Below are 57,671 nucleotides of genomic sequence, written 5' to 3' on the forward strand. Positions count from 1 at the left end.
ATTCGTTCCATTAGGATAGTAAGGAAATCGCGGTGCATCGCTAATTCCATAATGGTCATGCTGGATAGGATAAATGCTGGAGCTATATTTATAGCCAGCTTTCTGGAGTGTATCCAATGCCCACATTGATTGACGACCGATCGAAAAACTAGGTGCCCTATATCCGAGAACTGGTGTCGCAGTGAGTTCTTCAAGGATATGTTTACTACGGGAGATATCTTCAGCGAATTCTGCTTCATTTTGATCGGTAACACGCAAGTGCTCGTAGCCGTGGCTGGCAATTTCGTGCCCGCAAGCGTGGATTTTTTTGATCATTGCTGGATAACGTTCAGCAATCCAACCGAGCGTAAAAAACGTCGCTTTGACTTGTTCTGCATCGAGTAATGCGAGGATGCGATCAATATTTCGTTCAACGCGACAGTCCTGTTCAGGCCAGCTATCACGTGATATGTAGGGTGCTAAAGCAGACACCTGAAAATAATCTTCGACGTCTATCGTCATAGCATTACAGAGTCGATTTTCACTAGTTCCGCGCATTGAAGTTACCTGCAAAAAGGGTGATCAATAGTTCTAAATTACATTCTCGGAGTTTAATCCTGAGCATTATTCATTTTTGTTACCGGAACTATTTTTTTTACCGCGCCAATGACAGAAATCAAGGCTTTTTCCATGCGGGTTAGCCGTTCATCAACTAACGAAGAATAGGAATAGTTATCGCCAAGATTGTCGATTGCAATGGCTGTATTGATGATTGGTGTTGTCAACGGGACTTCACTTTCCTGTTGAATATCTTGAATCACCTTTTTTATTTCTGCTTCGCCAAAAATCAAAATTTCATCTAAAAAACCCATGAGTAACATGCGATCACAGAAAGAATTAATTTTTCTGGGGATGCCGCCGGTATACTCGTGAATTGCCTCGTAGGCATCTTGATTGATCTCTGGACTATTCTTCCAACCTACGGTATTGAGGCGATGCTCAATATAAGATTTTGTTTCGACAACATCGAGCGGACCCAAATGGTAGCTGGCGATAATACGCTGATACAATTGCTGCATATCCGGGCTGAGCATCACTTGTCTGAATTCAGGTTGGCCTAAGAGGAATGTTTGCAATAAACATTTATCGGCTGTCTGAAAGTTGGACAACATTCGTAATTCTTCAAGTGCGCGTGGCGTCAGATTTTGTGCTTCATCGACGACCAGCAGGGCACGTTTTCCTTGCCTGTCTATTTGAATTAAAAATTCTTCGATACGACGCAAGAGGGTAGCCTTACTGAGATTTTCATATTCAATACCAAAAGCTCCAGCGACCAAGCGCAAGATATCCTCTGAACCTACATGGGTGTTGACGATCTGTGCCGCTACGATGTTCTCGGTGACTAACTCAAGAAACAGGTTGCGCATGAGCGTTGTTTTACCTGCGCCAATTTCACCCGTAATGACAATGAATCCCTCGCCTTGTGAAATACCATATTCAAGATATGACATGGCACGCTTATGCCCCTTACTTCCGTAGAAAAAACGTGCATCTGGCTTCAATTGAAAAGGTTTGGATGACAACCCATAAAATTTTTCGTACATCTGAATCCCGTTATATGCTGAGTAAGAACGTCAAAGAGACTAAATTGTCTTTGAAATTGCTCGAACCAAAATTGGCACTATTGTTGATATGCTCAAATTGCATTGAAACTTTCAGCTTTGGTTGGAGTTGATAGTTAATGGCGGTCGTAAAGTTGTTGTTTTTAGAAATAGAACCATTACTTTCAGATCGAGTTTTGATATAGCTGTCCGTAAAAACCGCACTTGTGCGTGGAGAGATATTGTATGTCCATAAAATATTGCAACCGGTTTGCTTAGTATTACTCAATAAATTCGAATTGGTTGAAATGGCGGTGGCAGTATTTAACGACTGCTCTTCCCGAGAAATATCGAATAAGCTGAAAATCACCGTGTTTCGTGCGCCAGTTACTGCCATTGAAGCTTGGAGATTTTTCTGTAAATAAACCAGGTTTGTAATTGTATTTACCGGCATAGTTAACGTGCTAGGCAAACCAGTGTTGGCAATAAATGCATTAATCGCTTGCTGCCGTTGCGCCTGATTTGGAATGCTAGACTTCCAAAGGGTATCGAGAAAATCTGCAGTATTTGTGGTAGCTGGAATGAGAAACTGATCCCTACTTGTGATCAGCCCTTCGTTGTAACCTAATGACCAGACCGTCGCAAACGTACGTTCAGAGGCAGTTACTGAATAGGTGTCACCAAAGTAATGTTTGGTACCACTTACAGCAACGGATGTTCTTTCACTCGGCGTCCATGTAAAACCAGCAGTCCAAGTTTTTCCTTCAGGAGAATCACCACTCAAAGCGACATAGTTATTCTTCTCGTACCCCACACCTGCGTTGACAGAAAATTCGCGGCCGAAATGATAGGTAAGGTTGGCGCTCTCACTTTGCAGAGTGATCGTCGGTTGGTTGTTATAAAAAATATGTTCGTTGGAGTACTGCAAGTTCCATTCAAGAATGCTCGCACTCGAACCATTAGTTAAACTACCCTTAATGGTATTTCCTTTACTTCCGAAAGCACTTCCTTGACTTGACTCTACTGAGTCACGGCTAAAACGAATTTCACCGATAGTATTTGGATTGAAATTGCTTTTCAAATAGGGTGAAAGGCTATAGGTGCGAAGCTCCTGACGATTCGTGGAGAGGCTGAGGTTATTTGACGTGAGTGCGCCAAACGGGTTCAAGTTCTGTTGGCTAATAGCACCGTTGGCATCGAAAAAAAGAAGATTTTTAACAAACGTTGCCGTCGAATTTGCATTAAATATGTTATTGGTTCGTTCTGTATTCGCATCGCCACGGTAGATTAATTTCTGAATTTCTAAATTGGAGTTTAACTTAAGTGTTGAATTGTCTACTCTGAAATTTAATTGTGGACTTATCTCAGTGATATAAGCCTTACTCTGCGCGCCAGCAACAGTAAGGAAAATATTATCGTTATACGTTTCTTTAAGAGCAACAGATGGTTGAATAGTGAATTCTTCTGAGACAGCGTTCGATGACAAGGTCATCATTAAAGGTAAACCAATGACTCCAAACCAATCGGACTGTCGCCAATTCCGGTTATGTTTGGTTTTTTTAGCCATAGTAGTCACCATAAAAACCCGTGCCCTCATAGGTTGGTGCTTTGTTGTAAATCAGAGAGACATTGCTTGTTGATTTTAGCTGACTCAGTAAATCTTTAAGTGCATTTTGCGTTGTCGTTCCAGCTTCTACCACGAGCGCAATCTGTCCCATTTTTGACGCAAGTACACGTGCTTCTGTACTTAATAAGAGCGGAGGCGCATCAAATATGATGACGCGATCAGGATATCTGGTTGCGATTTCATCCAGGAAGAGACTCATCGACTGACTTGCGAGTAATTCAGTCGCATGTTTGTGATGTCTGCCTGAGCGTAATAAAGTCAATTTATCGATATTGGTACGTAGCAGAACATCGGACAAATCCAGATCTTTATCAAGCAGGATATCCATGAGTCCAGCTTTATTTTCTGCTTCTTCAGTGGTGCTTTTTAAGTATCTGCCTATCGATGATCGTGCCATATCGGCGTCCACGAGGAGGACGGTATGATCGAGTTCCAAAGCAATGCTGATGGCCAAATTGACTGAGCAAAACGTTTTACCTTCACCAGGCAAGGAACTAGTCACCATAATTAAATTTCTATGGTCAACGCCGTTGCTATCTTTAAAAATTTTATCCAGAAGTGGACGTTTTATGCGTCGGAATTCTTCAGAAATACTACTTCTGTCTGTATCCGGTGAAACCATCCCAAGTTGAACTAATTTCTTCAAATCGAATTCAACTCTTTTTGAATTCGTTGGCTCTGACTGTTCAGCAATCGATGCTATCGTATCTACGTTAGTAATCGGAGATGCTGCCTCAGATACGAACGACTGCGCAGTTTGCTGTGCACCACTCTCTTGCACGCCATTATCTTCTGTTGCTGAATTCTTGTTCAGGTCAAGTTTAATGATTGCTTTTTCAATAATACTCACGCTTGCTCCAAACTATGGTTTGAATGTCGAAAACTTCCGGCAAAATGCACGGTTAATAAAATGCAGGTCAATTTGTTGCGTAAATCACTGCCATCATGGCGACATAAAATACAAGCAGCAGGGATGCAGTGACGGAAAATATTTGCAAACTTCGTTTGCGGCGTTTTTGTTCCGCAGCGGTCCAATTCATCCCTACAGTGCCAATAATTGGCAGACCAGTTGCTTCTGCCAGTTCATACTGCGAATGGAACGTAGGCCTAATTTTGCTTAGAGCAATCGCTGACGATACGCCGATAACCAGTGCTGCCAAAAACGTCAAAGAAAAGAGCTTAAATCGATTCGGTCCCATCGGTGTAAGTGGGGTTGTCGGTGGATCAATCACACGGAATGTCATCATCTGAGTACTCGCATTCAGATCGCTAGAAATTTTTGCTGATTCCCTGCTTGCTACGAGTTTTTCATAGTTTTCTTTGATAATTGAATAGTCACGATTCAGCTGTGTTAGCTGTGATTCAATCTCAGGTGCCACTGTAGTCTGTTGTTTTGCCTTGACGTAACGCTGGCTGAATTCGTCAACCCTTGCGCGCATCGATGCAACTTTGGATTCGGCATCGGTGAGAGACACTTTCATTTGCTGGTACATTGGATTGTTCGACAGATTCGCGATCGAAGGCTTTCTGGTTTTTTCTTCAGAGAGCTTTTTAGCTTGCAGCTGTGCTAATAAACGCTTCGTTGCTACAATGTCCGGATGATCCTCTGTAAATTGCAACCGCAGATTATCCAAACCCTTTGAAATGGCTTGAATTCGGTCATCTAATTCAGGTGTTGCTACAGGGCTTGATTGCTCGCCGTTATTCTGAGGAGTTTCGATACTAGCGATTTGCCTTTTAATCGCATCTCTACCTTGAACCGCTTCTGCATATTCTAGTTTGGCTTGGCTGAGATTATCTGAAATTTCATTCAATTTAGATCCAAAGTCGCCACCTTCACGCGGCAACATGCCAGCGTTCTTCATTTTAAATTCTTTTAATGCATTTTCTGCTGTTGCAAGCTTTTCCTCGTAGGTTTTTATTTGGCTATTGATAAAAACGATTGCCTTAGCAGAGTCCTGACGTTCGTCGCCGATACTGCCTTCGACGAAAATAGTCAGCAACGATTGCACTACACTCTTTGCAATTTTGGGTGAGCGATCAGTATACGTAATGCTGTAAATATCGTTTTGCGTTGTGCTCGTGATTTTGATAGAAGAAATTAAGGTGTCGATTAATTTTTCTTTGTTCTTATCACTGCTTGCCAGCAAATCCATGTCAACCATGCGCATCACACGTTCAACATTAGGGCGGCTGACGAGGGTCCGACTCATTATCGAAACCTGTTGATCGACATTAGGCACACTCGTCATATTGGACAGCAGAGGCTTTAATATACTTTGCGAGTCGACGAATACACGTGCCGATGATTGATATTCGTCGGGCAGCTTAAAAATAACGATGAATCCTATAAGCGAGATGATCCAGGCAATATTAATTGCGTGCCAGCGATATATCCAGCCACCTCGAAAAATGGACTGTATCTGCTTGAGCATTTCTTCCATCAGTTTTCCCTTAGTGCAATTTGTATTTAATATTTTTTAAAACTTTAGCGATTCTACAAGTAAATTTGTAAGTAAATTTACAAATATGTGAAAAAACTCGAAATTTACGAATATTCAAGTATAAATATTTCATATTTGTCACTATTTGCTTTAAATGTAACAAAATATTGTCAAAATAGTGACTTTTTTAGTTGCATTCGATTTTACATTTTAAAAGGAAAAGCAGTGCAAATAGGCAATATTTGATGCTTTTAAACTATTTTGCAGAATAAAATTGTTAAATAATAATAGAAAATGTTGTGGTATGATAAACAACGTTAACCAACGTTAACTGTTAGTTTTAACAGGTTTTGCTTACATTCCGTAATGTGACGGAAACGTTTTTCGATGCATGCACATTGTTTTTTGGAGGTCTCCGATTTCCTTAAAACTCAGCTAACTTCAATAGGAAATCTCAGTGAATAAATTAACTTCAAATAAAACCCGTTCTTATTTTCTCGCACTAGTCATTGGTTGTTTCTCTATTTTGAGTGGCTGCGCGACCAATAACGAAGCGCTCCAATCGAGCAAAGTTTCAGCCACTACAAGCCCTGACTACTTGATTGGTGCTGGTGATGGACTAAATGTCATCGTATGGCGTAATCCGGAAGTGTCGATGCAAGTGACCGTACGCCCAGATGGCAAGATTTCGACGCCATTGGTTGAAGATTTGGTTGCAGATGGCAAAACACCTTCTGGTCTTGCACGTGAAATTGAGGCAAAGCTCTCCAAATTCATTCAGTCGCCGGTGGTTACCGTTGTAGTTACGACGTTCTCTGGTCCGTATCAAGAACAAGTGCGTGTGATCGGTCAAGCAGCAAAACCTGCGGCGCTGGCTTATCGCCAAGGAATGACCTTAATGGATGTGATTATTGCTGTAGGTGGTATGACTGAGTTTGCGGCTGGAAATAAATCCAATATTATCCGTGAAGAAGACGGCAAGCAGGTAAAGATCAATGTTCGCTTGAATTCGCTGCTGAAAGATGGCGATATTTCTGCGAATATTCCGGTCAAACCAGGCGATATTCTTGTTATTCCGCAAAGTCTGTTTTAATTTGATATCGATTTAACTTTGTTGATTTACAGGCTGCCAGACTGCCTGATTCAGGTAGTCATACAAATCAAGAAGGGTAGGAAACGAAATCTTAAAAGGCCATTAATTTGCGCCTTTTAAGATTTTTTTAACTTGACAATATTCGGTCAAGCTTTAATTTTTAGACTTCAGCAATATGCCTGCAAACTTCATTTTACCGATGACGGTGTGTCACCAGTTTTACTCTTCACGCTGGCCAGATGTGCTTGAATTTCATTATCCGATGGCTTGAGTTTGTCAGCTTTTTGTAGGATTGGAAGCGCTTTCTGGTATTCACCTTTTTCTGCCAAAATCCATCCATAGGTATCCAGAATTTGTGGCGTATCTCCTGCTAATTGATACGCTTTTTCAGCATAGCTCAAAGCCACTGGATTTTTATCCTGATCATATGCCCAGGCCAGATTATTGAGGACAATAGGGTTATTTGGCTCGGCTTTTAAAACAATCAAGAACTGGGAAATTGCTTGCGATCTTGACTGTGGTTGACCCAAAAGATATTCGGCGTAGTAGTTACGCGTATTATTATCTGCTGGATGTTTTGCTAGCCAATTGTTGACTCTATCATTGGCTTCTTTTTCTTTCTTATCCTTCACTAACGCTAGGTGAATTTTCTTTAGGATGAGATTGTTCTCTTGAAGTTGCAATGCCGCTTCGTAAGATTTAAGTGCAGGCGCATATTTGCTTTGACGAGATAATATATCGCCTTCAAGTATAAATCCTTGAGGGTTTTTGGCATCTTGTTTTTGTAACTGCTTCGCGATTTGCAATGAAGAATTAAAGTCCGCTTTTCTCGACTCTAAGTCAGCTAATGCAATTGCTGCTTTTGTATAAGTGGGCTGAAGCACCAAGATTTTCTTTAATGTCTCGATGGCATTTTCTTGATCTTTTGCATTGACGTATGCACCTGCCAGTTGGAATTTTTCATCAGGAGATTCAGGGTGGAGGGATGCCAATCTCGATAGGCTATCGATCGCACCAGTCCAATCTTTCGCTAGCTGCTGCGTGTTTGCGAGAAGCTGCAGGAACTCTGCACTCTCTGGTGCAGTATTGTGAGCATTTCTAGCTAACGTCAATGCTTTTTGTATCTCATTCGATTTGATATAAAAATTAATCAAGTTGCCAGCGGCTGAAGCCTGATCAGGGTGATCGTTGTACGCTTGCTGTAACCATTTTTCTACATCTTTTTTATTACCTTGAATATTGGCCAGATCCGCTAAAGCTAATTCAGCATCCAGATTTTTCTTATCAGTATTGAGTAGTGTTTGATAGCGTTCTTTGGCCTGATCATATTTTTTATCTCCAATATCTAGTTTTGCCAGATTGGCGATGGCAGGGAAATAGTTGGCTTGGGCTTTCAACGCGTCATTGAAACTGATTCTGGCATTTGTAACGTCATTTTTTTTCAAATAAATAATACCCTTCAAATTAAGTAGAAGAGGATTTGATGCTTGTTGCTTCTCAAGCGCTTGTACCGTTGTCATAGCCTGATCAAATTGATTGCTACCGACATATGTCATTGCCAAGAGCACGCCAGACTTGAGTGAGGAGGTTTTATCTCCAAGAGTAATGGCTTTTTCAAGTTCAGAAATGGCATCGGTTTGCTTACCAAGATTTAATTTACTGATCGCCATTTGTGTAAGGTAGCTGGCATTTTCTGGTTTGATCGCTACTGCTTTTTCATAGTAGCTATTTGCTTTGTTAAATTCTTTTGCTGCGAGCGATGCATCACCTGCCAAAGCAAGTAGTTCACTGTCTTTTTCATTGCCAGCAGCGATTATTTTTTCTACGTTTTCCAGAGCAAGCTGCGCTTTTCCGTTGTTAAGTTGGGATTGGGCGAGCAGTTTTTGGACATAAAGATTGGATGGCACCTCGGCCAGATATTTGTTAAAAATAACTTCTGACTGCTTTGTAGAGCCGAGTGAGAAATTGGCGATGCCCGAGATTAAGATTGCTGGTAAATATTGTGGTGCATTTTTTAAAATCGGTGCCAGCGCATTTAAGGACTCCTGATTTTTTCCTTGGGATAGGTAGAGTACCGCTTGAGAAAACATTGCATTCGGATTTTGGGGGCGCAGATCTGTTGCGGCTTTAATGTCTGCTTGTGCTTGATCGAATTGTTTTAATTTGATCTCGATATTCGCTTTTTCAATGTGTGCGGCTACATCTTTAGGATGTAATTTTAATGCGGTGTCAAAGCAACTAATAGCACCACTAGTATCTGACTGCGCTGCGAGCAGTTGTCCCTTAAAGAGCCATGCTTTGCTGTCTTTGGCATTATTAGTCGTCGCAAGATTAGCGTATTCATTGGCTGCGTTAAGATTATTATCAGTGGCAGCCATCTTTGCTAGCCCGATTAAGGCCGCTGCGTTATTGGGAGATACTTTTAGTGCTTGGTCGAAGGCTTTTTTTGCGGAGTCCTTATCTTTCAAGTTCAAATAAGCTTCGCCGCGCATAGCTAATACTTCCGCAGAAATTGGAGAGTTAACTGGTACTTCAGTTTCTTCTAATAACTTTTTGAACTTCCCTTCCAATAACAAAGATTTTGCTAACCTTGTTTGAATTTGATCTTTAGGTGCACCAACACCAATGGCTTTTCTGAATTCATTTTCAGCCGATAATCCATCTTCTGTTTCGAGATAGATATCACCCATTAAAATACGCGCTTCTTTATGGTTTGGATCTTTTTGTAGCGCATTTTTTAGTTGAATGAGAGCCGATTTCTCATCTCCCTTCGCGATGTAGCTTTTAGCCTCTTCGACGAACTTATCTGCGGAATAAAATCGTGTACAAGCAACTAATTCGGTGCATAAAAATAGTACACTCAAAGTTAATCTGATGCGACTTGGGTTAATCTTCAACGGAGACATATATTTTCCTGGTAAGTGAGCGTAAACAGGTCTGGTAAAAAACACGTAAAGTAAAACGTTGGTAAGCGAGTTATCTGCGAAAGATTTTCGCTGATTTTAATTGTTTAAAATGGCGTATTAAATTTTGAATATAGTAGGCAATTTTGCCTTTCCAAGTCTGTGAATTGTAAGCAATAATCCCCCAGTATTCTCTGCGATCTGACATCCAATCTTTCTTGTAATTTTCGTCTCCATTAAGAAAATCTACTTCGTCTACTTTGTCAATATCGATTACATGTGAAAAAAGATGCGCAGTGAGGATGGAGCCAATCGAAAAATTTGAAAACTGTTCGTCGTATGCCAGTTTATAAATGGATGCTTTCTTTTGATGTACCAACCAAATTTGTGCTGCAGCGGGTTGGTCGTCGATCATCGCAATGCCGAGTCGCAACCACCCTTGCCTGGCACTTTCTTCAATCCATCCAGGAACGAATTCCGCGAATGGCTCAGGTGTCTTCCAACTCTTCTGATAAATTGCTTGATAACTTGAAATGAGTTGAGATACTTCCTCGGACGAACTGGCAATCATCAGTTCCAGCTTTTTTGTTTTGCGTAAAGTTTCACTTTTGCGCTTCAAAGTATTTTTAAGTTTTGAAGGCAGACCGTCAAAAAACTCTTGATATGATCGACCATTGACTTTCAAAAACCAGTTCCCTGAGCAGAAGTAGCTTTTAGCTGGCATGCCTGCATGAGAAAAAGCACTGATCAGCATTGGAAAACAGGCTGATTCTTTTTCGAGGGGATGTAAATCTATTGCATCCCATCGAGGCTTCTCGTCGCCAATACCTTTAATGAGCAAATTGAGTTGTTGCTGTGCTGTGTGGTTGCTTTGTTCGCTTAGGATCGGCCCGAAGATTGCTGAATAATAATTGGCGAATGCGACGAGTGTTTTTAGTCGAAAAAATGGCAATGTCGGCGGATAAAAACACATTGGCAGAGCTGCCATGTCAGGTACAGTAACGTCTTCCTGTTCAAGAACATAAATCCGTAATTGGGTGTTTGTATCCGTCCCTGATTTACGTAAATGAGTGAACCAGGGCAAGCTTAAGAAAAAACTACGACACTGTTCGGTATCTTGGAACAGATTTGTATATCCAGGTGGAAGCTTATCAAAACCAGGATAAACATGGACCTTGGCTATGGGGTAATGTGTGTCAGTGGCAGTTAAGCCCATTTTGCCAGATCTTGCTTGTACCAGTTAATTGCTTTACGAAGTCCTTGATCAACTCTGAACAATGGTTCGTAACTCAGCAAACTCTTGGCTTTGGAAATATCTGCCTGCGAATGGGGAATGTCACCCGAACGAAATGGTAAAAATGTTGGCTGATGATCTTGTATATGTGCGTAATCATTGCTGAGAACATCGCGCATCATCTTGTAAAGTTCAAGCAAACTTGTGCGGTCACTAAGCGCTACATTGAAAATTTGATTGTCAACATTTTTGTCAGTAGAGAGTGCTGAAAGTATATTTGCTTGCACGACGTTTTCAATGTAACAGAAATCGCGGGTTGTCGAGCCATCACCGTTGATATTGAGTGGTTGATTTCTGATTAACGCCGAGATCCAGATTGGTATAACCGCTGCGTAAGCACCATTTGGATCCTGACGTGGTCCAAATACATTGAAATAGCGTAAGCCAACTGACGATACGCCATAACAGCGGTGGAAAACGTCGGCATAAAGTTCATTGACGTATTTAGTAACGGCGTAGGGAGAGAGGGGTTTGCCAATAACTGGCTCCACTTTAGGCAAATCAGGATGATCGCCATACGTTGAACTGGATGCCGCATACACAAATCGACGTACGTTATGATCACGCGCAGCCACCAGCATATTCAGATAGCCAGTAACATTATTTGCGTTACTTAAAATAGGGTCTTCAATTGAGCGAGGTACTGACCCAAGAGCAGCATGGTGCAACACATAATCGGCACCGCTACACACTTGCTGGCACGCTTCCATATCGCAGATGTCACCTTTAATAAAACGGAAATTCGACCATTTTTCTGTGCCAACGATTTCGTGAACTTGATCTAGATTATGTTGGTAACCAGTAGAGAAATTATCCAGACCGACAACTTTTTGATTATGGTTGAGCAAAAATTCTAACAAATTAGATCCAATAAAACCGGCGACGCCAGTAATGACCCAAGTTGATTGTTGTTCGTTTAGTTGCAACTGAAGTTCAGTAAAATTTTTCATGATTTTTCTTTTGGGGAAATTAGAGACGCCAAACTTGGAATCCGGCTGCAGTTAATTCGTCAGGATTGTATTGGGATTTGATATCAATAAAGCAGGAGTCTGGTAGGGATTTCGCTGTCAAATCGGATAGTGGACGCATAGTAAGCTCTTGATGTGACACGGCTGCTATTGTGACCTGTGCTTTTGGCAAATCGTCCCAATTTTCTAGTTTTAAGCCATATTCATGCAAGGTTTCATCTGCGTCGGCCAGAGGGTCATGAATATGGACATCTAAACCGAACGACTGCAGTTCGAAAATCATATCGGCGACTTTAGAGTTGCGAATGTCAGGACAATTTTCTTTGAAAGTGATCCCCAACACATTGACGACACACCCTTTGACATGATGATTGGCGCGAATAATTTCTTTAACGACTTTTTCTGCAATAAATTTGGCCATGCCATCATTAATGCGTCGCCCAGCCAAAATGACTTGCGGGTGATAACCTATCATTTCTGCTTTATGTGTCAGGTAATAGGGATCGACCCCTATGCAATGACCGCCAACGAGGCCTGGCCTGAAATTGAGAAAATTCCATTTAGTACCGGCAGCTTTGAGTACTTCCATCGTGTCTATTCCTATCATGTCGAAGATGATAGACAGCTCGTTCATTAGGGCAATATTCAGATCACGTTGGGTATTTTCGATCACTTTTGCTGCTTCGGCTACTTTGATACTGGATGCACGGTAGACGCCTTTTGTAACCACGGTCTCGTAAAGTCCTGCTACTTTATCCAGGGTATCGGCGTCGTCACCTGACACGACTTTGAGAATTGTTGTCAGAGTATGTTCTTTATCGCCAGGATTGATACGTTCTGGCGAAAAACCGACATGAAAATCTTTTTTCCAGGTATAGCCCGAACATCTTTCCAAAACAGGAATGCAAATTTCTTCGGTTGCTCCAGGGTATACTGTTGATTCATAGACAATAATTGCGCCGCGTTTCATAACCTTGCCAACTGTCTCGCTGGCACTGATCAGTGGTTTGAAGTCGGGATTATGTGCAATATCTACAGGAGTTGGAACTGCAACGATAATGAAATCTGCTTGTGCAAGCACTTCCGGATCAGTACTTGTTGTCAGATAAGTTGCACTACGCAAGTCTTCGGTCGAAACTTCACCAGTGGCGTCAATAAAATTTTGATAATTTTCAACTTTTTTCTTAGAAACATCAAAGCCCGTTGTACGTACTTTTTTGCCAAATTCTACGGCCAACGGAAGGCCAACATAACCTAAGCCAACTATACCTACTGAAATGTCCATCGTGTTTTGATCCTAGCTAATGTTGGTTAGATGAAAATTGATTCTTTTATATTATATTACAACCTTTTTGACAATTCACAGTATTCGTTCCATTGAATTATTGGCAAATAAAATTTTATCGTTAAAAATTGACAACAATTATTGGGGGGCGAATTGAGGAGGGCAAATGCATATTAGAAATATTGCATTTTGATATCGTTTCTCGTACGAAGAACAGATGCGCGCAGTTGTTGCAAAGTATTTTTTTTGTTGTTCGATACGTGCATTACACTAACCGCCATTTCGCTCTTAAATCACGGACATTCGAAAATGATTTCGATGAGTTTTGCAATTCTCCATAGTTTTGGTTTTTGGATCTTTATTAGCAGTATTTTGTATGGGTTACTGCTTTATCGCTTTCCAAACGCATGGTTGACAGTCATTCTGGCGACGTTACCAGTTTTGGATTTCGCGCCTTGGACGGGGGAGTTTTTTTTTGATGAATTTGATGGTTTGCTTTGCCTGACGTTACTTGCAGTTTTGTGTCGGCGCGGCCTGAGCGATTTCGGCCGCCTCCAAATTGGATGGACGTCGACGTCAATGGTGTTGATGGCATGCCTTTTTCTCTCGGCCTTTGTCGCAGCATTCAATGGGGCTTACCCATTTCCGGCCATTGATATTAATTCCTTTAATAACTATCTCAGTTCTTACAATGCTCTGCGGGTTTTTAAGGGCGTCGCTTTTGCGTATGCGCTTTTATTGCTGCTAGTGGTTGATATGGTGAATGATAAAAAGGCAACTTTGCGTCGTGTAACTTTAGGCTTTACGCTTGGTACGCTGGGTGCAAGTTTGGGTGTCATATGGGAAAGATTGAGCTTTACAGGTTTATTGAATTTTGATTCTGGTTATCGAGTCGTCGGGCTATTTTCTGGTATGCATACAGGCGGCGCTTATATAGAGGCGTATTTGGTCACTGCATTGCCCTTTGTTATATGGTGGGAAATGCAAAACCGTCAATGGCAGGTGAGGGTCGCTGCAATCCTGATTTTCCTGATGGGTTGTTATGCATTACTCGTCACCTATGCACGAGGTGGCTACGTCGCGTTTGTTTTGTCCTGCCTGGTATTGTTTTTAGGCGTCGCCTTACGTCAAAAATCTAAATTCATAGCCGCGAATCTTACTCGTACACTTTTGATTGTGCTGCTTATCGGCGGCGGCTTGTTTTTTGCTTACCAAGCCACTCCCATGCACGCAAGATTTAATCAGGTTGCATATGATAAATCGCAGCGACTTCATCATTGGGGAGAGATCGTCGGAATGATGGATAAAGATTTGAAAGTCACGATGTTTGGCGAAGGATTGGGGCGTTTGCCAGAAATTTTTTTTCGACACACCAAAGGCCAAAAGCAGTCAGAATTTCGCTTTGTAAGTGATACCGATCGCACCTATTTGCAGCTCGTCGGAGGCGAGCCGATCTATTACGAGCAAGTGGTGAATCTGCAGGCTCAACACCGATATCAAATGCAAGTGCAAGTACGTAATAAAACTAAATCTTCCGAGATGTATCTCTCACTATGTCGCAAATGGATGCTCTATTCGTTGCAGTGTGAGTGGTATCGAGTGAAACTGGATCCATCATTAACTTGGCAAACACATGTGTTTAATGTGAATGTGGATCGATTAAAGCGCTTGCCTTGGTATGCATTGTCAAGCGTAAAATTATCGCTTGAGAATGATGTGAGTGATACGACAGTCGAGATTGCATCAGTTTCGGTGCAGTCAGAAGATGGCTCGGAAATGGTCCGCAATGGTGACTTTTCCCAAGGCTCGCGCTACTGGTTCTTTTCGACGGATAATCATTTACCATGGCATTTCAAAAATTTTCTATTGCAGCTATTTTTTGAACAGGGTGTAATTGGTTTGATGCTAATGTTGTCGGCACTTATTTATAGTGCCAACATCTTGGCGAAACGGCACCAGGATCCAGACTACCCAGCGGCGCTTTACGCTGCTGTCTTAACAGGTTTTTTGGGAGTTGGTGTCATAGATAGTTTGTTTGATTTTCCGCGAATGAGTTTGATTTTTTATTTGTTACTAATGTTGATTCAATTTCAGAATCCTGGTTACAAACGAGTTAAAAATCACCTCTGATTTTTAAAACTTAGCTGTAAGCGTCCAACCCCTCCACCTTTTCAGAAGGCAGGTGCGGTGTTAAGTGCGGAGCGGCAGCAGTTCATCAATGCGGCTGTTTGGGCAGGTGGGGAGTTTTTCTAACGTTTCTTTTAAACAGGCGTACGGTTCAATGTCGCTGGCTTTCGCTGTGGCTAATAACGTTTGAATGGCAGCAGCTCTCTTGCCGGCACGTTCAGAACCAGCGAACAGCCAGTTCTTTTTGCCCAGAGCAATTGGCCTGATCGCATTCTCAATCGGATTGTTATCGATGGGCAGGTGCCCACTGTCGGCATAACGTGTGAATGCTGGCCAGCGTTTTAAACTGTAATCGATCGCCTTCGATAGCGCACTTCCTTCCGCACTGCTTTTGCGTAGTTGAACTAGCCCACAGATGCATGGCATCGAGGCGAGGCTTGCCATGCTCTGCTCGCCATCGCTGTCGCTCTTCGATCGAATAATCTTGTGCATCACTTTCTATCCGGTATAACCCGGCAATCCGTTGCAATGCTTCTTCGGCGACTGGGTGTTGATTGGCGGCATGTAAATCGAAGAATTTACGTCGGGCATGGGCCAGGCATGCCAGTTCTGTGATCCCTGTTTTGAGTAGTTTTTTATAGCCTGCGTAATCGTCAACCATCAAATGTCCCTGCCAATAGGCAAGGAAGCTTTGTGCATGCGCTCCGCTACGATTTGGCTGAAACTCAAATACCACGATGGGTGCATCGAGTTCTAAGTTGTTGCTACGGTACGCCCACAGATAAGCACGCTTCGTTTTGCCTTTACCCGGATCAAGTTGTGATACCGGTGTTTCATCGGCATGTAAGACAGTGCGTTGTTGCAGTAATTCTATGAGTCGATCAGCTAATGGTTGTAGTGCAACGCCGATGCGGCCTATCCATTCTGCGAGCGTTGATCTGGAGATCGTGACGCCATGGCGGGTGCTGATCTGTTCTATCCGATAGAGTGGCAGATAATCCAGATATTTTTGAATCACTACCCACGCATGTAAGCTGGGGGTCGCTAAACCACCGTCAATGATCGCCGCCGGTATTGCTGCAGCAGTGATGGTTTCGCACTGACGGCAGGCATACTGTGGCCGGATATGCTTTTGTACAAAGAACCGTGCCGGTTCAACATCAATCTGCTCGGTGATATCCTCGCCGATCTTCACTAAGGTTTGACCACAAGCACCACATGCGCAAGAATCAGGTTCGTGACGCTGTTCTACACGTGGCAATTCGGCAGGGAGTGGCTTGCGTCCGGTTGGCTTTGCTTTGACGCGCGGTGTGGAAGAGAGTTGCTCCAGTTCCGCCTGCATGGCGTTGAGATCGGTTTCTTGCGTCTCATTAAAGAGGTCACGTTGTTGCGCCGTGAAGGCTTCTGATGTGCTGCAGAATTTAATCCGTTTATGGTACGCCAGTTCTAAAGTAAGTGCCTTGATCTTGGTGTCTTTGAGATGGATTTCCTGGCGTTACCGGGCAACGAGATCAGCTTGTTCTTGAAGACGCTGTGCTTCTTGTGCCCAGGCTGCGACCTGTGCGGCCAGTCCTTCGGGTGTGGCCGTGTGGGGATTAAATTGAGCGAGGGCTTTGGCGAGGTCCATGCATGAAGTTTACATAGACTGGGTGATGTTTACAATCAAAAAAGGGATGTATCGTCATTTTTTTGATGCTATCCGTGCCGATCAGACATGCCAGTGTGCCGGTGCCGGTGCAAATAATCGTTGCCAGTCAACGCCTTTGATGGGCCAATCCCATTGGTCTTGTGTCATCACCCAGCAGCGATCCTCCGCACGAGGCCAGACAAATGCACCACGGTGTAAGCGGCGCTGACAACACCATACGCCAGCACCATCCCAGATGAGCAACTTCAAGCGTGTTTTAGAACGATTGCTAAACGCATAGGCGGTGCCATCGCAAGGCGTCGTACTCAAACTGGTTTGTATCCATTGCGACAAGCTCTCCATGCCACGACGCATGTCCACGGGTTCTATGACGCAAAAAATCTGACCGGGTGCCATCATACTAATTGATTGAGTAATTGACCAAGCCAGGTGGTCTGCATATCAGCAGGTAGCTAGAGTTGCCACCCAGAGTCATGGCGTAACACGATGGGCGGCACATTTGAAGCGGCTGGTGGGCTGGGCTGAACAACAATCGGTAAAGTCGTCAGCGGTGCGCACGCCAAAGCAGGTACCTGGCCACGTGAAATCCAACCATGAAATGTGGAGTGATTTAATTGATGCTCACGACAATACGCCGCTTGCGATAGCCCTGAGCCTTGCCAGGCGGTGACATGTTGCAACCATTGCGCACGACTGAGGGTGGATTTGATTCTTGACATGCTTGCTCTCCAAAGTGATCAGGTTTGAAGAGTGCATGAAATTAAGGGGTGTTCATAGGTGGGAGCGTTGGACGGTTACACTTAGCTTTTGAAGTTTTTAGTTCAAATAAAGACGGAGGCCGTAGCACCCGTCAAAATTTTGATAAATATTGAGCGTCTTACATTTCGCTGGAACATCGGCATCATAGATCAATGTCTCCATGAATCCTCTATGCTGCTTCAAATTTTACATGCCTTGATTTTTTGCGTTATTAATTCGCTATCGTTGTTGCCTTGGTTCTCGCTACTATTAATTTTTTATAACTATCGATGAGTCGGGCGTGTCTGTCTAGTCCTTCAAGTTTGATGCTCGTCGGCGTTAAACCATAGAAACGGACGCGGCCATCGATGGAGCCTAATACGGCGTCCATACGTTCATTGCCAAACATGCGGCGGAAGTTTACTTCGTAATCTGCCAAGTCTAAATTGTCATCGAGGGTCACCTCTAAGACTACATTTAATGCTTGATAGAATAAGCCACGGTCGACCGTGTTGTCGTTGTAGTGCAAAAATGCACCGACCAGCTCATGCGCTTCTTCAAAGTCTTCCAGTGCCAGATTGATCAGCAGTTTTAATTCGAGGACAGTGAGCTGACCCCATACGGTATTCTCATCAAACTCAATACCGATGAGGGTCGCGATATCGCTGTAATCGTCTAGCTCATTATTTTCTAAACGATCTAACAGGTCTTCGAGATTCTCATCATCTAGCTGATGCAAATTTAAAATATCTGTACGGAACAATAAAGCTTTGTTGGTGTTGTCCCAAATCAAGTCTTCAACAGGATACACTTCCGAATATCCCGGCACTAAAATCCTACATGCAGTGGCGCCTAGTTGGTCATACACAGCCACGTAGACTTCTTTATTTAATTCTTTGAGGATGCCAAATAATGTCGCGGCTTCGTCCACATTAGAGTTTTCACCAAGACCTGAGAAGTCCCAGTCGACAAATTCGTAATCGGATTTGGCGCTGAAAAAGCGCCATGACACCACACCACTAGAATCGATAAAGTGCTCAACAAAGTTATTTGGCTCGGTGACTGCATTGCTGACAAACGTTGGCTGCGGAAGGTCATTCAAACCTTCAAAGCTGCGCCCCTGTAGCAATTCCGTGAGGCTTCGTTCAAGTGCAACCTCTAAGCTCGGATGGGCGCCAAACGAAGCAAAGACGCCGCCAGTGCGTGGATTCATCAAGGTGACGCACATGACCGGATAACGTCCACCAAGTGAGGCATCTTTTACTAATACAGGGAATCCTTGCTCTTCCAAACCCTGGATACCAGCCATAATGCCGGGGAATCTGGCGAGTACTTCCTGAGGCACATCTGGTAAGGTCATTTCGCCTTCCAGAATTTCGCGTTTAACCGCACGCTCAAAGATTTCAGACAGACATTGCACTTGAGCTTCAGCCAGGGTGTTGCCTGCACTCATGCCATTGCTGGCAAATAAATTTTCGATCAAGTTTGATGGGAAGTAAACGACTTCGCCATCTGATTGGCGGACATATGGAAGGGCACAGATTCCACGTTCTGCATTGCCAGAATTCGTGTCGATTAGATGGGAACCCCGAAGCTCGCCGTCGGGGTTGTAAATCGCCAGACAGTATTTATCCAAGATCTCTTTTGGCAGGGCATCTTTTTTGCCCGGCTTAAACCAGTGCTCATTGGGGTAATGGACAAACTCAGCATTGGCAATATCCTCACCCCAGAATGAGCCAGCATAGAAATGGTTGCAACTCAATCGTTCAATGTATTCACCTAATGCTGATGCCAGGGCACTTTCTTTCGTTGCGCCTTTACCGTTAGTGAAGCACATTGGCGAATGAGCATCGCGAATGTGGAGTGACCAGACATTCGGAATAATATTGCGCCAGGAAGCAATTTCTATCTTGATGCCTAAGTCTGCTAACAAGCCGGACATATTGGCGATAGTTTGCTCGAGTGGCAGATCTTTACCTGAAATATAGGTTGCTGCAGTGGCGTCAGGATTTAAAGTGAGTAAGGCTTGCGCGTCTGCATCCAGATTGTCGACTTCTTCAATGACGAATTGAGGCCCTTCCTGGACGACTTTTTTGACTGTGCAACGCTCGATAGAGCGCAAAATGCCTTCGCGGTCTTTGGCTGAGATATCTGCCGGCAATTCAACCTGGATCTTGAAAATCTGTGCGTAGCGATTTTCAGGATCAACAATATTGTTTTGTGACAGTCGGATATTTTCTGTGGAAATATTGCGCGTATTGCAATATAACTTCACAAAATAGGCAGCACATAGTGCGGATGAGGCTAAAAAGTAATCAAAAGGCCCTGGTGCGGAGCCATCGCCTTTATAGCGGATGGGTTGGTCAGCGATCACTGTGAAGTCATCGAATTTAGCTTCAAGACGAAGCTTATCGAGAAAATTGACCTTAATTTCCATGAGGGAGTTCCAAAAGAGTATGCAAAAAGAGTTGGACGCTATTATCCATGTTTTATTCATGGGTCACAGATAAATGACCGAGTTAACTTATTTAGCTTATTTAGCTTATTAAGCTTATTAAGCTTATTTAATTAATTTATCTGAAGCCTGAAGATAATTAGTTAGCTTTTTGATAATTTTAAATGACGGAATATTAATTTTGACGTTCTTTGCTTTTATGCAGTGGTACAGGTGTAACCCGCGCTGTCGTAGCGTCGCCAATGTCTTGATATGGTTCTGGCGAGTTGCACCCACCTTACGATTAAGTATCGATATCCATAGCCGCGAATTATCGCTTTTGACTTTCACCGCTTTAGATAAAGTAATTCAAAGCAAATCACAGCAATTCAAAGTAGTTCAAAGCAATTTGTGCTTCACGGAAAACTGATAAGAAAGTATCCATTTTTAATCCGAAAAAACAATAAAAAAAAGCGCAAATTTCTTCGCGCTTTTTTGATCAATTTGAACGAATCAAATTATTCCAAACGGTTTAATCGAACGTCGGTGTTTCTACACCTAAGATTTTATGCAGTTTTGGTGATGTGGTGGTGTATTGCATGTGGATTTTCTTTTCAGGGAAAATATACGGTGCAGCACCAAACGCCGCCAAAGCAGCTTCATGGAAGCCGGATAAAATTAATTTCTTTTTACCTGGGTAGGTATTGATATCGCCAACAGCAAAAATACCAGGAACATTGGTCTCAAACTTTTCAGTGTTCATGACTTTCAATTGCTTACGCTCGATATCCAGACCCCATTCGGCGATAGGGCCGAGTTTTGGCGATAAGCCGAAGAACACGAGCAATGTATCTAAAGGCATGCGGCGCGTAACGCCATCAGCACCAGTGACTTTGATTTCACTCAGAATATCGTCTTTGGTTTCGATGCCTGTCACCTGACCGATGGTCAGTTGCATTTCGTAGTTGTCGCACAATTCTTTCATTTTGGCGACCGAAGCTGGCGCAGCACGGAAATCATCGCGACGATGCAGCAAGACGACAGATTCTGCTTTGCCGACCAGATTCAAAGCCCAATCCAACGCGGAGTCGCCGCCACCGCAGATGACCAGGTTCTTGCCATAGAATTGACTAGGATCTTTAACGCGGTAAAACACTTGCGAACCTTCAAATGCTTCAATCCCATCCACTTTTAAAGTGCGCGGTTGGAAAGATCCAACACCCGCTGCGATGAAAATTGTTTTGGTGATAAAGCGAGTACCTGTCGATGTTTCCACATCAAAGCGACCGTCTTCACGACGCTCAACCAGAGTAACTTCCTGACCCAAGTGGAACGTAGGTTCAAACGGTTCAATTTGTTTTAACAGATTGTCTGTCAATTCTTGACCTGTGCAAACTGGCACGGCTGGAATGTCGTAAATTGGTTTGTCTGGATATAACTCTACGCATTGGCCACCAACCACAGCAAGTGAATCGATCACATGTGCTTTGATTTCGAGCAGGCCTAATTCGAACACCTGGAACAGGCCAACCGGACCTGCACCAATGATGACGGCATCGGCTTCAATAACGCCAACTGCCTGAGTAGTTTGTTTGTTTTCCATACGACGAGTTATTTCCTGATATTACCTAAAATTTGGTGGGGTAAATTGATTCCTTACCCTTTTGCCATTGTGGCATTGCCCCAGACAAAATTTGTCCTGGCGAATTAACGTTCCAGGTACTGCAATTTGTCTTTTACATCTTTCCAGTCATCTGCATCGGCAAGTGGGGCGACTGTTTTTGTGATCGATGGCCATTTGCGCGTCAAATCAGCATTGATTTTAATAAACTGTTGTTGATCAGCGGGCACATCTTCTTCGGCATAAATGGCGTTAGCCGGGCATTCTGCGACACATACCGCGCAGTCAATGCACTCATCCGGATCAATAATCAGGAAATTCGGGCCAGCACGGAAGCAGTCCACTGGGCAGACATCCACGCAATCGGTGTAGCGGCAGCGGATGCAGGATTCGGTCACAACGTGGGTCATAACAGTCCAATCTTTAAAATTCGGGGTTGTGGCACAGCCAGATCGCAGAAAACACATGCTAAGGCTGCAAAGCCTTGTATTTTAAGGCAATTTCACAGTTCTAACAAATCAGGCTTATATAGTTTGCGCATAAGCAAATACATTCGAGCTTTTTGGCTTGCAATGTCTTTGCCGCAGTTAGCCCGAAAAATGCCAGAAGATGACGCCGAATTATAGACAATTAACATGCTGTATGCATTGATATGCGTCACTCGCAAGCGAGAATTCGATTGTTTTTTGCGATGAAATTTTTTCAAAGTAGCCTTGTAGAAAAAATCCACGTATTTTTAGCGTTAAGATAGGTGCACTAACGCACAATTTTCTTTGGACTATTTATGAAACCTGCAATTTTGGTTGCGCGCGCAATCTTCCCAGACGTCTTAACGCGTTTGTCGACGCATTTTGAAGTCGAATCAAATCAAGAGGACATCATTTTTAGTCCCACACAGTTAGCGGAAAAATTACGCGACAAAGCCGGCGCGTTAACGACCTCAAGTGCACGCATTAACCGGGAATTGTTGCAACAATTACCAAATTTGAAAATGGTCGCCAACATGGCTGTCGGTTACGATAATTTTGATCTCCCGGCGATGGCAGAGTTTGGGGTTCAGGCCAGCAATACACCCGACGTGTTAAATGAAACAACCGCCGATTTTGGCTGGGCATTGATGATGGCAACAGCGCGCCGGATTACTGAGTCTGAACATTGGTTACGTGATGGACAATGGCATAAATGGCGCTACGATTATTTTCTTGGTGCTGATTTGCATGGTTCCACTTTGGGTATCATCGGGATGGGGCGTATTGGTCAGGCAATTGCCAGACGTTCTACGGGCTTCAATATGAAAGTGATTTATCACAACCGTTCGCGTCTGTCGTCAGAGCAAGAGGCGCTGGCGAATCATGCGCAGTATGTTAGTAAGGAAGAAGTGTTGCGTCAGGCAGATCATTTGATGCTGATTTTGCCATATTCGACGGCTTCGCATCACACGATCGGCGCGGCCGAACTAGCGCAGATGAAGCCAACGGCAACCCTGACAAATCTGGCGCGTGGCGGCATTGTTGATGATCAGGCATTGATTGCAGCGTTGCGCACCAATCAAATCGCAGCAGCCGGTTTGGATGTCTTTGAAAATGAACCGAGATTCAATCCAGACTTTTTGAGTCTGAAAAATGTTGTTCTGACACCGCATATCGCCAGTGCTTCCGAGGCGACGCGCCGCGCCATGGCGAATTGTGCCGCAGATAATTTGATCGCAGGATTAAGCGGCCAGAGACCGCCTAATCTGCTGACATTACTTTAAAGAGTTGATCAGGTCGACGTACTGCTGCATCGCTTCGTCCTGCGACGTACCTTTTAAATTCGCCCATGCATCAAATTTTGCGCGGCCGACAAAATCTGTCATACCTGGGCGATCACCGGTTGCATCACCTGAGCTGCCTTGCTTGAACAGGGCATAGATTTTCAGTAATGTCATGTTGTCTGGACGTTCTGGCAGGTTTTTGGATTCTGCTAAGGCAAGGGTGAATTGTTCTTGTAAGCTCATTGTGATCTCCAGCTTTTTAAGTGGGAAAAAGTAAAGACTCAAAAAGTATCACGAGTCTTGGCTCTATCACTATTTCTTCGCTAGAGGTTTTCTTCCAGCATGATGTCAAAATGAAACTAAGTACTGCTAAAATACCCCGCCATTCATACAGCGCGCCGTTCTAACCCTTCTCCCTTCTCCCGCAAGCCTTAGGAGGGGAGGGATGATGGGGATTAACGGCAATGCCGGTTACTGTTGCGATAAGCCGTCAAATCAACTGCGAGTCAAAGTCAGGGCAGGTTGCACATGCCCCGCACGAATTAATGCAAAGTTGGCTCGGCACCACAACAAGCTTTGTATTTTTTTCCGCTGCCGCACGGGCAAGGATCGTTGCGGCCGACTTTTGGTGATTCACGCTTGATCGTCGTTACGCCAGATTTACGCAATGGTGCCCAGAAACGGCGGATAGCCGGGATGGATGCTTCTAACGAGAGCGCCAAGGCATGGCATTTTTCTGGTGTATCAACGAATTTTAATTCTTCTTCGTCGATTTCTTCAGCACCCAATAAATAAATCGGTTGCAACAAAGGACCGATCTCTGCTGATTCCCAAGCGGCTTCCCAAGCTTCTTCACGCAATTGCATGCCTTCCCAGAATCCCCATGCCCAAGTTTCGCCGTCTATGAGTTCTTTGCCGTTTTGTTCCAAAACGCAAAAGAGAGGCTCGAATTCCTGCGGCGCCACTTCGAAAGTGATTTGAATTTCATTCATAAAACGCGCAATCAATTGCGTAACGCGTTGCATTTCTTTGTCATTTTTAAACTTAGGTTCTTCTGCGTCAGGCAGTCCCCAGACCAACGGTAGCCATTCGCTCATTGGTATCATTTCCGGTCCGAGCGCAATCGCTGTCAAGTAACCGTGCAGGGCATCCATGGTCATGCCATCGTCGCCAACCCGGTCAGACATCAAAAATTTATCGAGTTCATTGAATTCTTTGTCGCTGAGCGGTTCGTCTAAATGCATGGTGTAACCTGAATATGAGTAAGAAAATACCGGAAGTGTAGCGCTTTGTAGCGACGCTGTAACGCGTTTTATCGTATTTAGCTGCAAACTGAAAGTGATCTGCGACCTGAATAAGCACGTACAATTCCACTTATGACACAACAAATACTCCCTGAAACTTTTGCCGATTTATCACCTGAACTGGTGCTTGATGCCGTTGATAGCTGTGGCATGCAATGCGATGGGCGCTTATTGGCCCTAAATAGCTATGAAAACCGTGTGTATCAAGTCGCGCTTGATGATGCGCCGCCCCTGATTGCTAAATTTTATCGTCCATTGCGCTGGTCAGATGCGGCGATTCTGGAGGAGCATCAGTTCGTCCAGGAATTGGTTGCCCAAGAAATCCCGGTTGTGCCCGCTTTGCAAAGTACGACTGGTGCGACCTTGCATACCTACCAAGGCTATCGTTTTGCATTGTTTGCCAGGCAGAGTGGCCGTGCGCCAGAGGTGGGCAATCCTGCGACCTTGGAGTGGTTAGGGCGTTTTATTGGCCGCATTCATGCGATTGGTGCACTCAAGACCTATCAGCATCGTCCAGCGATAGACATGCAGACCTTTGGCATCCAACCGCGCGACTGGCTCTTAGCAAATATTTTTTTACCTCCCGATCTTCTATTGGCCTACCAAAGTGTGAGCCAACAAGCCTTGGACGGCGTTGCGCGCTGTTATGAGCGCGCGGGTGAAATCTCGTTAATACGATTGCATGGTGATTGCCACATGGGAAATGTTCTGTGGCTGGATGCTGGCGAACAAGCTGGACCGCATTTCGTGGACTTTGACGATAGTCGAATGGGGCCTGGAATACAGGATTTATGGATGCTACTCTCGGGTTCGCGCCAGGAAATGCAGTCGCAATTGACAGACATATTGGTTGGCTACGAAGATTTTTTTGAATTCGAACCACGACAACTGGTTTTAATTGAGGCGTTACGTACGTTGCGTTTGATTCATTATTCAGCGTGGTTGGCGCAACGCTGGACTGATCCAGCATTTCTCAGTGCGTTCCCTTGGTTTAATACGCAGCGATATTGGCAAGACCGGATATTAGAATTGCGGGAGCAAATTGCGCTCATGGACGAACCGCCGCTATGGCCAATCTAAGACAGTCTGGAAGCTGATTCGTCTAGAAAAGCTGGGGCTTTGAATGGGCATCCGCTAAAATACCGGAAATTTTTTGATCTGAAGCAAATAGGAAGCATACCATGACACAAGATGAACTAAAACTTGCCGTTGCCCAGGCAGCGATTGCTTACGTCGTAGAGGGCGAAATCGTTGGCGTTGGAACGGGTTCTACGGCCAATTTTTTTATCGACGAATTGGCGAAGATTAAACACAAGGTTAAAGCCGCCGTGGCTTCTTCCGAAGCCACGGCGGCACGACTACGCGGCCACGGTATTGAGGTATTGGATCTCAACGATGTCGCTTCGATGCCGGTTTATATCGATGGCGCAGACGAAATCACACGTCACGGTGCAATGATCAAAGGTGGCGGCGCTGCGTTAACCCGTGAAAAAATCGTCGCTTCCGTTGCAGACAAATTTATTTGTATTGCTGATGGTTCAAAACTCGTCGATTTGTTAGGTAAGTTCCCCTTGCCAGTCGAAGTAATTCCCATGTCACACGCCGTCGTTGCACGCAGGCTCAACGCCATCGGTGGTGAAGCACGCCTGCGCCTCAAAGATGGACAACCCTTGTTGACCGATAATGGTAATATGATTTTAGATGTTTATGGCCTGCAAATCGCTGACCCAGTCGCATTAGAAGCTGAAATTAATAACATCGTTGGTGTTGTAACGGTCGGTTTATTTGCACGTCACGGTGCGAATGTGTGTCTGCTGGGTACATCTGAGGGTGTTAAGACGCTGACATTCTAAGTAGGTCGCAAAAGAAAAAATGCCCGCAGCAGCGGGCATTTTTTTGCGCATAAACCAAATTTTTAGTCTGTCGGTGGCACGTAACCAGCAGCAGCATCAGCACCATCACCAAAAAAGTGTTTTTCCATTTGTGTGGCCAGATATTTGCGGGCACGGATATCAGCCAGATTCAAACGGTTTTCGTTCACCAGCATGGTTTGATGTTTCATCCAGCCAGCCCATGCTTCTTTGGACACGCCTTCATAAATCTTTTTACCCAACTCACCCGGGTAAGGAGGGAAGTCTAAGCCTTCGGCTTCTTTGTCTAATTTGATGCAGTGGACCATACGGGCCATGGTAATACTCCTTAGTAAACCTGTAGATACTTAAAAACAGCAGCGATTATAAGTCAAAATTCATTTTCTCAATGATGCAGTGCAGATTACAATTGTTTGATCAACACTAACGACTTACGCTGCCAGTTGTACATTTTTTGTCGATCTTTTGGTAAATCGTCGACCGACGCTTTGACAAATCCACGCTTGAGAAACCAATGTTCTGTGCGTGTTGTGAGCACAAACAAGGAGTGGAATCCTAAGCGACGCGCCCGTTTTTCCATATGTTTTAGAATCTTTTCGCCGTCGCCCTGGCTTTGGACGTCTGGATTCACAGTAAGGCAGGCCATTTCTGCCATTTTGTCGAATGGAAATGGATACAGCGCTGCGCAACCAAAAATCACACCGTCATGCTCGATCACTGAGAAGTAATTGATTTCACGCTCAATCAATTCACGACCACGTTTAACCAGCGTGCCATCAGCCTCTAATGGCTCAATGAGTTTAATAATACCGCCGACATCTTCAATCGTGGCTTCGCGCAAACTTTCGAGGTTTTCAGAGGACACCATGGTGCCAACGCCATCATGCGTAAACACTTCGAGCAAGGTCGATCCATCCATTTCGTAAGGAACGATATGAATCCGTGGAACACCTCCACGCGACGCTTTAACCGCATGTTCTAAGTAGAAGGCAGAATCTGGTGGTAGGTAATTCGCTTTTAATTCTTGTTCTGCCTGAATGAAAGATAGCTCTCTGATTTCGTCGCCATCTTGATCCACCATCATGGGGGTTTCTGAGATGAAAATCAGCTTATCTGCCCGTAACGCCGTTGCCGTCGAGACGGCAACGTCTTCCATTGTCAGATTAAACGCCTCACCGGTCGGTGAAAAGCCGAGTGGACCAAGCAATACCAGGTTGCCAGCATCTAAAATTCGGTGAATCGTATCGAAAGCGACTTTACGGGCGATACCAGTGAGACCAAAATCGACGCCGCCGACAATGCCGATCGGCTTTGCCGTCACAAAGTTACCGGAAATAATGCGAATCGCAGCATGTGCCATGGGCGTGTTAGGCAAACCCTGGCTAAATGCGGCTTCAATATCGAGACGCAATTCGCCAGCCGCTTCTTTGGAGCATTCTAATGCAGCGGTATCGGTAATCCGTATGCCGTTATGGAACAGACCTTCAACATTACGCAAAGCCAGCTGCTCAGCGACCTGTGGTCGCGAGCCATGGACAATGACAATTTTGATACCAAGTGCATGCAATAACGATAAATCTTGCGCCAAAACTGGCAAGGCACCCGCCATCACCAGCTCGCCCGGAAAGGCGACCACAAAGGTTTTACCTCGAAAGGCATGAATGTACGGCGCGACCGAACGCAGCCAATCAACGAATTGAACGGGATTTTCCATGCGCTTATTATAATCTGAGTAATCTGAGACTTGGCGTTGTAAGTCTGATCAAATGAAGGTCCATCACTCAATTCCTGCAAGCTTTTTGCAAAAATTAGGCAGTTGGCGCAAATTTGGCCGAATTTTCTTATTGCTAACGGGATAAGCTGGCATTGAGGATTTCCATTTTAGCAGTCTAGAAATCAAACGAGGTATGAATGAACCAATTTTTTCTTGCCAAAAGTACTGCATTTTTCATTCATTGATATTGCCCGGTTTTTTTAGCTCAAGGCTACCCAAAGACGAAACTCATGGTAATCAGGTCGCCCATTGCTAGCCTATTTTGTCATTTTTATCACGAAACTAACCACTGATCTGAGTAGGTTTGATGTCGATTGCGTCATGTTTAGTCGCGTTGGTGCTGTAGTCCGTGGTTAAGCCACGATTCATGACAAGCAAGTTCGCATGCGGCGCTTTTCGATGAAAGGCCATATGAAAGAGATGTCACAGACTCAGCAAACGCAGTCAGGAAGTATCTATCTTGACGCTACATTAACGCAAAAAATAAATGAACACTCCCTGATTGTTGTAGAAATTTTGACATGAACTCTCTTGGTTCACAGATAACAATCAAAATCTGGGATAATGCGCACCGCTATGTCTTCTAATCATTCCCCCAAAAATCACTCTAAAAAAGCCAGCGGCATCACGATAGATGGCTTATCTGGATTGCGTGAACTGCGTCAGCAATTACGTCAGGCTGACCTCCATCCTGAAAATACTGCTGAAAATACTGCTGAAAATACTGCTGAAAATACTGCTGAAAATACTGCTGAAAATACTGCTGAGCTCAGTGCGCCGAGCCGAGATACGCCTGCGCGCCTACCTGCTACGCATAAGCCGTCTGTACACAGTAGTCCTGAACGCAGGCCAGAGCGTAATCATCAGAATTCAGGACCTCGGGCAGACGCCCGAACGGAACGAGGTCAGCGCGATAGAGCACCGCTTGCAGAAGCTGATATGCCGTTCCGCAATCCACCACCAGTCATCACCTATCCTGAGGAGTTGCCTGTCTCAGGCCGACGGACCGAGATTGCTGAAGCTCTGCAAAAGAATCAGGTCATTATTGTTTGTGGCGAAACAGGCTCGGGTAAAACGACGCAGTTGCCCAAAATTTGTCTGGAGTTGGGTCGTGGCCTGAAGGGCTTGATTGGTCATACCCAGCCACGTCGTATCGCCGCGTCATCCACCGCAAAACGAATCGCACAGGAATTGAATTCGCCTTTAGGTGAGCATGTTGGTTTTAAAGTACGGTTCACCGATACCCTGAGCAAAGGCGCTTCGGTCAAACTCATGACGGACGGTATCTTGTTGGCAGAAACGCAAACGGATCCTTTACTTCGTCAATATGACACGATCATTATCGATGAAGCGCATGAGCGCAGCCTGAATATCGATTTTCTGTTGGGCTATCTGAAGCAATTGCTGCCCAAGCGACGTGATCTGAAAATCATTATTACGTCAGCCACAATCGATGCACAACGATTTGCCAATCATTTTGCGCAGATGCGGGATGGTAAAGTAGTTCCGGCCCCGGTCATTGAGGTGTCAGGACGTTTGTATCCGGTTGAATTACGCTATCGCCCAGTACAGGATACTGAAAAAGACAAAGAGCGTGATTTGATGACGGCGATCACCGATGCGGTTGATGAGTTGTGCAGGATCGGTTCCGGTGACGTATTGGTTTTCTTGCCGGGCGAGCGTGAAATTCGCGATACGGCTGAAGCATTACGTAAGCATCATCCACCGCATGTTGAGATTTTGCCGCTGTTCGCACGACTATCAGCGCAAGAACAAGAGCGCGTTTTTAAACCGTCGAATGCACGTCGGATTGTTTTGGCAACGAATGTTGCAGAAACATCGCTGACGGTTCCCGGTATTCGTTTCGTTGTCGATACAGGTTTGGCGCGTGTCAAGCGCTACAGTTACCGCAATAAAGTTGAGCAATTACAAGTCGAAGCGATCGCACAGTCGGCTGCGAATCAAAGGGCGGGGCGCTGTGGACGCGTAGCGGCGGGTGTTTGTATTCGCTTGTTTGACGAGCAAGAATTTAATCAGCGCACTAAATTTACGGAACCAGAGATTTTACGTTCTTCATTGGCTGCTGTTATTCTGCGGATGAAATCTCTTCGTTTAACCGACGTCGAGACTTTTCCATTTATCGAGCCACCACCCGGACGTGCGATTGCGGATGGTTATCAACTGTTGCAAGAGCTAGGAGCAATGGATGACGCCAATCAACTAACGGCAGTTGGCAAGCAGCTCGCTAAGTTGCCACTTGATCCCCGTGTCGGGCGCATGATTTTAGCGGCACGGGATAATCAGGCCTTACAGGAAGTTTTGATCATCGCAGCGGCATTGTCGGTGCAAGATCCACGTGATCGGCCGATGGAGGTGCAAGCCGCCGCTGACTTGGCACATAAAAAATTTGCTGATGAAAAATCCGAATTTCAGTCGTATCTTAAAATTTGGAAATGGTTTGAAGATGCGATCGAACATAAAAAAACAAATCGTCAATTGCAGGATAATTGTCGCAGTAATTTTCTGAGTCAGATGCGCTTACGTGAATGGCGCGAAGTACATTCTCAATTGCTGACGATCGTTAAAGAACAAGGTTGGCGTATCAATGAATTACCTGCGACTTATGAACAATTGCATTTGTCTTTATTGACTGGATTATTAGGCAATATTGGATATAAGTCGGAAGAGGAAGCGCATTATTTAGGCGCGCGCAGTATCAAATTTTTCATCTGGCCCGGTTCCAGTCTGGCAAAGAAAGCAGGGCGCTGGATTATGGCAGCTGAATTGGTGGATACCTCACGCTTGTACGGTCGCTGTATCGCGCAGATACAGCCAGAATGGCTGGAAAAAATAGGTGGCCATTTACTCAAAAAATCTTATGGCGAACCGCGCTGGGAAAAAAATGCAGGCCAGGTTTCTGCGTTTGAACGTGCCACCTTATATGGGCTCGTGGTGTATAGCCAACGTCGTATTCAATATGGTCTGACCCACCCAGCAGAAGCACGTGATATTTTTATCCGTGAAGCTTTGGTGGAGGGCGACATGGATACCCGAGCGTCATTTTTTGCGTACAACCAAAAGCTTGTTCGTGAAATTGAAAACTTAGAGCATAAATCTCGTCGACTTGACGTTTTGGTCGATGAGCAATTGATCGTGGCGTTTTACGATCAATATCTGCCACCAGACGTCTATAACGTCGTCTTGCTTGAGCAATGGTACAAAGAAGCAAGTAAAACCAGTCCCAAATTACTGTATCTGAATAAAGATGAGCTGATGCGGCATGAGGCCGCGGGCATTACGACTGAGCTGTTCCCTAAAACCATGCAGGTATCGGGCGTAGCCCTACAACTCAGCTATCACTTCGAACCAGGTAGTCCACGAGATGGCGTGACCTTGACGGTGCCGCTATTTTCTCTCAATCAGGTCTCTGCCGAACGCAGTGAATGGTTGGTCCCCGGTATGCTTAAAGAAAAAGTTCATTTACTAATTAAATCGCTACCACAAAAAATTCGCCGTCATTGCGTACCGTTACCTGAGTATGCTGCTGGGTTTTGTGATCGTAATGAATTTGGTAAAGGTCATTTTCTGGATGCCGTGATTGCCGATATCCGCGAGCAAAAAGGCTTACTCTGCAAGACGACTGATTTTAAATTTGAAACTTTGCCGATTCATCTGACGATGAATTTTAAAGTCATTGATGAGCACGGCCGTCAATTGGAGATGGGGCGTAACCTGGCGAATTTACGTGCTGAGTTTGGTGGACAGGCACGTGAAAGTTTTCAGAAAATTGCCAGCGCTGAGAAATTGGCATTGCTCGACGGCGGACAACATCAATCAAAAGTTAAAACATCAACTACAAGTGCGAAACCGGGTGGGCAGCTTGAACCTTCGAGTACGACCAACGCCACCGCTGGCAAAACGTCCACGCCATTGCTGAAACAAGAAAATTTGACGGCGTGGACGTTTGATAGCCTCCCAGAATTATTGGAAGTGCAGCAAGGTAAGCAAACCTTGATCGGTTATCCGGCATTGGTGGATAAACTAACGCATTGCCATATAGAAGTATTTGATGATCCTGATGAGGCATCCCGCATTCATCGAATCGGTTTGCGTCGCTTGTTCGCTTTGCAATTAAAGGAACAGGTTAAGTTTCTGGAGAAAAATATTCCTGGTTTGCAACAAATGGGCATGCAGTTTATGGCACTGGGGTCGCAAGAGGAATTACGCGAGCAGATTATTCAGACAGCAATTGAGCGTGCATGTTTGCAGCAACCGTTGCCAACAAATTCTGATGAATTTAATATTCGGCGTGAAGAAGGCAAGGCACGTTTGAATTTATTGGCCAATGAAATAGCGCGTATGGCTGGTCAAATTCTGGCTGAATTTTACAGCTTACCCAAAAAACTGCAAGGCATTAAAGCGCACCCACAAGCGGCAAATGATATGCAAAATCAATTACAGGCTTTGGTCACGAAGCGCTTTATTGCCGAAACTGATTTTGCCCAGCTGGCGCATTTTCCCCGCTATCTGAAGGCGCTTACGATACGTATGGATAAACTCCGCGCCGATCCTGCACGCGATGCGAAATTAATGGCGGAGTGGAATAGTGTGGCACAAGCTTGGCAACGTACACCGCGTAAATCTGGGGTTGGCTCGGATATCGATCCTAAGATGCTGGAATTCCGTTGGATGCTCGAGGAGTTGAGGGTGTCATTATTCGCGCAAGAACTCAGAACGCCAATGCCGGTGTCAGTAAAACGTTTGCAAAAAGTATGGGAGAGTATGCAACGGTAATGTGTCTACGAATACCCGGTGTTCTGCATAGAAGTTGGCTGGTCTCCCGGATGAAAACGCAGCGAGTTTCGACACTTTCCCGTTTTACGTCACGCACGAATTGAGCCGATACGCAGAGACGGCACCCACAGGGCAAGGTCTCAGTGTCGCCTTCTTTGGCTTACTTTTTTGGTGAAACAGGAAAAGTAAGTGGCTGCCGGGTCACATCCTGTTTGGCTCTGCGAAGAGCGATCGACTTACCTATAAAATTGATGCAAAAATGACGAAATAAGGGTGACATTAGAGTGACATTAGGGTGACATTAGGATCGACTTGGATAAGAATATCTTGAATTCACTGATTTGGTGGCGCGGGTTGCACCTCTCTTAGAACTTCCGAAGCATCAGCACCTTAGATGACGTTGATGGAATATCTGATTTTGGCTCCATAAAAAATGGTGGCTACCTTGCGGTGCCACCATTTTTATTGAAACGTCTTTTTCTGCGTATTCTAAAGCAGCGTAAAAAAGCAGAGTGAAAAATAGAATAAGCGCTTAAGCTACCTTTTTCTCAGACGCCGGCACTGATTCGAGATGTGCTTCGGTATCCAGGCCATTTTCCCATTTCGCAATCACAACGGCAGCGATAGAGTTACCAACCGCATTCGTTGCTGAACGACCCATGTCCAGGAACTGATCGACACCCATAATCAACAACAGACCCGCTTCTGGGATGTTGAATTGGTTCAACGTTGCAGCAATGACCACCAGCGATGCACGTGGGACACCAGCCATACCTTTGGATGTCACCATCAACAATAACAACATGGTGATTTGTGTGCTCATCGATAATTCAATGCTATACGCCTGAGCAATGAATAACACCGCAAACGTGCAATACATCATGGAACCATCAAGATTAAATGAGTAGCCCATCGGTAAAACGAAGCTGGAGATTTTACGCTTTACGCCAAATTTATCTAAGGCATCCAGAATTTTTGGATACGCTGCTTCCGAGCTTGCTGTGGAGAAGGCCACCAGGAATGGTTCGCGGATCAATTTCATTAATCTGAAAATCGGTTTGCCGATAAATGCAAAACCAGCCAGTATCAACAAGCCCCACAAGATGAATAGGCCAAAGTAGAAGCCCGCCATAAATTTAGCAAATGTCACCAAAACGCCCAAACCTTGTGTTGTGATAACGGACGCCATCGCTGCAAAAACGGCGATTGGTGCCAGATGCATAATTGCACCAGTCATTTTGAGCATGACGTGTGCGAGTTCATCAATCACAGCGGTGAGTTTTTTGCCCGCATCACCAAGATTTGCTAATGCCGATCCAAAGAAAAGCGAGAAGATCACGATTTGCAAAATTTCATTGTTTGCCATCGCTTCAATGGGCGATTTTGGGAATAAATGGCCGATGAAATCTTTCAGTGAAAACGCCCCTGTTTTCAGATTGGTGCTGGCATTGACGTCTGGTAATGGCAGACCTAAGTGCGTTCCCAATTGCAATGCATTCGAGAGTAGCAAGCCAATGGTCAATGAGACCAACGAGGCAATCACAAACCAACCGAGTGCTTTGACGCCAATACGACCTATCGTTTTAGTATCGCCAAGATGGGCGATACCGATTGTCAGTGTTGAAAACACCAACAGAGAAATAACCATTTTGATGAGTCTTAAAAACACATCGGTAGCGATCGAAAAATAGCCAGCCAGGTCTGTCATAAACTTGGTTGGCGCCCAAGTTTCATGGCATAAGTAGCCGACAGCAATACCCGCAAGCATTGCTACAAATATCATCGGGGTTGATGATGCTTTCTTCATAGTTCCTCCAATATCATGCAGACGATGTTTGGTCTGCACCCTTTATTTAGTTATAAATCAAAAATCTTAATTTGACTTGCGATGGTTAGCCCGGCATTCAGCCCAAACATTCATGTGAATGTTTGGCTTTGAAAAACCTCAAAGGATAAAGGCATGCGCGAGGTAACGAACATGCCGGATAAAATACACGTAGATTTTTGATCTTGAGTGCTTGCCAACAAGGGCTATTTCAAAGTGCCATCACTCGTCTTTGTTGCGGGTGTTGGGGATAGGCACAATGGGCACGCATCATGGCATTAAGAAAAAGAAGGAAGTATTAGGGAAAACCACAATTGCACTGGCAAGTTCTAAATTAAATACGGGAAATTGACGTTTTTTTTTAAAATAAATTGAGGATTTCATCAATGTTCACAATCGATGTTGCTATAAAGCAGCTTTTTTGTTGCTGAATGGAATTTATTTTGGTAGGAGAGTGATCAAAGATATTCAGCGAAAGAGATGAAAAATTGTTGAAATTAAGTGTTGAAATTACTTGTTGAATTTGTGCGTAGAACTTGGACGTTAAAATTAAGCAGGAAAATGTCAGCAGCTATTTCTACCGAATTAGCAGATCGCGAGTCGTCATTATACTAAATGATTTTTGCTGATACGTGCTGGTGTAAGCAAGATAGCTAATTCATTTAGAAGCGAAATTTTCAAATTATTTCGCGGAGAAGTCACCATGGTTAGATCATGCGTGAAAAGTAGTAATCAGATATTCACGCCATGACATTTTTTGTATTTTTTGCCGCTGCCGCAAGGGCAAGGATCATTTCTGCCGATTTTGGGCTCTTTGCGTATTGTGTGCTGCGTGTATGTGTTACGAAAACTCGGCTTTTTTTCGTCTTGGAAACCAGACCACCAACCCATCTCTTTTTCCACATCGTGGATATAGCCTTTGCCGTGCTCTAATTCAAGGGCGCGACTGGCGTTGAAGTCAAGTCGGATGTGTTCGTTGAACCAATCTTGATCACTGATTTGTGGATCGAGTAATTTTTCGGCAAACCATCGATTAACTTGTTCGGCCATTTCTGTGGCACACAACGCCGTCGCCACATCGACGATTGTTTCTAATAAGACGGCATCACCTTCGTCAGCGTGTCTACGTTGTTCGGCAAGTTGTTCGCCTGCTTGACTGATAAACTCGATTAACTCGGTACGATCATTTTCTCCGGCAATCACGCGAACTTGCCACGCAATTAACGCTGCACTTCGCGACCAGATACTCGTGAACTCGTCAGTGAAACGTTGTTGGAGCAGGTGCACGTTACCATCGCAGACGGAAGCGAGACAGCGACCATATGTTTCGGTCACCACATCGCCCATCATGCTTTCTATAATTTCATCCGGAAATCCACCGATTGCCAACATCGGCCGATAGGCTTCGGTAACACGCCAAGAGGCAAGCAGATGCATTGAATACATGTGCAACATGTATTCACCGTCTTCGGTGATAGCGGGTTTTTTTGCCGTTTCTACCAATACTTCAACTAAATATGGTGTAACTTCATCTTTATTTTCTTCGGCAAAGGCAAGCGCTGCGCGAGGAAAGGGCGTTGAGAAGTATTCAAGTTGTTCGCGCAGAGTGAGCCAGGCTTGGGACATAAGTTGGGGTCGTTAGGTAGAAATTGTGGCACGATTTATGTCAGTAAGTATAGCAGTCTGGGCACCTGTTAAACAGACAAAAAAGTGTAATTAAAGGTACATAAACCTGTAACTTTTGCCTTGACATAAATTCAATATCGCTTTTTATTTTTGGCTATTTACCGTTGATTCCTGGCATTTTTTCAGGTGCGACCTGTAGAAACACGGTTTGATTCATGCTAGCGCCGTTATTGAAAAACAGAAGGCATGATCAATGAGGTTGACGCGCCTCAGTCGGCGCGAAAACGCGATGCATACGTTTGACTGACTTTGAGTTTGTCGTTGTGCTCCTTCAGGTCCACTTTGATCGCCCCAGTCTCATCGCGGCTAGCCCGCGAAATGGCGCTCATGTTGACCAGAATACCGCGGTTGATTTGCCAGAATTGCTCTGGATCTAAACCAGCTTGTAATTCCTTAATTGGTGTGCGGATCAAACCTTCGCTGGATGCTGTCACGACGCGGGTATAGCGGGTATCTGACTCAAAAAATAGAATTTCTTCGACGGGAAAAATTTGTATCGCTTTACCTGCACTGACGCTGATCCAGCGTATCCTTTCTTGCGCTGAACTTTTACGCAAACGCTGTTCAAATTCATCCATCATTTTTATCAAATCGGATGACTTAGTCTGGTTTTTTAATTTTTCTTGTAGCCTGTTAATACTAAGCTTCAAGCGATCTTGCATTAAGGGTTTTAGCAGATAATCGATTGCTGCTAAATGAAATGCTTCGAGCGCGTGCGCCTCAAAAGCTGTCACAAACACGATATGACATGCACCATTGCTGGCGCGTGCGACATCCAATCCGCTAAGATCGGGCATCCGAATATCAAGAAATGCGATATCCGGCTGATATTGTTGAATGGCATCTAAGGCTTCTCCGCCGTCCTCACATTCAGCAACAATCGCTAACTCTGGCCAAAGTTTGTTTAACTGGCGTTTTAACTCATCTCTTTGTAGATACTCGTCGTCGGCAATGATGGCAGTTGGCATAGTTCCAGGTGTTTACGATAAAAAATGAACGGAAGATTTATCAACGGAAAAGATTGGCAGACGAATACTGGCACTTATTCCCCCTTCCTCATTGGTGGTGAGGAGTAATACAGCCTCATTTCCGTAGAGTTGACGCAATCGTTCACGAATATTGGTCAGCCCTATGCCTGTTCCTGATGTCACGTTAGAGAATCCCAAGCCATTATCGCTGACGATTAATTGTAGGTACGCTTTACTATCGACCACAATTTCTTTTGCGTTCACCTCAATATGCACAGGACCTTTTTTTAATTCCACGCCATGTTTCACAGCATTTTCAACAAGTGATATCAACATGAGCGGTGGAATGAGTTGTTCGGAAAGGGTTTCAGTATAGTGGGTGAAAAACGTTAAGCGAGGAATCCGATGTTGAATAACGCCTAAATACGCGCGAATGGCATTAAATTGATTGGCAAGCCTCACCTGTGGTGTTACGCCATCGTGCCGTATTTCTGGAATCGTGTATCGCAAATATTCTGCCAAGTGATCGATGATGGCGACGCCTTTTTGTGGATCACTAAGTATTGCCGAACGAACACCGGATAAGGTATTAAACAAAAAATGTGGTTCTATCTGACTGGCTAATAAAGAGAGACGCATTTCTGCTTCATTACGCTCGATCTTATATTTTTCTAATTGCTGCTCGGTCAGTGCATCTTTGATTGTTTTTTGCTGTTTAAAATAGGCCCACAGGTCGGGAAATCCAGCTAACCATGCGTAGAGAATAAAGTGAAATGCCAGCATGGGAATATAGACAAAGTCATTTTTTTCCATCGAATTTTCAAGTTTCTCGAATTCCTCGTTGGCCGAATTTGTTCCATTATTTTGAATTTCAATAATTCGTTTTTGTTCTATCCCTTTACTAAAAAAATAAAGACTAGAAGAAAGTCCAAAACCGAAAACGATCGATAAGACCACCCCGATTGCCATCTTTTGTTGCGACCACTTTGTCCGGCAGACGAGTACCGCTAAGCCTCTACCCAAAAATAAATTGATAACGATGGATATGGCTAGTACTAGAACCGCTATTTTCCATGATGACGAGGCGTTTTTGATGCTTTGCGTCATGAGTAGCAGGAATAAAATCAGTAGCACGACAGGAATTAAATAGCTTAAAACACGATATTTGTACCAAGTCACACTGAAAATGGGATACTGCTGCGCTCGCGCGTACCAAAACACCTCTTTCCTAATGATGTTTGCGGCCAAAGGGGCATCATTTGGCGTGCTTTGCTTGTGTTCGCTGTTTATTTCGGGACGTTGATTCACGATACTCTCTGATTTAAAAATGCCGATTCATTACGAAACGCAAATGATTTCAACTTTTATTTTAATATTGTAGCAATATTTGTATTACATCCAGACAGAGTAGCGAGCGCTTGAATAATAATAAGTATGTCTATGAAGCCGGGCAGTCTCGACACTTATTTTTTCTTTTAGGGCGCAGTAATTATTTGGACTAGCCGTATTAGTGTATCTGGCAAGAGCAGTTTTTTTGGAAGATTTGCGGCAAATGCAGGTTTTTTTGATACAGAACTAGTCTATTGACGGATGGATTTGCTCTGGCTGGTAACATGTTGGCGGAGTGCAAGTCGAAAAAATAGACGGCAAACCGTAAAAGATTGGGTGGGACGTTTGATTTAGCCGCAGATGAAGTGAGCGTGGAGGGCGCGCAAAATGGATAGATTTGATGCGTCAACCTGAAGGCTTTCGCATCTCACTATGTTCAATTTACTGCTTGGCACTTTGCGGCAATGTTTTTACAACGGATCAGCGATACCTATCGGTGCCGGGCTGATATTGACGATGATGGAAAACAATTGTTCGTACCGATAACGTTCGCCTGCGTCATCAAGCTGTTTGCGGTTTTCAATGAATGCTTGATCAATTTCCTGCCAGTCATTGATGTTAAGTACTTGTCTCGCCACGGGAATAATGGTTTTTTCTTCCATATTCATATGCGAATAATAGAACTTAGCATATTGCTCGACCAATTGATGAAAATGCGGAAAAGCCGATGCGCCATTAAATTCGTAGCACAATAAAGCATCTTGCAATTGATGTGCGAGTAGTTCGCCTTTGCTATGCTGATCAATCAACGCATCAAGTTCGGCATCGAGCTGATGCGTACGTTCTTTGATCTTGCTAAAAAGAAATTTATCTTCTTTGGGATGATGAACTTTTTCTGGATATTCAGCGATGTAATACAGCATTGCACGAAAAACTTTCAGATCCGGAGCAGGTGCCCCTTTATCTATCCCTCGTACAAAGTAAAGCATCCCTTGAATGACGGCGGACAGATGTTCATGTTCGTGTTGGATGATGTCGACGGCGACGGGGTGGACGTGACGAGTTGCCATAAGGAGTCTCCAATGTGTTTCTTTAAATGTACTCCTCTAATGAATTGATGTTTTTGATGCGCATCAAGGAATGCTTTTGGCGAATTTGGCTGAATTGTGAAGAAAGTATTCTTAAGGGTTTGTAAGGTTTTTTATGGTTCCTTCAGATTTCATCAGATTTCATCAGGTTTCATCAGGTTTCATTAGGTTTCTGTAAGTATTTTTTAAAGTCAGATAAAAAATCCCCGCTTGCCACAAGTGCAAATCGGGGATTCTTTTTTTATGAAGTGACGTAGGGGATTATTGACGTTTAGCTAGTATGGCTTCGATTTGATCCATGATGCTGTTCATGCGTTTAAAGACTGCCTGGTATGGTGCAGGTGAGGCTAAATCGACGCCAGCATTTTTGACCAGTTCATACGGATGGGCAGATCCACCAGCCTTGAGAATGTTGAGATATTTATCACGTGCACCTGTTTCACCCTTCAGTATTTCATTGGCAAACATGGAGCCAGCTGCAATGGACGTCGCATACTGGAACACATAAAAACGGTTATAAAAATGTGGAATATAGGCCCATTCAACTGCATAGGTGTCATCAATTTTCATGACGCCTTCTTTGTCGCCATGATAGCGTTTCAGAATGTCACCGTAGATTTTGCTTAGGCCTTCACCGGTTAAGGATTCACCTTTATCGACGCGGCCATGGACTTCACGTTCGAAATCCGCAAACATCGCCTGACGGAAGAAAGTTCCGCGCAAATTTTCTAACGCCGAGCCAAGATATAACAAGCGTTCATCGTCTGTTTTTGCAATCTTCAGCATGTGGTCGAGTAAGAAAACTTCGTTGGTCGTCGATGCGATTTCTGCTGTAAAAGTCGGGTAATCCGAATTCAAAAAAGATTGATTTTTATTTGCCAGGTAGGAGTGCATAGCGTGACCCCATTCATGACCTAGTGTAGATACAGATTCGTAGTCATCATTGTAGTTCAGCAGCAAATAAGGATGGACGTCATAAGCGGTACCGGACATGTAGGCACCTGAACGTTTATGAGGACGAGGGTACACGTCCATCCAACGTTCGGTGGTTGCTTTTGTCATTGCAGCGACATAGTCTTCACCTAGCGGTTTGACTGACGCCAACATCAACTTGACACCTTCAGCGATAGGATATTGGTAATCACCAGAAACTAAGGCCGGATACATGTCGTAGTAATGCAAGTCAGTAACGCCTAACATTTTTGCGCGTAGCTTAAAGTAGCGGTGTAGCGTCGGTAAATTCGCCTGAGTTTGATTTACCAGCGTATCGTACACTGCACGTGGCAGGTCGTTGCCGTCCAGGGAACTGGTCAGTGAGTCTGGATAATTATGTACTTTGGCATCGACCGCATCTTTTTTCAGTTGCTCGTAGAAGGTTACACCATACGTGCGTTCAAATTCTTTCCATTTACCCCAGAACGCGTCGAACACCAGCTTACGGTCTGCACGATTCGCGGCGGCACGGTATTTGGTGTAGGCAGCCTGATCGATAACGACTTCTTCGCCGTTCGATAATTTGACTTTTGGCCAAGGCATGTCCGCACTCGACAGTGTCGAATAAACAGCACCAGCAGCATTTGTTGCCATGCCAAAGGCGGCGATCAATTCTTCACCTTTTTTGTCTAAAGTGTGTTTGCTGGCGCGTAAAATTTCATGTAAGTAAAATGCATAACCAGCCAGTGATTTGTCATCTGCTAAAAACGCGTCTATCTTGCTTTTGCCAAGTGCGAGTAATTCAGGACGTAGAAAAGAATTTGCCGCCCACACTTTATTGCCTAAAATATCGGCGCTCTGTGCAATGTCCTGGCCTTCGTTAGTGCCAGTATCTTGATCGCGATATTGTGACGCGTAGTTTGACAAGCGTGTGATGCGCTTCAGAATTTCATTATTCAGGTCCAGGCATTCTTTAAATTGCTTTGCAGAACTTCCTAAGTGGCCACTGCATTTTTCGAATTGCGTTAATTGCTGTTCTAAATGTTTTGCGTCTTTGTCCCAAGCTGCGCGATCGGCGTACAAATCTTTGAGATTCCATTGATTTGCTTCAATGTCATTCGGAAGTTTAGCGTAGCTGTAGCTGGGGATTGCAAATGTAAAAGCGAGCAAGCCAGCAATCAAAGTTCGTTTCATGGGGTCTCCTTGTGTGTCTCGTTAGACGACAGGCAATTAACTGGTAGAAAATTCACGCGTGGTAAGCGTGTTTTTATTGTTGAAAAGCTTAAAAATATACAGCGAAACTGACTACCGGTAAGTACCTGCGACGGATTTTATTTCGAATTATTGCGATTTCAATAGAATCTTTGGTTTTGCTGGGGTTTGCTAGCTTTTCTACGAATTTGTCGGTTTGAAAAGCCTATTTCTTTGGATCGATTGTGACATTTTTGATTACATATATTGTGCCTCGGACTTGTGTATAGGCCAGCGCCGCTTTCAAGTACAATCAAAGAAGCCCGCTTTCACCCACATTTACGGTGATTGATATCTTTTAGTACGTATTTTGGAGTTTTTATGCAGAGACCCCGGTTTTTACCCGACAATATGACCTTGCTTCTGTTGAGTGTCATTTTAATTGCCAGCTTTTTTCCGGCTCGCAATCATGTCGCCGTGGTATTTGATCAATTATCTGTCTGGATGATTGCATTGCTATTTTTTATGCACGGGGCAAAACTTTCCAGAGAAGCGGTGGTGTCTGGTTTAACGCATTGGCGTTTGCATTTGTTGGTGTTGACCGTGACTTTTGTGGCTTTTCCAGTGATGGGATTGGTTCTTAAGCCAGTGTTATTGCCGTTGCTGACGCCAGAACTGTATGTTGGGATTCTCTTTTTATGTATGCTACCTTCGACTGTGCAGTCGTCGATTGCATTTACTTCGGTGGCGCGGGGGAATGTATCTGCAGCTGTATGCAGCGCATCTGCAAGCAACTTGCTAGGTATTTTTATTACCCCTTTGCTGGTTAGTCTGCTACTTAAAACCCACGGTGATAGCGGTTCTTCGTTAGATGGCATGCTGAAAATTATTGTGCAGTTGTTGCTACCATTTATTGCCGGACAGCTGGCGCGTCCCTTGTTGCAAGCCTGGATTACCAAACATGCACACGTTTTAAAGATGGTCGATCAAAGTTCCATTCTTCTGGTTGTATTTGTCGCTTTTAGTGAAGCGGTAGTGCAAGGTTTATGGGCGCAGGTGCCAAGCGTAATGCTGCTTACGATATTGATCATCAGTGGCGTGATGCTGGCGATCATTATGGGTTTGACGATGTTTGTTAGTCGTCGATTAGGATTTAATAAGGAAGATGAAATCACCATCGTATTTTGTGGCTCCAAGAAAAGTCTGGCCAGTGGTGTACCGATGGCAAAAGTCCTGTTTGCCAGTGGCTCAGTGGGGATGGTGTTGTTACCGTTGATGTTGTTTCACCAATTGCAGTTAATGGTTTGCGCAGTTCTTGCACAACGATACGCAAAACGATAAGGAATCAATGATGCCAAAATTTGCCGCCAATCTGAGCATGATGTACCAGGAATATAGTTTTTTAGACCGTTTTGATGCTGCAGCAAAAGACGGTTTTAAGGGAGTAGAGTTCTTATTCCCCTATGAACATTCGGCGCAGACGATACGCGATCGTCTCGATCAAAATGGTTTGCAGCAAGTGTTGTTTAATGCGCCGCCCGGGGATTGGTCTGCTGGTGAGCGAGGGATTGCTTCGTTGCCAGGGCGTGAAGACGAATTTAAACGCGCTTTTGATCAGGCGCTCGAATACGCAAAAATTTTGGGTAATCGCCATATTCATGTCATGGCGGGACTGATGCGCCCCGATCAGGATAGGGAGAAATATCACGCGGTCTATTTGCGTAATCTTGCTTATGCGGCATTGATCGCATCGCGTGAAGGTTTGACCGTACTGATTGAGCCGATTAATACCCGCGATATGCCAGGCTATTTTCTAAATTATCAGCAACAGGCACAAGAAATTTGTGAAGAACTCGGAAATAGCCATTTGCAAGTGCAATTTGATATCTACCATTGCCAGATCATGGAAGGCGATATTGTGACCAAACTCAAACGTGATCTGTTTCGTCAGCATGCTGGCGTAGGCCACGTGCAAATTGCCGGCGTTCCTGATCGTCATGAGCCAGACATGGGGGAAGTTAATTACCCGCATTTGTTTGCACTTTTAGATCAACTCGACTATCAGGGGTGGATTGGTTGTGAATACCGCCCAAAGGCTGCTACGTCTGCGGGATTGACTTGGCTAAAACCTTATTTATAAGTTTTTGAAACCGTCTCCCACGGGCTGGAGAAGGGTAGGTATGAGCTTGGTTACTAAGCAATAATTGATAATCAATAAATAATAATCAAAATATAAAAAATATTGTTTAGCTTATCAAGCCGCCGATCTACCCTTTTACTCAATGTCATGAGGCTAACCCTAACCCTGCCCCTTATACACATGCGGGCAAGGGCTAGTGTTTTACCTTTACTCCGGGCTGACTTGCAAAATCAGCTTACCAAAATTCTTTCCTTCAAATAACATCATTAAGGTATCGGGGAAAGTTTCAATGCCTTGTACGATATCTTCGCGTGTATGGAATTTTCCTTCTGTCATCCATTTTCCCATTTCAGCTACAGCATCACCGTAACGGGCGGCGTAGTCGAATACAACGATGCCTTCCATACGAGCGCGATTTACTAACAATGACAAGTAATTAGCTGGACCTTTTACTGGAGTTGTATTGTTATATTGCGATATCGCGCCGCAGATAATAATGCGGGCTTTCAGATTGATACGGGTGAGCACCGTATCGAGAATGTCGCCGCCGACGTTATCAAAATAAACGTCAACGCCGTTAGGGCAATGTTCTTTCAAACCATCGCGAACTGAGCCTGATTTGTAATCGATACAGGCGTCGAATCCAAGTTCATTCACAACAAAATCGCATTTATCTTTACCGCCGGCAATCCCGACCACTCGGCAGCCTTTTTGCTTCGCAACTTGACCCACGGTTTGTCCGACCGCACCTGCGGCACCAGAGACCACGACGGTTTCGCCTGCCTTAGGTTGGCCCACATCAAGCAAACCAAAATACGCCGTCATACCGGGCATACCAAGAGCATTTAAATATTTTGGCAAAGGAGCAAGACGTGGATCGACTTTATAGAATCCAGCAGTTCTGTCAGTGGCAGCGCCAACCCAATATTGTTGAACACCCGTGCCACCAGAAACGTAGTCGCCAACGGCAAACTTTGGTGATTTGGATGCAATGACTTTGCCAATGCCACCAGCACGCATTACTTCATCAATTGCAACAGGACGGATGTAGGACTTGCCTTCATTCATCCAACCGCGCATTGCTGGGTCTAAGGAAATATAAATAGTTTGCACCACGATGTCGCCATCATTGATTTCGCGAACTTCTTCTGACGTGAAATTCCAGTCGCTATGCTTAGGGTTGCCTACGGGGCGGGCGGCAAGTCGGTATTGTTGATTGATGGTACTAGTCATGGTGTCTCCTTTTTGGGGTAATTGCAGCTAGTTAATGCTAGTTGATGCTAGTTGATGTTAATTTAATTATTGGTTCTTTTGGTGTGCTCAAGCTTCTGGTTTTTTTCACTTGAAACGATGACTATACATTAATTAGAACGTTCGTGCTTTTTATCTCGATGCAGCGTTAAAAATATTCGATTGCTGAATTGTGTCGCGGAACGTGCGACAATAGCCGGTTAAATTTTTAGCTTTTTTACCAAATTAAATTTGTTTTCATTCTCATAAATCGTTCATGGGAATGAAATAATTGAAATTATGACAATACGACCAGAATATATCCTGACTTTATCATGCCCCGATCAACGCGGCATTGTGCACAGTGTATCGGGATTTTTAGCGCAACATGGCTGCAATATTATCGATTCAGCACAGTTTGGTGACGCGCAATCGGCGACATTTTTTATGCGCGTACATTTTGCGGTAGAGGATTCGGCGATTAGTGATGCAAGGCTGCGAGAAGAGTTTGCGTCGCTCGGGGCGACCATGCAGATGAATTGGCAGTTGCACGATGCGCATCATAAGCCGCGCGTGATGCTGATGGTGTCGAAGATTGGCCATTGCCTCAACGATTTGCTGTTCCGTTACAAGAGTGGTTTGTTGCCAGTAGAGATCAAAGCGATTGTTTCAAATCACACCGATTTTTACCAATTGGCAGCAAGCTACAACATTCCGTTTCATCACCTGCCATTGGCAACTGGCGCTGCACCTGAAGCCAAGCAAGCGCAAGAGCAAAAGATTCTGGAAATTGTTGCTGCCAACGAGATTGAGCTGGTGGTATTAGCTCGCTATATGCAAATCTTATCACCTGCTATGTGCGATGCCTTACGCGGTAAGGCGATCAATATTCATCATTCTTTTTTACCTAGCTTTAAAGGCGCCAAACCTTATTACCAGGCGCATGAGCGCGGTGTAAAGCTGATCGGTGCAACGGCGCATTTTGTTACTGGTGATTTGGATGAAGGGCCGATTATTGAGCAAGACGTGGAACGCGTTGATCACGCAATGGAGCCAGAGACGCTGACAGCGATTGGTAGAGACGTGGAATGTGTGGTTTTGGCACGCGCAGTGAAATGCTTTGTCGAACACCGTATTTTGTTAAATGGTCATAAAACGGTGGTATTCAAATAATGGCACTCAAGTCAATCATTTATAAAGCGGATCTGAATATTTCAGACATGGATCGTGGCTACTACGCCGACCACAGTTTGACGATTGCCCGACATCCTTCCGAAACCGATGAGCGCATGATGATCCGTGTATTAGCATTCGCGATTCATGCGGCTGAACGTCTGGAATTTGGCAAAGGTATTTCTGATACCGAAGAGCCAGATTTGTGGGAAAAAGATTACACCGATGCGATACAACTTTGGGCGGAAGTGGGTCAGCCTGACGATCGACGTTTACTCAAGGCCTGTGGCCGTTCAGACAAGGTTGTTGTGTATAGTTTTGCCAACGCCAGTGATATCTGGTGGAAGCAAATGAATAGCCGCCTTGATAGAGCCAAAAATCTGAAAGTCATGAACGTGCCAGCAGAGCAAAGTCAGGCTTTAGAAAAGCTTGCACAACGTTCGATGCAACTGCAATGCACGATACAAGATGGCCAGATCTGGATGTCGGCGGGTGAGGCGTCAGTGCAAATTGACGTTGAGACCTGGAAGGATTTTAGCTAATCGAAGTTTTCTCCGTCATAAAGGCGGATTGCACCCGTCGTACAGATCAAGAGCCTTCGAAGAACCTGTTTTCCTTTGCAAGTTAGGTGGCATTTTTATTGGATTGTTTTCAGTCTCTAAAATGACCACGCTTCCCAGAGCCAAGCAGGGTGTGGCCAGGCAGCCACTTTCTTTTCTTTGCGTGGCCAAAGAAAAGAAAGCGAAAGAAAGGCGACGCTGAGACTTTGCCCTGCGAGTGCCATCACTGCGTGTCGGCACGATTTGCGCATCACAGAAAACGGGAAAGTGTTGAAACTCGCTGCGCTCAGACAGCATCACTTTCTTTTTCCATTGTCCGTAAAGCACAAATTGCTTTGTCTAAAGCGGTTGAAATCAAAAGCGATAATGCAGCAACCACGGATAAATCAATGTGTGCGAGTGCACTCTACCAATGTGTTCGATATCGTGATTATTGAGGGAGCTCCTCCCTTACGATTATCTCTCTTTTTACGCCTTCAGCACCGAGCGCAACCAGTTCCCAATGTCATCAATTTCCTCCTGGCAAACCGAGTGCTGCATCATGTATTCATGCCACGCAACCGGATAACCCATTTCTTTGAGTAAGTCGCGTGATTGTTCGGCACGTTGAATATGAATTACCGGATCAGCACGGCCATGCGCTAAAAATATTGGTGTATGTTGGTTCGCGGTGCTACGTTCCGATGCCACCACATCGCGCAAGGGCACATAGCCAGACAAGCACAACAAGCCAGCTAGTTTTTCGGGGTAACGCAAGCCTGTTTGCAAAGTCATTGCGCATCCTTGCGAGAAGCCAGCCAAAATGATGCGGTTAGCGGGAATGCCACGGGCGATTTCGCGTGCGATCAGTTTTTCGATTTCAGCTTGCGAACTCCTTAAACCTTTTTCATCTTCACGTTTGGCAATGTCGGTGCCCAGAATGTCATACCAAGCGCGCATTACATAGCCGCCATTGATGGTGACAGGCATTGTTGGTGCGTTTGGGAAGACGAAACGAATCGCAGGGCAGTCCCGCAGATCAAGCTCTTTAACGATCGGCACAAAATCATTTGCATCAGCACCTAAACCATGCATCCAGATAATGGCAACGGTCGGTTGCGGGGCACTTTCAAGTTCTATCGTTTCAAGTAAATTGCTCATGGCAGGTTTGGCTTTCTTCTTGGTAGGTAGGAGTTTTGTGTTTGAATTGGTCGATGATAACGGAGTTAATTCATCTGCGCCGCATACGTAGGCAATTCCAGTCATCCCCGTACCCAGCGCCAAGATGGCGCAGGTCGACAGCCACCTTCGTCGATTGAGTTCGGGTGGTGTTGGTTGCGTCATCAGAATATTTCAAAAAATCAAAAAAATTCAAAAAGCAGCATCAGTCTTGCGCTTTGATACGAATCGCAGATTTTGGGCGAAATGCTTTGCAAATACTAGCATTCGTCTCGATGTAAGGGCCGCCGATGAGGTCGATGCAGTAAGGAACCGCGGCAAAAATCCCATTTACGAGTGGCTTTCCATCGACGTCCTTTAGGCCTTCCAAGGTTTCTTTGATCGATTTTGGTTGGCCTGGTAAATTCAAGATCAGTGCGGCGTGATCTGTCGTTTCACGGATGACCGCGACTTGGCGCGATAAAATTGCCGTTGGTACGAAATGTAGGCTAATTTGGCGCATTTGTTCGCCAAAGCCCGGCATTTCCTTGGTGGAGACTGCCAGAGTTGCTTCAGGCGTGACATCGCGACGGGAAGGCCCGGTGCCACCGGTGGTGATCACCAGATCGCACTTAGCCACATCGACCAGATCGATTAGGGCATGTTCAATGGCGCTGCGTTCGTCAGGAATGAGACGAGTCTCCATTTGCCACGCGCTAGCCAGAGCTTGGCTGAACCAATCTTGCAGCGCAGGTAAGCCTTGATCTTGATAAATACCCGCAGAAGCACGGTCAGAAATCGATACCAGGCCAATACGCAAAGCCCGATCCAGCGGATCAGTATTGCTCATCTTCCTCGTCCTCTTGATCTTCGAGGTCCTCGCCGTCGGCCGCAGCACCTTTAGAGTCGGTTTTTTGCAATTGCTTCAGAATCTGGAAAATTTCGCGGTAGGCTTTTGGCGGCTTGTTTTCTGCTTGCTCTTTACGGGCGTTACGGATCAATGTACGCAATTGTTGTACATCGAGCTCTGGGTGTTCCGCTAGCAATTCCGTTAAGGTATTGTCATCGGTTAACAACTTGTCGCGACGACGTTCCAATGCGTGCATAGCCGCAGTTTCTGACTTCGATGCGCCTTTCCAGCTATCGATCGTTTTTTGGATCAATGCAACTTCTTCTTCGTCCAGAGTACGCATTTTTTTGCCTACGTACTGCATCTGACGACGACGGCCTTCATGACTGGAGATTTGCTGACATTCAAGAATGGCATCCCGTACGTCTTCAGGCATAGGAACGCGTTTGACGCGGTCACGTGGCTGTTCGACCAATTCTTGTCCTAATTTTTGTAACGCCGTCATCTGGCGTTTCAGTTCGGATTTTGACGGGCGGTCGTATTCTTCTTCAAACTCATTGGACTGGTAGCCGCATGAGCCACGATTTGGATTTGGCATAATTCTGCGCCTTTACTATAAACTTTACTAAACGGCTGCTATGATACCCTTTTTAGCTCGGATATACTCAAAAATGCCCGGCGAAACAGCTGAATCGTTTATCTAATTAGCGTTACGATGCCGTTTCGTTGCAGAATGTGAGTCATCCTTTTAGCCTAATCTCTTCACAGAAATCGCCTCTATGAGCAAACCCGTTTTTACCCACACCCAGGATCAATTGCAACAAATTGCGCAGGATATGTTGCAATTTGCGAAAGAAAAAGGCGCATCGGATGCCGCCGTAGAAATTAGTGAAGGTGGTGGTTTATCCATCAGTGTCCGCAAGGGCAAGGTAGAAACCATAGAGCAAAATCGGGATAAGGGGATTGGTATCACGGTCTATGTTGGACAACGACGTGGCAATGCCAGCACCTCAGATTTTTCTACGCAAGCGTTGCGGGATACCGTTGATGCCGCTTATAACATTGCCCGTTTTACCGCAGAAGACGATTGCGCAGGTTTAGCCGATGCAGATTTATTTGAATTGGCACCATTAGATCTGAAATTGTGCTACCCATGGCTTATCGCGGCAGAAGACGCCATTGATATCGCCAAGCGTACAGAAGCGGCCGCATTTGCGGTTGACAAGCGTATCACCAACAGCGAAGGCGCAAGCGTTCATGTGCAGCAATCACATTTCGTCTCAGCAAATTCACGTGGTTTTATGGGCGGATACCCGATTTCCCGGCATACAATTTCGGTCGCGCCGATTGCCGGAAAAGGTGCCAAAATGCAGCGTGACGATTGGTATTCATCACAACGCAATCCTAAAAAATTAGCCAAACCTGAAGAAATTGGCCGTTACGCTGCGGAACGTGCACTGGCTCGATTAAATGCGCGTAAGCTCGATACACGGAGATGCCCGGTATTGTTTGAGGCGCCATTAGCGGCTGGATTACTTGGCTCTTTTGTACAGGCAACGTCGGGTGGCGCTTTGTATCGTAAATCGACCTTTTTGCCAGATTCTTTGGGTACGACAATCTTCCCTGAGCATATTCAGATCGTTGAAGATCCGCACGTAATTGGGGCTGTTGGTTCTTCCCCATTTGACGACGAAGGTGTTAAAACAACTCGCCGCGACGTGGTCAGTAATGGCGTCTTGCAGGGTTATTTTTTATCTTCATATTCCGGGCGCAAACTTGGTATGAAAACGACCGGTAACGCTGGCGGTTCGCATAACCTCACATTGAGTTCTAGTTTGACCAAGCGCACGGATAATTTTGCTGCGATGCTGAAAAAAATGGGCACAGGCTTATTGGTGACTGAGCTGATGGGGCAGGGCGTGAATTATGTGACGGGCGATTACTCACGCGGGGCGTCAGGCTATTGGGTAGAAAATGGCGTGATCCAATATCCGGTAGAAGAAATTACTATCGCCGGTAATATGCGCGACATGTTTCAACAAATCGTTGCGATTGGCGCTGATCGCCTGGTTCGTGGCACGAAAGAAACCGGTTCTATACTAATTGAGAGTATGACGGTTGCCGGAAGTTAAATGTCTAGTGTACTAGGGCGGATCTAACACGCCTATTCGCCCAATTCGCTAAAAGACAATGATAGCGCGGGTTGTACTCGCGCTATCATTACCGCCAATATTTAAGTCCCTAAATAGGCTGCAATCACCTTTGAGTTGTTGAGTAAATTCGCGCCGCTATCTTGCAGTACGATTTCACCATTTTCAAGAACATAAGCACGTTCAGCTATTTTTAAAGCCTGCTTCACATTTTGTTCGACCAGCAAAATGCTTAATCCCGTCTGGTTAATGTGCTTGATGATCCTGAAGATCTCTTGCACCATTAATGGCGCCAGTCCCATCGATGGTTCATCGAGCAAAAGAATTTTTGGGCGTGCCATTAAGGCGCGTCCAATTGCTAACATTTGTTGTTCGCCCCCGGATAAATTTCCTGCCAAGCCGTTAGCACGATTTTTAAGTACCGGAAATAATGAAAACACCCATTCGAGATCAGTCGCAATCTGGGCTTTATCTGAACGTGTGTAGGCACCCAAATCAAGATTTTCTTGTACGGTCAGGGTGCCGAGAATCGCACGACCTTCAGCTACCTGAACTATGCCTTTTTGTACGATGTGATGTGGTGCAAGCGACAGTAATTCGTCGCCATCGAACAAAATACTGCCACCGCTCGCTTTAACCAGGCCGGAAATCCCAAGCAATGTCGTGCTTTTTCCTGCGCCATTAGCACCAACCAAGGCGGTGATCTGTCCTGCATGCAATTCGAGATCAATGCCTTTAACTGCTTGGACATGGCCATACGCAACATGCAGTTTTTTTAATGCAAGAAGTGCACTCATGCCGCATCCTCCTTACCTAAATATGCCTCGATAACTTGAGGATTATTGCGAATATCTTGTGGACGACCATCGGCAATAATCTTGCCAAAATTGAGTACAGCGATATGGTCACAGAGCTCCATCACAAAGCGCATATCGTGTTCGATCATAAAAATAGAAAATCCACGATCTCGGATGTTTTTAATCTCGACCATGAGTTCTGTTTTTTCAGCTGGGTTCATCCCTGCCACCGGCTCATCGAGTAATAGTAATTTAGGCTCGGTTGCTAAAGCGCGTGCCAGTTCGAGTTTGCGTTGTTCGCCGTAAGACAAATTATCAGCGAGCATCAGTGCCTTATGATCCAATTTAACCCAGGAAAGAAGTTCATATGCGCGTTCTTTTGCTTTGGCTTCCGCTTGTTTGAACGAGGATAAGTTGAATAACATGCTAATACCACCGTACTTCAGATGATCATGCATACCAACAATGACATTCTCCAGCAGAGTCATTTCTTTAAAAATACGGATATTTTGAAACGTACGTGCGATCCCTAAACGGGTAATTTCATGCGAGGCAATTTGGCTCAGATTTTGACCATTGAAGATTATTTCTCCGCCTGAGGGTTGAATCAATCCAGTAATCAAGTTGACGATTGTGGTCTTACCTGCACCGTTAGGGCCAATGAGCCCAAAAATACTCCCGGGCTGCATACTGAATGTAACTTCGTGCAATACCTGCAAGCCACCAAAATTTTTACTTACCGAGTCTAACTTCAACATTTATTGTGCCTTTGAAGATAAAAAGCGGCGGCGAAACGCGCGCAGTTTGGCTGGATCACAGATTCCCTTTGGAAGGTACAAAATCACGATAATCAAGATAAATCCGTTTGCTGCAAGACGGTAATCTTTGAGTGAACTCATGAATTCTGGCAGGACACTTAAAGTAAAACTTCCTAGTAAAGGGCCAAGTAAATTGCTCGTGCCGCCAAAAACAGCCATCGTCAAAATATCGACGGCATTTTCGAATCCATAATTGGCAGGGCCAATCGTGAAGGTATAGTGGGCATTTAGGGCACCTGCGACCCCTGCAATCACGGCACCTAAAACAAATGCTAATAATTTGTAACGCGCCACATTGACACCCATTAAACGTGCTGCAATTTCATCTTCCTTAATTGCTTCAAAGGCACGGCCAATCTTGGAACGGCGTATTCGTGCCAGGACAAACACGGTAACGCTTAAAAGGACGGCAATATGCCACCATTCAGTCTTCTGCTCAATGCCATTGAGACCCATTGGTCCACCTGTGATATCGAGATTGAGGACAATCACGCGCACTACTTCGCCAAAGCCCAAGGTTGCCATGGCCAGATAAACGCCGTAGAGGCGCAAAGTCGGAACGCCAATGACTAAAGCCACTAATGCTGGCATGATCGCGGCGGTCAGCAGTGCCACCGAAAAAGGCAAATTGGTTTGCATGCTGATCATAGCTGCCGCATACGCCCCTATACCCATAAATGCCGCATTGGCTAGCGATAACAGACCGCAAGACAGCGTTAGATATATTGATAAGGCCAACATGGCATTGATGCCGACACCGAAAATAACAGAGCTGTAAATCGCCCAAAAACTATCCCACCATTCGAGCATGACTTACGCCTTTCTTTCTAAAATTTTCCCAAACATACCGGCAGGTTTTACTAACAAAATCAAAAATAACAAGCCGAAAGCAATGGCATCGCGGTAGTCGCTGGATAAATACGCGACACTCATGACTTCGGCAAAACCTAAAAAGAGCCCACCTAGCATAGCGCCGCGAATATCTCCCATGCCGCCGAGAATGATCACGGCAATCCCCTTGTGTAACATTGGTTGCCCCATGAAAGGCGAGATGGCATTAAAAGATAAACCTACCAGAACACCAGCCGCACCACCCAGGGCTGCGGCGGCAAACGAGGTCAGAAAAAACAGCGCCTCTACGTTAATGCCCAGCAAATAGGCGGCTTTTGGTGATTCAGCAATGGCTCTTAACGCTTTTCCCAATTGCGTCCGACGCATCAAAGCCAAAAGAGCGAGCATTAAACTAAAAGAAATCAAAACAATCGCTAATTGCACAGCAGTTAAATGAAGAGTGCCAATGCTGACACTGTCTTCAGGAATGGTACCCAACGGAAAACGTTGATTCTCAGCACCAAAAAAACCTTGCGATATATTGGTAATCATAATTGCCACCCCGATCGTTGCGATCATTGGGGCCAGATGTGGTGCGTTGCGTTGACGTAAAGGACGTAATACTAAAAAATCGACAATGACGCCGAGCAGCCCACAAGCGAGCATCGCACACAGCATTGCCAGCCATAGAGACATTTGAAAGTGATTGACGAGCAGCAATGCGATATAGCTGCCGAGCATGAAAATAGCGCCATGCGAGAGGTTTATGACGCCGAGTACGCCGAAAATTAAGGTGAATCCTAACGCAAACAGTGCATAAACACTGCCTAATGTCAGTGCATTAACAAGTTGTTGAGCAAACATGGTAGTCCAAAAGGCGCAGCATAGTGCAAGCAATGTGCGCGATGGTTAAACAAATTCAGGCGGATTGGTTGGATCAACAATCAGCTCGACATTTAGGTGTATTGTCTAAAAAACTGAGCAATTATGTAATTGAGCAACTGAGCAACTGAGCAACTGAGCTATTGAGTTGTTGAGCGACAGACCGGTTGCCCATCGGCGGTAACCGGTCTTTTTTCAGCTTATTTTAATAGCGTAAATTTACCGCCTTTTGCTATATTAACAATAGCATCTTGCTGCGCATCGTAGCCAGCTTCTTTACCGTCCTTAGGCGCAGCGCGGCGGAAAGAGAATTTTCCTGTTGCGCCTTCAAACTTAATGGCAGGCAATGCATCGCGCAATGCAATACGATCTTTGTTCAGGTCGCCACTTAGTTTAATTTTTTTGATGCCTTCTGCTACGATCTGCAAAGCATCGTAAGCTTGCGCGGCAAATTGGTCAGGGTCCGTGCCAAATTTCGTTTTGTAGTCGGCGATGAATTGTTTATTGGCGGTCGATGGATTTTCAGCAGACCAAGGGCTACCCATTAAGGTATTGTCGGCAGCGTCTTTGGCGATCTCAAACAGTTTTGGTGAATTGAAACCATTACCACCAATAAAGGGCTGTTTCATTCCCAGCGATCGGGTTTGCAAAATAATATTAGCGGCTTCTTCGGCTAAACAAGAACAAACTATCGCATCGGGTTCAGAGGACTTGATTTTGGTTAATTGTGCCTTAAAGTCAACGTCGCCTTTAGCATAGGTTTCTGTGTCAGTAACAGACACTTTTTGATCTGCAAGAGTTGCCTTAAAAACGTCATAGCCACTTTTTGTGAATGCATCATCATTGCCGTAAATGACGGCCACTTTTTTGATATTAAATTGTTTGATCGCTGCTTTGGTCGTTACTGGCAAAACGTCGGCTTCCATCACGGAATTACGGAAAGTAAAAGGACCAAGATTGGTAATGCCATCTGCGGTGTTGCTCGTTCCAAACACAACTGTTTTGGTCGCATTAGCAATAGGATCGGCCGCAAACGCTGAATTGGACAGTGTTGGGCCAAATACCATGAGTACTTTGCTTTGAAAAATCAGCTTTTTGAAGGCATTGATGGCTTCTTCTTTTTTTCCTTGTTCGTCTTCAATGATAAGCGTAATTTTGTCGCCATTAATACCGCCCTTGGCATTAATGTTGTCTGCAGCGAGGTTAAAACCGTTTTTAATTGCACTACCATATTTTGCAGCGGGGCCAGAAAGTGCTTCAGCAACGCCAATTTTGATCTCGGCGGCTTGTGCCATTGTCACCGATCCTAATAGAGCACCCGCGGCTAACCATGTAAACTGATGTGACATTACTATATCTCCTCGACTATTTTGTTCTTGAATTTCAAATTATCGTTATAAAATTTTTTACTCGATAAATCCTATTTTGCCAAAGATTATATTGCTTGTGTATTTCTTATACAAACGAACATGAACAAAGAATGATTGTTGTAGTTAGGTAACGTTTATTTTGAGATTAGATCGCTCATCTGCAACTAAAGTGCCTGTATCAGGTTCTTTTGATTTTCAGGCTTGTTTTACGAAGTTGTTACATATACGCTTGGAAAACGATGTGATGTAGTCGTTTAATTGAGTGCGCATAGTCATTCTCAATTTGCATCGTTCATTTTTCTAATACCTGGGATGTAGTATGGCTAAGGTGATATTGCGCAGCGTTAATGTTCACCTGTTCATTATTCTAATTCTGACGACATGGTTGCGAATAGTTGTTGCTGGTGAACTTACCGCACACAGAGATTTTGCATTTGCGGAACCGTATTTTGAATCCGTCGGTGATAGCGAATCGCTGAAGGATGGCATCATTACTGCCTTATCTCAAGAAGATAAAGGATGGTTATGGATAGGAACGCAACATGGCGTCATTCGCTATGACGGATACCGTTTTCGTCACTATCAACACAGCGATGCTGATCCAGGCTCTATTGCAGGTGATTACGTCACCGCTCTCTGGTCTGGCACAGATGGGCGTCTGTGGGTCGGCACATTGAGCGACGGGCTATCCATATTTGATCCTAAAACCGAGCAATTCTCTTATAGCGGCGGTGCAGCGCAAAGCGAGGTGCCCACATTGACTTCGTTTGATGGCAATGTGAAAGGCCGGATCTGGGCACTTGTTGGCGATGCAAGAGGTGGTGTCTGGGTCGGCGCTAATCAAGGTTTAGATTATTGGCCGCCAGAAAAAGGTCGTCCTGTCCAACATTTTCGTCACAATGCCATGCATTTTGGTGGTCTTATCGATGACCGTGTCCGTAGCTTATTGATCGACCACGAAGGAAGTTTATGGATAGGCACTGCAAACGGGCTACAATGGCGCAGAGCTGGTAGTGATAGTTTTGAGCGAGTTGCGTCGGCGCCGCTAGATCCCGCTTCTTTAGCGGGGCATAAAGTCATGACGCTATTTGAGGCAACTGATGGCAAACTTTGGATTGGTACTATCGCCAGGGGTGCGGCATGGTTAGATCCGCAGACGCAAGAATTACATTGGCTGACGCCGGATCCAGCCAAAGTCAATAGTCTTTCGCATGGCTGGATTTCCAAGATTTTGCAACCACGGCCTGGCCAAATCTGGTTGGGTACGTTTGGGGGGGGGATAGACATTGTATCGGCTAGAGACGGCACGCTGATGCAACGTATCCGTCATGACCCTACAAATCCTAACAGCCTTGCACACAATCACATAGGAACACTTTTGATGGATGCCTCCGGTCTATTATGGGCTGGAACTTGGGGTGGTGGCTTGCAACGATTTCAGCCAGCGAATCAAGC

At 44.8% G+C, this 57,671-nt stretch carries 45 protein-coding genes and 1 pseudogene (2 of these 46 cut by a window edge); 12 read left to right on the forward strand and 34 right to left on the reverse strand.

Annotated elements, in window-relative coordinates; all coding sequences use genetic code 11:
• The 5 genes from ACO0K1_RS07195 to ACO0K1_RS07215 all read right to left on the reverse strand — a co-directional run.
• Positions 1-537, reverse strand: partial view of an XrtA system polysaccharide deacetylase gene (locus tag ACO0K1_RS07195; protein WP_423024175.1) — the 5' portion only. 342 nt of this gene lie to the left of the window's left edge; only the first 537 of its 879 coding nucleotides appear in the window; its start codon is at positions 535-537; its stop codon lies beyond the left edge, outside the window.
• A 53-nt stretch (positions 538-590) separates the two neighbouring features.
• A complete protein-coding gene (locus tag ACO0K1_RS07200; RefSeq protein WP_423024177.1) occupies positions 591-1,583 on the reverse strand; it encodes an XrtA/PEP-CTERM system-associated ATPase in 993 nt (330 codons plus the stop codon).
• Positions 1,584-1,593: 10 nt separating this feature from the next.
• A complete protein-coding gene (locus ACO0K1_RS07205) occupies positions 1,594-3,147 on the reverse strand; it encodes a TIGR03016 family PEP-CTERM system-associated outer membrane protein (protein WP_423024179.1) in 1,554 nt (517 codons plus the stop codon).
• Positions 3,140-4,057, reverse strand: coding sequence for an XrtA-associated tyrosine autokinase (locus ACO0K1_RS07210; RefSeq protein ID WP_423024181.1), 918 nt, complete (start codon positions 4,055-4,057; stop codon positions 3,140-3,142). The genes ACO0K1_RS07205 and ACO0K1_RS07210 overlap by 8 nt, the downstream gene beginning before the upstream one ends.
• Positions 4,058-4,124: 67 nt before the next feature.
• Positions 4,125-5,651, reverse strand: coding sequence for an XrtA system polysaccharide chain length determinant (locus ACO0K1_RS07215; RefSeq protein ID WP_423024183.1), 1,527 nt, complete (start codon positions 5,649-5,651; stop codon positions 4,125-4,127).
• Positions 5,652-6,108: 457 nt separating this feature from the next.
• Between ACO0K1_RS07215 and ACO0K1_RS07220 the strand changes: the two genes are divergently transcribed.
• Positions 6,109-6,744 carry an XrtA/PEP-CTERM system exopolysaccharide export protein gene (locus tag ACO0K1_RS07220; RefSeq protein ID WP_423024185.1) on the forward strand — a complete coding sequence of 212 codons (636 nt, stop codon included), beginning with the start codon at positions 6,109-6,111 and terminating at the stop codon, positions 6,742-6,744.
• 188 nt (positions 6,745-6,932) lie between these two features.
• Here ACO0K1_RS07220 and prsT read toward each other — a convergent pair whose 3' ends face one another.
• The 4 genes from prsT to ACO0K1_RS07240 form a co-directional block, all read right to left on the reverse strand.
• Positions 6,933-9,650, reverse strand: coding sequence for an XrtA/PEP-CTERM system TPR-repeat protein PrsT (prsT, locus tag ACO0K1_RS07225; RefSeq protein WP_423024187.1), 2,718 nt, complete (start codon positions 9,648-9,650; stop codon positions 6,933-6,935).
• Positions 9,651-9,720: 70 nt separating this feature from the next.
• Positions 9,721-10,863 carry a GNAT family N-acetyltransferase gene (locus ACO0K1_RS07230; RefSeq protein ID WP_423024189.1) on the reverse strand — a complete coding sequence of 381 codons (1,143 nt, stop codon included), beginning with the start codon at positions 10,861-10,863 and terminating at the stop codon, positions 9,721-9,723.
• On the reverse strand, positions 10,854-11,891 hold the full coding sequence (locus tag ACO0K1_RS07235) for an NAD-dependent epimerase/dehydratase family protein (protein ID WP_423024191.1): 1,038 nt from the start codon (positions 11,889-11,891) through the stop codon (positions 10,854-10,856). Before ACO0K1_RS07235 ends, ACO0K1_RS07230 begins: the two co-directional genes overlap by 10 nt.
• Positions 11,892-11,910: 19 nt before the next feature.
• Entirely contained in the window at positions 11,911-13,194 is a 1,284-nt protein-coding gene (locus ACO0K1_RS07240; protein WP_423024193.1) for a nucleotide sugar dehydrogenase, read from the reverse strand.
• A gap of 318 nt (positions 13,195-13,512) precedes the next feature.
• On the opposite strand from ACO0K1_RS07240, the gene ACO0K1_RS07245 reads away from it, so the two are divergent.
• Positions 13,513-15,324: a hypothetical protein gene (locus ACO0K1_RS07245; RefSeq protein ID WP_423024194.1), complete on the forward strand. Its 1,812-nt coding sequence runs from the start codon at positions 13,513-13,515 to the stop codon at positions 15,322-15,324.
• A 60-nt stretch (positions 15,325-15,384) separates the two neighbouring features.
• On the opposite strand, the pseudogene tnpC reads toward ACO0K1_RS07245, so the two are convergent.
• The 6 genes and pseudogenes from tnpC to fdxA form a co-directional block, all read right to left on the reverse strand.
• Positions 15,385-16,948, reverse strand: a pseudogene (gene tnpC / locus ACO0K1_RS07250) (IS66 family transposase).
• Between the two features lie 81 nt (positions 16,949-17,029).
• The gene (tnpB, locus tag ACO0K1_RS07255) at positions 17,030-17,368 is read right to left on the reverse strand and encodes an IS66 family insertion sequence element accessory protein TnpB (RefSeq protein ID WP_423024196.1); all 339 of its coding nucleotides are present in this window, start codon (positions 17,366-17,368) and stop codon (positions 17,030-17,032) included.
• A 53-nt stretch (positions 17,369-17,421) separates the two neighbouring features.
• Positions 17,422-17,688, reverse strand: a complete 267-nt coding sequence (gene tnpA / locus ACO0K1_RS07260; protein WP_423024198.1) for an IS66 family insertion sequence element accessory protein TnpA — start codon at positions 17,686-17,688, stop codon at positions 17,422-17,424.
• Between the two features lie 251 nt (positions 17,689-17,939).
• Positions 17,940-20,144, reverse strand: coding sequence for an OsmC domain/YcaO domain-containing protein (locus ACO0K1_RS07265; protein ID WP_423024200.1), 2,205 nt, complete (start codon positions 20,142-20,144; stop codon positions 17,940-17,942).
• A gap of 529 nt (positions 20,145-20,673) precedes the next feature.
• The gene (locus ACO0K1_RS07270) at positions 20,674-21,744 is read right to left on the reverse strand and encodes an NAD(P)/FAD-dependent oxidoreductase (RefSeq protein WP_423024202.1); all 1,071 of its coding nucleotides are present in this window, start codon (positions 21,742-21,744) and stop codon (positions 20,674-20,676) included.
• 104 nt (positions 21,745-21,848) lie between these two features.
• Positions 21,849-22,172, reverse strand: coding sequence for a ferredoxin FdxA (gene fdxA, locus ACO0K1_RS07275; RefSeq protein WP_423024204.1), 324 nt, complete (start codon positions 22,170-22,172; stop codon positions 21,849-21,851).
• Between the two features lie 374 nt (positions 22,173-22,546).
• Between fdxA and ACO0K1_RS07280 the strand changes: the two genes are divergently transcribed.
• The gene (locus ACO0K1_RS07280) at positions 22,547-23,515 is read left to right on the forward strand and encodes a 2-hydroxyacid dehydrogenase (protein ID WP_423024206.1); all 969 of its coding nucleotides are present in this window, start codon (positions 22,547-22,549) and stop codon (positions 23,513-23,515) included.
• Here ACO0K1_RS07280 and ACO0K1_RS07285 read toward each other — a convergent pair.
• Both ACO0K1_RS07285 and ACO0K1_RS07290 read right to left on the reverse strand, forming a co-directional pair.
• Positions 23,507-23,758, reverse strand: coding sequence for an acyl-CoA-binding protein (locus ACO0K1_RS07285; RefSeq protein ID WP_423024208.1), 252 nt, complete (start codon positions 23,756-23,758; stop codon positions 23,507-23,509). The genes ACO0K1_RS07280 and ACO0K1_RS07285 overlap by 9 nt on opposite strands.
• A gap of 299 nt (positions 23,759-24,057) precedes the next feature.
• The gene (locus tag ACO0K1_RS07290; protein ID WP_423024210.1) at positions 24,058-24,759 is read right to left on the reverse strand and encodes a UPF0149 family protein; all 702 of its coding nucleotides are present in this window, start codon (positions 24,757-24,759) and stop codon (positions 24,058-24,060) included.
• Between the two features lie 132 nt (positions 24,760-24,891).
• Here ACO0K1_RS07290 and ACO0K1_RS07295 point away from each other — a divergent pair, with 132 nt between their 5' ends.
• Positions 24,892-25,899, forward strand: a complete 1,008-nt coding sequence (locus ACO0K1_RS07295) for a serine/threonine protein kinase (RefSeq protein WP_423024212.1) — start codon at positions 24,892-24,894, stop codon at positions 25,897-25,899.
• 101 nt (positions 25,900-26,000) lie between these two features.
• Entirely contained in the window at positions 26,001-26,672 is a 672-nt protein-coding gene (rpiA, locus tag ACO0K1_RS07300; RefSeq protein ID WP_423024214.1) for a ribose-5-phosphate isomerase RpiA, read from the forward strand.
• A gap of 62 nt (positions 26,673-26,734) precedes the next feature.
• Here rpiA and ACO0K1_RS07305 read toward each other — a convergent pair whose 3' ends face one another.
• On the reverse strand, positions 26,735-27,007 hold the full coding sequence (locus tag ACO0K1_RS07305; RefSeq protein ID WP_423024216.1) for an oxidative damage protection protein: 273 nt from the start codon (positions 27,005-27,007) through the stop codon (positions 26,735-26,737).
• An 86-nt stretch (positions 27,008-27,093) separates the two neighbouring features.
• On the reverse strand, positions 27,094-28,404 hold the full coding sequence (gene argA, locus ACO0K1_RS07310; RefSeq protein WP_423024218.1) for an amino-acid N-acetyltransferase: 1,311 nt from the start codon (positions 28,402-28,404) through the stop codon (positions 27,094-27,096).
• Between the two features lie 999 nt (positions 28,405-29,403).
• On the opposite strand from argA, the gene hrpA reads away from it, so the two are divergent.
• Positions 29,404-33,258, forward strand: coding sequence for an ATP-dependent RNA helicase HrpA (gene hrpA / locus ACO0K1_RS07315; RefSeq protein WP_423024270.1), 3,855 nt, complete (start codon positions 29,404-29,406; stop codon positions 33,256-33,258).
• A gap of 532 nt (positions 33,259-33,790) precedes the next feature.
• On the opposite strand, the gene ACO0K1_RS07320 is transcribed toward hrpA, so the two are convergent.
• From ACO0K1_RS07320 to pepF, 6 genes are all read right to left on the reverse strand, one after another.
• Complete coding sequence (locus ACO0K1_RS07320; RefSeq protein ID WP_423024220.1) at positions 33,791-35,065, reverse strand: dicarboxylate/amino acid:cation symporter; 1,275 nt, start codon at positions 35,063-35,065, stop codon at positions 33,791-33,793.
• Between the two features lie 750 nt (positions 35,066-35,815).
• Positions 35,816-36,709, reverse strand: coding sequence for a DUF1186 domain-containing protein (locus ACO0K1_RS07325; protein WP_423024222.1), 894 nt, complete (start codon positions 36,707-36,709; stop codon positions 35,816-35,818).
• A 269-nt stretch (positions 36,710-36,978) separates the two neighbouring features.
• The gene (locus tag ACO0K1_RS07330; protein ID WP_423024224.1) at positions 36,979-37,737 is read right to left on the reverse strand and encodes a LytR/AlgR family response regulator transcription factor; all 759 of its coding nucleotides are present in this window, start codon (positions 37,735-37,737) and stop codon (positions 36,979-36,981) included.
• A 12-nt stretch (positions 37,738-37,749) separates the two neighbouring features.
• Positions 37,750-39,045, reverse strand: coding sequence for a sensor histidine kinase (locus ACO0K1_RS07335; RefSeq protein ID WP_423024226.1), 1,296 nt, complete (start codon positions 39,043-39,045; stop codon positions 37,750-37,752).
• A 491-nt stretch (positions 39,046-39,536) separates the two neighbouring features.
• Entirely contained in the window at positions 39,537-40,136 is a 600-nt protein-coding gene (locus tag ACO0K1_RS07340; protein ID WP_423024228.1) for a hemerythrin domain-containing protein, read from the reverse strand.
• A 279-nt stretch (positions 40,137-40,415) separates the two neighbouring features.
• Entirely contained in the window at positions 40,416-42,281 is a 1,866-nt protein-coding gene (pepF, locus tag ACO0K1_RS07345; protein WP_423024230.1) for an oligoendopeptidase F, read from the reverse strand.
• A gap of 378 nt (positions 42,282-42,659) precedes the next feature.
• On the opposite strand from pepF, the gene ACO0K1_RS07350 reads away from it, so the two are divergent.
• Both ACO0K1_RS07350 and otnI read left to right on the forward strand, forming a co-directional pair.
• Positions 42,660-43,619 (forward strand): bile acid:sodium symporter family protein, encoded by a 960-nt coding sequence (locus tag ACO0K1_RS07350; RefSeq protein WP_423024232.1) that lies wholly within the window; start codon positions 42,660-42,662, stop codon positions 43,617-43,619.
• A 10-nt stretch (positions 43,620-43,629) separates the two neighbouring features.
• A complete protein-coding gene (gene otnI, locus ACO0K1_RS07355) occupies positions 43,630-44,418 on the forward strand; it encodes a 2-oxo-tetronate isomerase (protein WP_423024272.1) in 789 nt (262 codons plus the stop codon).
• A gap of 207 nt (positions 44,419-44,625) precedes the next feature.
• On the opposite strand, the gene ACO0K1_RS07360 is transcribed toward otnI, so the two are convergent.
• A complete protein-coding gene (locus ACO0K1_RS07360) occupies positions 44,626-45,651 on the reverse strand; it encodes an NADP-dependent oxidoreductase (RefSeq protein WP_423024234.1) in 1,026 nt (341 codons plus the stop codon).
• Positions 45,652-45,948: 297 nt separating this feature from the next.
• Here ACO0K1_RS07360 and purU point away from each other — a divergent pair, with 297 nt between their 5' ends.
• Both purU and ACO0K1_RS07370 read left to right on the forward strand, forming a co-directional pair.
• Complete coding sequence (gene purU, locus ACO0K1_RS07365; protein ID WP_423024236.1) at positions 45,949-46,821, forward strand: formyltetrahydrofolate deformylase; 873 nt, start codon at positions 45,949-45,951, stop codon at positions 46,819-46,821.
• Entirely contained in the window at positions 46,821-47,363 is a 543-nt protein-coding gene (locus tag ACO0K1_RS07370; RefSeq protein ID WP_423024238.1) for a YaeQ family protein, read from the forward strand. Before purU ends, ACO0K1_RS07370 begins: the two co-directional genes overlap by 1 nt.
• Positions 47,364-47,849: 486 nt before the next feature.
• Here ACO0K1_RS07370 and ACO0K1_RS07375 read toward each other — a convergent pair whose 3' ends face one another.
• The 3 genes from ACO0K1_RS07375 to yjgA form a co-directional block, all read right to left on the reverse strand.
• Positions 47,850-48,521: an alpha/beta hydrolase gene (locus tag ACO0K1_RS07375; RefSeq protein ID WP_423024274.1), complete on the reverse strand. Its 672-nt coding sequence runs from the start codon at positions 48,519-48,521 to the stop codon at positions 47,850-47,852.
• 223 nt (positions 48,522-48,744) lie between these two features.
• A complete protein-coding gene (gene mog, locus ACO0K1_RS07380) occupies positions 48,745-49,368 on the reverse strand; it encodes a molybdopterin adenylyltransferase (RefSeq protein WP_423024240.1) in 624 nt (207 codons plus the stop codon).
• Positions 49,355-49,966 carry a ribosome biogenesis factor YjgA gene (yjgA, locus tag ACO0K1_RS07385; protein WP_423024242.1) on the reverse strand — a complete coding sequence of 204 codons (612 nt, stop codon included), beginning with the start codon at positions 49,964-49,966 and terminating at the stop codon, positions 49,355-49,357. The genes mog and yjgA overlap by 14 nt, the downstream gene beginning before the upstream one ends.
• Before the next feature lie 181 nt (positions 49,967-50,147).
• Between yjgA and pmbA the strand changes: the two genes are divergently transcribed.
• Entirely contained in the window at positions 50,148-51,500 is a 1,353-nt protein-coding gene (pmbA, locus tag ACO0K1_RS07390; RefSeq protein WP_423024244.1) for a metalloprotease PmbA, read from the forward strand.
• A 101-nt stretch (positions 51,501-51,601) separates the two neighbouring features.
• Here pmbA and ACO0K1_RS07395 read toward each other — a convergent pair whose 3' ends face one another.
• From ACO0K1_RS07395 to ACO0K1_RS07415, 5 genes are all read right to left on the reverse strand, one after another.
• Positions 51,602-52,315, reverse strand: a complete 714-nt coding sequence (locus tag ACO0K1_RS07395; protein WP_423024246.1) for an ABC transporter ATP-binding protein — start codon at positions 52,313-52,315, stop codon at positions 51,602-51,604.
• On the reverse strand, positions 52,312-53,073 hold the full coding sequence (locus ACO0K1_RS07400) for an ABC transporter ATP-binding protein (protein WP_423024248.1): 762 nt from the start codon (positions 53,071-53,073) through the stop codon (positions 52,312-52,314). The genes ACO0K1_RS07395 and ACO0K1_RS07400 overlap by 4 nt, the downstream gene beginning before the upstream one ends.
• Positions 53,074-53,943, reverse strand: a complete 870-nt coding sequence (locus ACO0K1_RS07405; protein ID WP_423024250.1) for a branched-chain amino acid ABC transporter permease — start codon at positions 53,941-53,943, stop codon at positions 53,074-53,076.
• Between the two features lie 3 nt (positions 53,944-53,946).
• The gene (locus ACO0K1_RS07410; protein WP_423024252.1) at positions 53,947-54,828 is read right to left on the reverse strand and encodes a branched-chain amino acid ABC transporter permease; all 882 of its coding nucleotides are present in this window, start codon (positions 54,826-54,828) and stop codon (positions 53,947-53,949) included.
• A 218-nt stretch (positions 54,829-55,046) separates the two neighbouring features.
• Positions 55,047-56,195: an ABC transporter substrate-binding protein gene (locus ACO0K1_RS07415; protein WP_423024254.1), complete on the reverse strand. Its 1,149-nt coding sequence runs from the start codon at positions 56,193-56,195 to the stop codon at positions 55,047-55,049.
• A 340-nt stretch (positions 56,196-56,535) separates the two neighbouring features.
• Here ACO0K1_RS07415 and ACO0K1_RS07420 point away from each other — a divergent pair, with 340 nt between their 5' ends.
• Positions 56,536-57,671, forward strand: the 5' portion of a protein-coding gene (locus ACO0K1_RS07420; protein WP_423024256.1) for a ligand-binding sensor domain-containing protein. The gene runs 1,963 nt beyond the window's last position; only the first 1,136 of its 3,099 coding nucleotides appear in the window; it begins with the start codon at positions 56,536-56,538; the stop codon falls past the right edge of the window.

It is taken from the genome of Undibacterium sp. SXout20W, assembly GCF_049340285.1.
In the GTDB taxonomy this organism is placed as follows: Bacteria; Pseudomonadota; Gammaproteobacteria; order Burkholderiales; family Burkholderiaceae_D; genus Undibacterium.

What these genes read in the sequence shown, in the direction of transcription:
- ACO0K1_RS07200 (WP_423024177.1), bottom strand. Translation starts at nt 1,583, where the DNA reads ATGTACGAAAAATTTTATGGGTTGTCATCCAAACCTTTTCAATTGAAG.
- ACO0K1_RS07205 (WP_423024179.1), bottom strand. Translation starts at nt 3,147, where the DNA reads ATGGCTAAAAAAACCAAACATAACCGGAATTGGCGACAGTCCGATTGG.
- ACO0K1_RS07215 (WP_423024183.1), bottom strand. Translation starts at nt 5,651, where the DNA reads ATGGAAGAAATGCTCAAGCAGATACAGTCCATTTTTCGAGGTGGCTGG.
- prsT (WP_423024187.1), bottom strand. Translation starts at nt 9,650, where the DNA reads ATGTCTCCGTTGAAGATTAACCCAAGTCGCATCAGATTAACTTTGAGT.
- ACO0K1_RS07230 (WP_423024189.1), bottom strand. Translation starts at nt 10,863, where the DNA reads ATGGGCTTAACTGCCACTGACACACATTACCCCATAGCCAAGGTCCAT.
- ACO0K1_RS07235 (WP_423024191.1), bottom strand. Translation starts at nt 11,891, where the DNA reads ATGAAAAATTTTACTGAACTTCAGTTGCAACTAAACGAACAACAATCA.
- ACO0K1_RS07240 (WP_423024193.1), bottom strand. Translation starts at nt 13,194, where the DNA reads ATGGACATTTCAGTAGGTATAGTTGGCTTAGGTTATGTTGGCCTTCCG.
- ACO0K1_RS07245 (WP_423024194.1), top strand. Translation starts at nt 13,513, where the DNA reads ATGAGTTTTGCAATTCTCCATAGTTTTGGTTTTTGGATCTTTATTAGC.
- tnpB (WP_423024196.1), bottom strand. Translation starts at nt 17,368, where the DNA reads ATGATGGCACCCGGTCAGATTTTTTGCGTCATAGAACCCGTGGACATG.
- tnpA (WP_423024198.1), bottom strand. Translation starts at nt 17,688, where the DNA reads ATGTCAAGAATCAAATCCACCCTCAGTCGTGCGCAATGGTTGCAACAT.
- ACO0K1_RS07265 (WP_423024200.1), bottom strand. Translation starts at nt 20,144, where the DNA reads ATGGAAATTAAGGTCAATTTTCTCGATAAGCTTCGTCTTGAAGCTAAA.
- ACO0K1_RS07270 (WP_423024202.1), bottom strand. Translation starts at nt 21,744, where the DNA reads ATGGAAAACAAACAAACTACTCAGGCAGTTGGCGTTATTGAAGCCGAT.
- fdxA (WP_423024204.1), bottom strand. Translation starts at nt 22,172, where the DNA reads ATGACCCACGTTGTGACCGAATCCTGCATCCGCTGCCGCTACACCGAT.
- ACO0K1_RS07280 (WP_423024206.1), top strand. Translation starts at nt 22,547, where the DNA reads ATGAAACCTGCAATTTTGGTTGCGCGCGCAATCTTCCCAGACGTCTTA.
- ACO0K1_RS07285 (WP_423024208.1), bottom strand. Translation starts at nt 23,758, where the DNA reads ATGAGCTTACAAGAACAATTCACCCTTGCCTTAGCAGAATCCAAAAAC.
- ACO0K1_RS07290 (WP_423024210.1), bottom strand. Translation starts at nt 24,759, where the DNA reads ATGCATTTAGACGAACCGCTCAGCGACAAAGAATTCAATGAACTCGAT.
- ACO0K1_RS07295 (WP_423024212.1), top strand. Translation starts at nt 24,892, where the DNA reads ATGACACAACAAATACTCCCTGAAACTTTTGCCGATTTATCACCTGAA.
- rpiA (WP_423024214.1), top strand. Translation starts at nt 26,001, where the DNA reads ATGACACAAGATGAACTAAAACTTGCCGTTGCCCAGGCAGCGATTGCT.
- ACO0K1_RS07305 (WP_423024216.1), bottom strand. Translation starts at nt 27,007, where the DNA reads ATGGCCCGTATGGTCCACTGCATCAAATTAGACAAAGAAGCCGAAGGC.
- argA (WP_423024218.1), bottom strand. Translation starts at nt 28,404, where the DNA reads ATGGAAAATCCCGTTCAATTCGTTGATTGGCTGCGTTCGGTCGCGCCG.
- hrpA (WP_423024270.1), top strand. Translation starts at nt 29,404, where the DNA reads ATGCCGTTCCGCAATCCACCACCAGTCATCACCTATCCTGAGGAGTTG.
- ACO0K1_RS07320 (WP_423024220.1), bottom strand. Translation starts at nt 35,065, where the DNA reads ATGAAGAAAGCATCATCAACCCCGATGATATTTGTAGCAATGCTTGCG.
- ACO0K1_RS07325 (WP_423024222.1), bottom strand. Translation starts at nt 36,709, where the DNA reads ATGTCCCAAGCCTGGCTCACTCTGCGCGAACAACTTGAATACTTCTCA.
- ACO0K1_RS07330 (WP_423024224.1), bottom strand. Translation starts at nt 37,737, where the DNA reads ATGCCAACTGCCATCATTGCCGACGACGAGTATCTACAAAGAGATGAG.
- ACO0K1_RS07340 (WP_423024228.1), bottom strand. Translation starts at nt 40,136, where the DNA reads ATGGCAACTCGTCACGTCCACCCCGTCGCCGTCGACATCATCCAACAC.
- pepF (WP_423024230.1), bottom strand. Translation starts at nt 42,281, where the DNA reads ATGAAACGAACTTTGATTGCTGGCTTGCTCGCTTTTACATTTGCAATC.
- ACO0K1_RS07350 (WP_423024232.1), top strand. Translation starts at nt 42,660, where the DNA reads ATGCAGAGACCCCGGTTTTTACCCGACAATATGACCTTGCTTCTGTTG.
- otnI (WP_423024272.1), top strand. Translation starts at nt 43,630, where the DNA reads ATGCCAAAATTTGCCGCCAATCTGAGCATGATGTACCAGGAATATAGT.
- ACO0K1_RS07360 (WP_423024234.1), bottom strand. Translation starts at nt 45,651, where the DNA reads ATGACTAGTACCATCAATCAACAATACCGACTTGCCGCCCGCCCCGTA.
- purU (WP_423024236.1), top strand. Translation starts at nt 45,949, where the DNA reads ATGACAATACGACCAGAATATATCCTGACTTTATCATGCCCCGATCAA.
- ACO0K1_RS07370 (WP_423024238.1), top strand. Translation starts at nt 46,821, where the DNA reads ATGGCACTCAAGTCAATCATTTATAAAGCGGATCTGAATATTTCAGAC.
- ACO0K1_RS07375 (WP_423024274.1), bottom strand. Translation starts at nt 48,521, where the DNA reads ATGAGCAATTTACTTGAAACGATAGAACTTGAAAGTGCCCCGCAACCG.
- mog (WP_423024240.1), bottom strand. Translation starts at nt 49,368, where the DNA reads ATGAGCAATACTGATCCGCTGGATCGGGCTTTGCGTATTGGCCTGGTA.
- yjgA (WP_423024242.1), bottom strand. Translation starts at nt 49,966, where the DNA reads ATGCCAAATCCAAATCGTGGCTCATGCGGCTACCAGTCCAATGAGTTT.
- pmbA (WP_423024244.1), top strand. Translation starts at nt 50,148, where the DNA reads ATGAGCAAACCCGTTTTTACCCACACCCAGGATCAATTGCAACAAATT.
- ACO0K1_RS07395 (WP_423024246.1), bottom strand. Translation starts at nt 52,315, where the DNA reads ATGAGTGCACTTCTTGCATTAAAAAAACTGCATGTTGCGTATGGCCAT.
- ACO0K1_RS07400 (WP_423024248.1), bottom strand. Translation starts at nt 53,073, where the DNA reads ATGTTGAAGTTAGACTCGGTAAGTAAAAATTTTGGTGGCTTGCAGGTA.
- ACO0K1_RS07405 (WP_423024250.1), bottom strand. Translation starts at nt 53,943, where the DNA reads ATGCTCGAATGGTGGGATAGTTTTTGGGCGATTTACAGCTCTGTTATT.
- ACO0K1_RS07410 (WP_423024252.1), bottom strand. Translation starts at nt 54,828, where the DNA reads ATGTTTGCTCAACAACTTGTTAATGCACTGACATTAGGCAGTGTTTAT.
- ACO0K1_RS07415 (WP_423024254.1), bottom strand. Translation starts at nt 56,195, where the DNA reads ATGTCACATCAGTTTACATGGTTAGCCGCGGGTGCTCTATTAGGATCG.